Source organism: Pseudomonas rhodesiae (assembly GCF_007858255.1).
Taxonomy (GTDB): Bacteria; Pseudomonadota; Gammaproteobacteria; order Pseudomonadales; family Pseudomonadaceae; genus Aquipseudomonas; species Aquipseudomonas rhodesiae.
This window is the reverse complement of record NZ_VFEU01000002.1, coordinates 452,340-510,010: the sequence shown is the minus strand read 5'-3', so window position 1 is coordinate 510,010 and position 57,671 is coordinate 452,340. Positions and strand designations below refer to the sequence as shown.

General features: G+C 59.3%; 52 protein-coding genes (2 of these 52 cut by a window edge). 32 read left to right on the top strand and 20 right to left on the bottom strand.

The window, feature by feature from the left end:
* The 3 genes from dgcA to FIV35_RS04620 form a co-directional block, all read right to left on the bottom strand.
* Positions 1-1,260: the 5' portion of a dimethylglycine demethylation protein DgcA gene (gene dgcA, locus FIV35_RS04630; RefSeq protein WP_034139616.1), read on the bottom strand. Its footprint begins 801 nt before the window's first position; the window shows 1,260 of its 2,061 coding nt (coding positions 1-1,260); the start codon lies at positions 1,258-1,260; its stop codon lies beyond the left edge, outside the window.
* A 16-nt stretch (positions 1,261-1,276) separates the two neighbouring features.
* Positions 1,277-1,807: a DUF5943 domain-containing protein gene (locus FIV35_RS04625; protein WP_034139617.1), complete on the bottom strand. Its 531-nt coding sequence runs from the start codon at positions 1,805-1,807 to the stop codon at positions 1,277-1,279.
* Positions 1,808-1,885: 78 nt separating this feature from the next.
* Complete coding sequence (locus tag FIV35_RS04620) at positions 1,886-2,863, bottom strand: dipeptidase (RefSeq protein ID WP_015373138.1); 978 nt, start codon at positions 2,861-2,863, stop codon at positions 1,886-1,888.
* A 219-nt stretch (positions 2,864-3,082) separates the two neighbouring features.
* Here FIV35_RS04620 and FIV35_RS04610 point away from each other — a divergent pair, with 219 nt between their 5' ends.
* Positions 3,083-3,484 carry a lysozyme inhibitor LprI family protein gene (locus FIV35_RS04610; protein ID WP_034139618.1) on the top strand — a complete coding sequence of 134 codons (402 nt, stop codon included), beginning with the start codon at positions 3,083-3,085 and terminating at the stop codon, positions 3,482-3,484.
* Between the two features lie 41 nt (positions 3,485-3,525).
* Positions 3,526-3,942, top strand: coding sequence for a DUF3010 family protein (locus FIV35_RS04605; protein WP_034101182.1), 417 nt, complete (start codon positions 3,526-3,528; stop codon positions 3,940-3,942).
* 125 nt (positions 3,943-4,067) lie between these two features.
* Here the strand turns inward: FIV35_RS04605 and FIV35_RS04600 are convergent, their stop codons facing one another.
* Positions 4,068-5,246: an AAA family ATPase gene (locus FIV35_RS04600; RefSeq protein ID WP_034139619.1), complete on the bottom strand. Its 1,179-nt coding sequence runs from the start codon at positions 5,244-5,246 to the stop codon at positions 4,068-4,070.
* 67 nt (positions 5,247-5,313) lie between these two features.
* A complete protein-coding gene (locus FIV35_RS04595; RefSeq protein WP_034115322.1) occupies positions 5,314-6,258 on the bottom strand; it encodes a GlxA family transcriptional regulator in 945 nt (314 codons plus the stop codon).
* 193 nt (positions 6,259-6,451) lie between these two features.
* On the opposite strand from FIV35_RS04595, the gene FIV35_RS04590 reads away from it, so the two are divergent.
* The 5 genes from FIV35_RS04590 (at position 6,452) to FIV35_RS04570 (ending at position 10,489) form a co-directional block, all read left to right on the top strand.
* The gene (locus FIV35_RS04590) at positions 6,452-7,396 is read left to right on the top strand and encodes a choline ABC transporter substrate-binding protein (protein WP_034101185.1); all 945 of its coding nucleotides are present in this window, start codon (positions 6,452-6,454) and stop codon (positions 7,394-7,396) included.
* A gap of 75 nt (positions 7,397-7,471) precedes the next feature.
* Positions 7,472-8,359, top strand: a complete 888-nt coding sequence (cdhC, locus tag FIV35_RS04585; RefSeq protein WP_034139620.1) for a 3-dehydrocarnitine:acetyl-CoA trimethylamine transferase CdhC — start codon at positions 7,472-7,474, stop codon at positions 8,357-8,359.
* 157 nt (positions 8,360-8,516) lie between these two features.
* Positions 8,517-9,482, top strand: a complete 966-nt coding sequence (locus tag FIV35_RS04580; RefSeq protein WP_034139621.1) for an L-carnitine dehydrogenase — start codon at positions 8,517-8,519, stop codon at positions 9,480-9,482.
* A gap of 13 nt (positions 9,483-9,495) precedes the next feature.
* A complete protein-coding gene (locus FIV35_RS04575; protein ID WP_034101189.1) occupies positions 9,496-9,972 on the top strand; it encodes a thioesterase family protein in 477 nt (158 codons plus the stop codon).
* Between the two features lie 253 nt (positions 9,973-10,225).
* Positions 10,226-10,489: a hypothetical protein gene (locus tag FIV35_RS04570; protein ID WP_034101191.1), complete on the top strand. Its 264-nt coding sequence runs from the start codon at positions 10,226-10,228 to the stop codon at positions 10,487-10,489.
* 96 nt (positions 10,490-10,585) lie between these two features.
* Here the strand turns inward: FIV35_RS04570 and gbdR are convergent, their stop codons facing one another.
* Positions 10,586-11,689 (bottom strand): choline metabolism transcriptional regulator GbdR, encoded by a 1,104-nt coding sequence (gene gbdR / locus FIV35_RS04565; protein WP_034139622.1) that lies wholly within the window; start codon positions 11,687-11,689, stop codon positions 10,586-10,588.
* A 717-nt stretch (positions 11,690-12,406) separates the two neighbouring features.
* Positions 12,407-13,783, bottom strand: a complete 1,377-nt coding sequence (locus tag FIV35_RS04560) for an L-serine ammonia-lyase (protein WP_034101194.1) — start codon at positions 13,781-13,783, stop codon at positions 12,407-12,409.
* Between the two features lie 417 nt (positions 13,784-14,200).
* Here FIV35_RS04560 and FIV35_RS04555 point away from each other — a divergent pair, with 417 nt between their 5' ends.
* The 3 genes from FIV35_RS04555 to choV all read left to right on the top strand — a co-directional run bounded on the left by FIV35_RS04555 (position 14,201) and on the right by choV (position 17,238).
* Positions 14,201-15,148 (top strand): choline ABC transporter substrate-binding protein, encoded by a 948-nt coding sequence (locus tag FIV35_RS04555; protein WP_034139623.1) that lies wholly within the window; start codon positions 14,201-14,203, stop codon positions 15,146-15,148.
* Between the two features lie 69 nt (positions 15,149-15,217).
* Positions 15,218-16,063, top strand: a complete 846-nt coding sequence (choW, locus tag FIV35_RS04550; protein ID WP_016972877.1) for a choline ABC transporter permease subunit — start codon at positions 15,218-15,220, stop codon at positions 16,061-16,063.
* On the top strand, positions 16,060-17,238 hold the full coding sequence (gene choV / locus FIV35_RS04545; protein WP_034101196.1) for a choline ABC transporter ATP-binding protein: 1,179 nt from the start codon (positions 16,060-16,062) through the stop codon (positions 17,236-17,238). The genes choW and choV overlap by 4 nt, the downstream gene beginning before the upstream one ends.
* Before the next feature lie 153 nt (positions 17,239-17,391).
* Here the strand turns inward: choV and FIV35_RS04540 are convergent, their stop codons facing one another.
* Positions 17,392-19,326: a BCCT family transporter gene (locus tag FIV35_RS04540; RefSeq protein WP_231980943.1), complete on the bottom strand. Its 1,935-nt coding sequence runs from the start codon at positions 19,324-19,326 to the stop codon at positions 17,392-17,394.
* A 387-nt stretch (positions 19,327-19,713) separates the two neighbouring features.
* Between FIV35_RS04540 and betI the strand changes: the two genes are divergently transcribed.
* From betI to yccS, 10 genes are all read left to right on the top strand, one after another.
* A complete protein-coding gene (betI, locus tag FIV35_RS04535) occupies positions 19,714-20,307 on the top strand; it encodes a transcriptional regulator BetI (protein ID WP_034101198.1) in 594 nt (197 codons plus the stop codon).
* A gap of 109 nt (positions 20,308-20,416) precedes the next feature.
* A complete protein-coding gene (betB, locus tag FIV35_RS04530) occupies positions 20,417-21,889 on the top strand; it encodes a betaine-aldehyde dehydrogenase (RefSeq protein ID WP_034115325.1) in 1,473 nt (490 codons plus the stop codon).
* A gap of 139 nt (positions 21,890-22,028) precedes the next feature.
* Complete coding sequence (gene betA / locus FIV35_RS04525) at positions 22,029-23,732, top strand: choline dehydrogenase (RefSeq protein WP_034139625.1); 1,704 nt, start codon at positions 22,029-22,031, stop codon at positions 23,730-23,732.
* Between the two features lie 165 nt (positions 23,733-23,897).
* A complete protein-coding gene (locus FIV35_RS04520; RefSeq protein ID WP_034139626.1) occupies positions 23,898-25,340 on the top strand; it encodes a TldD/PmbA family protein in 1,443 nt (480 codons plus the stop codon).
* Entirely contained in the window at positions 25,340-26,656 is a 1,317-nt protein-coding gene (locus FIV35_RS04515; protein ID WP_034139627.1) for a TldD/PmbA family protein, read from the top strand. Before FIV35_RS04520 ends, FIV35_RS04515 begins: the two co-directional genes overlap by 1 nt.
* Before the next feature lie 294 nt (positions 26,657-26,950).
* Positions 26,951-27,841, top strand: a complete 891-nt coding sequence (locus tag FIV35_RS04510) for an alpha/beta fold hydrolase (RefSeq protein ID WP_034101204.1) — start codon at positions 26,951-26,953, stop codon at positions 27,839-27,841.
* A 36-nt stretch (positions 27,842-27,877) separates the two neighbouring features.
* Positions 27,878-29,305 (top strand): multidrug transporter subunit MdtD, encoded by a 1,428-nt coding sequence (gene mdtD, locus FIV35_RS04505; protein ID WP_034139628.1) that lies wholly within the window; start codon positions 27,878-27,880, stop codon positions 29,303-29,305.
* Between the two features lie 240 nt (positions 29,306-29,545).
* On the top strand, positions 29,546-30,883 hold the full coding sequence (gene dbpA, locus FIV35_RS04500; RefSeq protein WP_231980942.1) for an ATP-dependent RNA helicase DbpA: 1,338 nt from the start codon (positions 29,546-29,548) through the stop codon (positions 30,881-30,883).
* 100 nt (positions 30,884-30,983) lie between these two features.
* Positions 30,984-32,162, top strand: coding sequence for a BaiN/RdsA family NAD(P)/FAD-dependent oxidoreductase (locus FIV35_RS04495; protein WP_034101207.1), 1,179 nt, complete (start codon positions 30,984-30,986; stop codon positions 32,160-32,162).
* Positions 32,163-32,291: 129 nt separating this feature from the next.
* A complete protein-coding gene (gene yccS / locus FIV35_RS04490) occupies positions 32,292-34,475 on the top strand; it encodes a YccS family putative transporter (RefSeq protein WP_034139629.1) in 2,184 nt (727 codons plus the stop codon).
* Between the two features lie 94 nt (positions 34,476-34,569).
* Here the strand turns inward: yccS and FIV35_RS04485 are convergent, their stop codons facing one another.
* The gene (locus tag FIV35_RS04485) at positions 34,570-35,307 is read right to left on the bottom strand and encodes a substrate-binding periplasmic protein (RefSeq protein WP_034139630.1); all 738 of its coding nucleotides are present in this window, start codon (positions 35,305-35,307) and stop codon (positions 34,570-34,572) included.
* Positions 35,308-35,497: 190 nt separating this feature from the next.
* Here FIV35_RS04485 and FIV35_RS04480 point away from each other — a divergent pair, with 190 nt between their 5' ends.
* Positions 35,498-35,950: a GNAT family N-acetyltransferase gene (locus FIV35_RS04480; protein ID WP_034139631.1), complete on the top strand. Its 453-nt coding sequence runs from the start codon at positions 35,498-35,500 to the stop codon at positions 35,948-35,950.
* Positions 35,951-36,026: 76 nt separating this feature from the next.
* Here the strand turns inward: FIV35_RS04480 and FIV35_RS04475 are convergent, their stop codons facing one another.
* The 3 genes from FIV35_RS04475 to FIV35_RS04465 are packed head-to-tail and all read right to left on the bottom strand — an operon-like array spanning position 36,027 to position 38,990.
* Positions 36,027-36,323 (bottom strand): winged helix-turn-helix domain-containing protein, encoded by a 297-nt coding sequence (locus tag FIV35_RS04475; protein WP_034139632.1) that lies wholly within the window; start codon positions 36,321-36,323, stop codon positions 36,027-36,029.
* A 19-nt stretch (positions 36,324-36,342) separates the two neighbouring features.
* Entirely contained in the window at positions 36,343-36,843 is a 501-nt protein-coding gene (locus tag FIV35_RS04470; RefSeq protein ID WP_034139633.1) for a M48 metallopeptidase family protein, read from the bottom strand.
* A gap of 41 nt (positions 36,844-36,884) precedes the next feature.
* Positions 36,885-38,990: a putative bifunctional diguanylate cyclase/phosphodiesterase gene (locus tag FIV35_RS04465; RefSeq protein ID WP_034139634.1), complete on the bottom strand. Its 2,106-nt coding sequence runs from the start codon at positions 38,988-38,990 to the stop codon at positions 36,885-36,887.
* Between the two features lie 309 nt (positions 38,991-39,299).
* Between FIV35_RS04465 and FIV35_RS04460 the strand changes: the two genes are divergently transcribed.
* Positions 39,300-39,965 (top strand): polysaccharide lyase family 7 protein, encoded by a 666-nt coding sequence (locus FIV35_RS04460; protein ID WP_034101214.1) that lies wholly within the window; start codon positions 39,300-39,302, stop codon positions 39,963-39,965.
* A gap of 60 nt (positions 39,966-40,025) precedes the next feature.
* Here FIV35_RS04460 and FIV35_RS04455 read toward each other — a convergent pair whose 3' ends face one another.
* Entirely contained in the window at positions 40,026-40,472 is a 447-nt protein-coding gene (locus FIV35_RS04455) for a DUF3757 domain-containing protein (RefSeq protein WP_034139635.1), read from the bottom strand.
* Positions 40,473-41,396: 924 nt separating this feature from the next.
* On the opposite strand from FIV35_RS04455, the gene FIV35_RS29850 reads away from it, so the two are divergent.
* The 4 genes from FIV35_RS29850 to FIV35_RS04440 are packed head-to-tail and all read left to right on the top strand — an operon-like array spanning position 41,397 to position 45,323.
* Positions 41,397-42,320, top strand: a complete 924-nt coding sequence (locus tag FIV35_RS29850; RefSeq protein WP_231980886.1) for a nitroreductase family protein — start codon at positions 41,397-41,399, stop codon at positions 42,318-42,320.
* Positions 42,275-42,493 carry a nitroreductase family protein gene (locus FIV35_RS30240; RefSeq protein ID WP_377731548.1) on the top strand — a complete coding sequence of 73 codons (219 nt, stop codon included), beginning with the start codon at positions 42,275-42,277 and terminating at the stop codon, positions 42,491-42,493. Before FIV35_RS29850 ends, FIV35_RS30240 begins: the two co-directional genes overlap by 46 nt.
* Positions 42,494-42,514: 21 nt before the next feature.
* The gene (locus tag FIV35_RS04445; protein WP_080761490.1) at positions 42,515-44,122 is read left to right on the top strand and encodes a carbamoyltransferase C-terminal domain-containing protein; all 1,608 of its coding nucleotides are present in this window, start codon (positions 42,515-42,517) and stop codon (positions 44,120-44,122) included.
* Positions 44,106-45,323: an MFS transporter gene (locus FIV35_RS04440; RefSeq protein ID WP_231980885.1), complete on the top strand. Its 1,218-nt coding sequence runs from the start codon at positions 44,106-44,108 to the stop codon at positions 45,321-45,323. Before FIV35_RS04445 ends, FIV35_RS04440 begins: the two co-directional genes overlap by 17 nt.
* 112 nt (positions 45,324-45,435) lie before the next feature.
* Here FIV35_RS04440 and fba read toward each other — a convergent pair whose 3' ends face one another.
* The 6 genes from fba to tkt form a co-directional block, all read right to left on the bottom strand.
* Complete coding sequence (fba, locus tag FIV35_RS04435) at positions 45,436-46,500, bottom strand: class II fructose-bisphosphate aldolase (protein WP_003177554.1); 1,065 nt, start codon at positions 46,498-46,500, stop codon at positions 45,436-45,438.
* A 273-nt stretch (positions 46,501-46,773) separates the two neighbouring features.
* A complete protein-coding gene (locus FIV35_RS04430; protein WP_034139636.1) occupies positions 46,774-47,106 on the bottom strand; it encodes an MliC family protein in 333 nt (110 codons plus the stop codon).
* Between the two features lie 61 nt (positions 47,107-47,167).
* The gene (locus FIV35_RS04425; RefSeq protein WP_034139637.1) at positions 47,168-47,395 is read right to left on the bottom strand and encodes a lipoprotein; all 228 of its coding nucleotides are present in this window, start codon (positions 47,393-47,395) and stop codon (positions 47,168-47,170) included.
* Positions 47,396-47,424: 29 nt separating this feature from the next.
* The gene (locus tag FIV35_RS04420; protein WP_034101219.1) at positions 47,425-48,588 is read right to left on the bottom strand and encodes a phosphoglycerate kinase; all 1,164 of its coding nucleotides are present in this window, start codon (positions 48,586-48,588) and stop codon (positions 47,425-47,427) included.
* Positions 48,589-48,605: 17 nt separating this feature from the next.
* The gene (gene epd, locus FIV35_RS04415) at positions 48,606-49,661 is read right to left on the bottom strand and encodes an erythrose-4-phosphate dehydrogenase (RefSeq protein WP_034139638.1); all 1,056 of its coding nucleotides are present in this window, start codon (positions 49,659-49,661) and stop codon (positions 48,606-48,608) included.
* A gap of 139 nt (positions 49,662-49,800) precedes the next feature.
* On the bottom strand, positions 49,801-51,798 hold the full coding sequence (gene tkt, locus FIV35_RS04410) for a transketolase (protein WP_034139639.1): 1,998 nt from the start codon (positions 51,796-51,798) through the stop codon (positions 49,801-49,803).
* A gap of 257 nt (positions 51,799-52,055) precedes the next feature.
* On the opposite strand from tkt, the gene FIV35_RS04405 reads away from it, so the two are divergent.
* The 5 genes from FIV35_RS04405 to FIV35_RS04385 all read left to right on the top strand — a co-directional run bounded on the left by FIV35_RS04405 (position 52,056) and on the right by FIV35_RS04385 (position 57,050).
* Entirely contained in the window at positions 52,056-53,051 is a 996-nt protein-coding gene (locus FIV35_RS04405; RefSeq protein ID WP_034139640.1) for an ArsR/SmtB family transcription factor, read from the top strand.
* Between the two features lie 19 nt (positions 53,052-53,070).
* On the top strand, positions 53,071-54,261 hold the full coding sequence (gene metK, locus FIV35_RS04400) for a methionine adenosyltransferase (protein ID WP_034115338.1): 1,191 nt from the start codon (positions 53,071-53,073) through the stop codon (positions 54,259-54,261).
* A gap of 216 nt (positions 54,262-54,477) precedes the next feature.
* Complete coding sequence (locus tag FIV35_RS04395) at positions 54,478-54,828, top strand: DUF1090 family protein (protein ID WP_034101224.1); 351 nt, start codon at positions 54,478-54,480, stop codon at positions 54,826-54,828.
* 98 nt (positions 54,829-54,926) lie between these two features.
* Positions 54,927-56,588 (top strand): NAD-dependent DNA ligase LigB, encoded by a 1,662-nt coding sequence (gene ligB / locus FIV35_RS04390; protein WP_034139641.1) that lies wholly within the window; start codon positions 54,927-54,929, stop codon positions 56,586-56,588.
* A 66-nt stretch (positions 56,589-56,654) separates the two neighbouring features.
* Positions 56,655-57,050: a DUF1090 domain-containing protein gene (locus tag FIV35_RS04385; RefSeq protein WP_034115340.1), complete on the top strand. Its 396-nt coding sequence runs from the start codon at positions 56,655-56,657 to the stop codon at positions 57,048-57,050.
* Positions 57,051-57,056: 6 nt separating this feature from the next.
* On the opposite strand, the gene FIV35_RS04380 is transcribed toward FIV35_RS04385, so the two are convergent.
* Positions 57,057-57,506 (bottom strand): c-type cytochrome, encoded by a 450-nt coding sequence (locus FIV35_RS04380; RefSeq protein WP_034101227.1) that lies wholly within the window; start codon positions 57,504-57,506, stop codon positions 57,057-57,059.
* 128 nt (positions 57,507-57,634) lie between these two features.
* On the opposite strand from FIV35_RS04380, the gene mltA reads away from it, so the two are divergent.
* On the top strand, positions 57,635-57,671 hold the 5' portion of the coding sequence (gene mltA, locus FIV35_RS04375; RefSeq protein WP_034139642.1) for a murein transglycosylase A. It continues 1,157 nt past the right edge of the window; the window shows 37 of its 1,194 coding nt (coding positions 1-37); it begins with the start codon at positions 57,635-57,637; its stop codon lies beyond the right edge, outside the window.

Sequence of the window (57,671 nt, the reverse complement as noted above, 5' to 3'; positions counted from 1 at the left end):
CTCCAACAGGGTTACGTCGTGGCCACGTTCGGCGGCTACGCGCGCCGCTTCCATCCCGGCCGGGCCGGCACCGACCACCACCACCTTGCGTTTCGGCCCGGTGGATTTCTCGATGATGTGCGGCACGCCCATGTATTCACGGGAGGTCGCGGCGTTCTGGATGCACAGCACATCCAGGCCCTGGTACTGGCGGTCGATGCAGTAGTTGGCGCCGACGCACTGCTTGATCTGGTCGACCTGCCCCATCTTGATCTTGGCGATCAGGTGCGGATCGGCGATGTGCGCACGGGTCATGCCGACCATGTCCACATAGCCGCCTTCGAGGATACGCGTGGCCTGGTTGGGGTCCTTGATGTTCTGCGCGTGCAGCACCGGCACCTTGACCACTTCCTTGATCCCGGCGGCCAAATGCAAAAACGGCTCCGGCGGGTAGCTCATGTTGGGGATCACGTTGGCCAGGGTGTTGTGGGTGTCGCAACCCGAACCCACCACGCCGATGAAATCCAGCATGCCAGTGTCGTCGTAGTACTTGGCGATCTGCTTCATGTCTTCGTGGGACAAACCGTCCGGGTGGAACTCGTCGCCACACAGGCGCATGCCCACACAGAAGTCGTCACCCACTTCGGCGCGCACGGCTTTCAACACTTCCAGGCCGAACTTCATGCGGCCTTCAAAGCTGCCGCCCCATTCGTCGGTGCGTTTGTTGACCCGTGGGCTCCAGAACTGGTCGATCATGTGCTGGTGCACGGCGGACAGTTCCACACCGTCCAGACCGCCAGCCTTGGCGCGGCGCGCGGCCTGGGCGTAGTTGCCGATCACGCGCCAGATTTCTTCCGGCTCGATGGTCTTGCACGTCGCACGGTGCACCGGCTCGCGCACACCGGACGGCGACATCAGGGTCGGCCAGTTGAAGCCGTCCCAACGCGAGCGACGGCCCATGTGGGTAATTTGGATCATGATCTTGGCGCCATGCTTGTGCATGGCGTCGGCCAGGTTCTGGAAGTGCGGGATGATGCGGTCGGTGGACAGGTTCACCGAACTCCACCATTCCTGGGGACTATCGATGGCCACCACCGAGGAGCCGCCGCAGATCGCCAGGCCGATGCCGCCCTTGGCTTTCTCTTCGTAGTACTTCACATAGCGGTCGGTGGTCATACCGCCGTCGGTGGCGTACACCTCGGCGTGGGCGGTGCTGAGCACGCGGTTGCGGATGGTCAGTTTGCCGATCTGGATCGGCGCGAACATTGCTTCGAAAGCCATGGCAGGGTTCCTCGACTTACAACGGCTTGACGGTGAACAGGCCGTCGTCGTGGCCTTCTTCGGAGCCGCCGTAGACTTGCTCGGCGACGGTGCGCAGGCTGCTGCCGCGCGCTTGCAGAATCTGATCCATGGCCCCGGCGAACCAGCCGGTGAACATGTAATCGACCTTGCGCCCGACCTTGCCGTACACGTAGACGAACGCCGAGTGTTCCAGCTTGACGCTGGCGGTGCCCTTGTCGAGGTCGATGTCTTGGATCTTGAACAGGCCCCAGCCGCGTTGCGACAGGCGCTTCATGTAGTGCTCGAACACCGCGACGCCTTCCAGGCCATGGCATTCGGCTTCTTTTTCGCACCAATGCCAGGCGGATTTGTAGCCGGCTTTGTAGAGGATCTCGGCATAGGCTTCGGCGCCCAGCACTTCTTCGATGCCCATGTGGTTGTTGACGAAGAAATGACGCGGCACATACAGCATCGGCAAGGCGTCGGAGGTCCAGACACCGGTTTCGCTGTCGACTTCGATAGGCAATTGCGGGGCGATCTTGGCCATGGAAACTTAACTCCAGAAAATTCGTGTTGATGCCCGTCGCGCGGAGGGCGACGGGTTAAGGATGAGGAGAGCGGCGGCTTATTCGCCCCACACGTCTTTAAGGACGTTGACCCAGTTTTCGCCCATGATCTTGCGCACCACGCGCTCGCTGTGGCCGCGCTTGAGCAGGGTCTCGGTGAGGTTGGGGAACTCGCCCACGGTGCGGATGCCCAGCGGGTTAATGATCTTGCCGAAGCTGGTCAGGCGGCGGGCGTAGCCTTTGTCGTGGGTCAGCATTTCAAAGAAATCCTGGCCATGGCCCTGGGTGAAGTCGGTGCCGATGCCGATGGCGTCTTCGCCGACGATATTCATGGTGTATTCGATGGCTTCGGCGTAGTCGTCGATGGTCGAGTCGATGCCCTTGGCCAGGAACGGCGCGAACATGGTCACGCCGACGAAACCGCCATGGTCGGCGATGAACTTCAATTCTTCATCGGACTTGTTGCGCGGGTGCTCTTTCAGGCCGGACGGCAGGCAGTGGGAGTAGCACACCGGCTTTTTCGATTCGAGGATGACTTCTTCGCTGGTCTTGGAGCCGACGTGGGACAGGTCGCACATGATGCCGACGCGGTTCATCTCGCCGACGATCTCACGGCCGAAGCCCGACAGGCCGCCATCGCGCTCGTAGCACCCGGTGCCCACCAGGTTCTGGGTGTTGTAGCACATCTGCACCACGCCCACGCCGAGCTGCTTGAAGATCTCCACGTAGCCGAGCTGGTCTTCGAACGCATGGGCGTTCTGAAAGCCAAAGATGATGCCGGTCTTGCCTTGTTCTTTAGCTTTGCGGATATCGGCGGTGGTTTTTACCGGGATCACCAGGTCGCTGTTCTCGCGGATCAGGGTCTGGCTGGCCACGATGTTATTGATCGTGGCCTGGAAGCCTTCCCACACCGACACGGTGCAGTTGGCGGCAGTGAGGCCACCTTTGCGCATGTCCTCGAACAGGTCGCGGTTCCACTTGGCAATAATCAGCCCGTCGATAACGATGCTGTCGGCGTGCAATTCGGCTGGGCTCATCAGGCGTCCCCTTATTGGCGATTCATGCGCCGAATCGTCTGCCGGCGCTTTGGGGCCAGCATATGCCCAGGGACTGAACGGACCCGGTGCAAAAACGACAGGGGAATTGCCGAAAGCGTCAATCCACGACAAAGGCTATGCAGACGCGTCAGACGGGTGGCTGTTCTTTGTCTTACGCTTGAGCCAGAATTCGGCCATCCACTGATATGAGACGGCGCAATGAAATCGATTTTCCTGGCTTTGGCACTCATCGCAACCGGCGTCCACGCAGCCGAAGACACCGACAGCACGCCCTGCGACGGCATCGAGAACGACAAACAAACCCTGGAATGCGCCACCTATAACAAGACCACCGCCGAGCAATTGCTCAAGGACAACTACCAGAGCCTGCTCGAACGCATGGGTTCGACCTACGGCAGCAACAAGACCCAACTGGCCGACATTACCGCTCGTCTGAAGGACGCCCAGCAAAAGTGGGAAAAACTGCGGGATGCCGACTGCGCCGTGGACACCTTCCCCGCCAAGCCCGGCACCAGGGACTACGCGATTGCGCAGAACGACTGCCTGGCGCGGATGAGTGATGAACGGTCGGAGTTTTTGGAGTCGATCGGGCAGGAATAAGCGACAATCGCCGCCACTTTTTAATCTGACCAAGGCCATTCATGACCCTCTGCGGCATCGAAATCAAAGGCAGCGAAGCCATCATCGCAGTCGCTTCCCTCGACAACCAGGCGCTGACCCATGTCGCCCTGGCCACCAAAAAAATCGCTCTGGAAGATGACGACGAGGCGGCGAACGTCAAAGCCTTCGCCGCGCAGGTGAAGGCATTTGTGCAGGACAATGCCATCACCCGCATCGCCATCAAGAAACGCAGCAAAAAAGGTGAATTCGCCGGTGGGCCGACGACGTTCAAGATCGAGGGGGTGTTTCAGTTGCTCGACGGTGTGGAAGTGACGCTGCTGTCGCCCCAGACCATCAATGCGCAGAACAAGAAACACAACTTTGAACTGCCCGCGACGCTGAACAAGTATCAGCATGAGGCGTTCAAGGCGGCGTGCTCGGCACTGCTGAAGAAATAAGCCCCGCCGAAAAATCCAATGTGGGAGGGGGCTTGCCCCCGATGACGGACTGTCAGTTGATACCGCTTTGGCTGACCCACCGCTATCGGGGGCAAGCCCTCTCCCACATTGGATGTGTGTTGTTTTTAGTGGGGGGTATGGCGCTTGTACAGCAGCCAATCCCCGAACGACTTGTCCTCCAGGGCATACCCGCCCCGACCCGATTTCCACACCAGTTCCTTGTCGCGCAGGGCATCGATGCAGGCCTGGATGGTCTGGGTGCCCGGCACTACGTCACTGCCCATGTCCTCCAACGCCTTGCTGACTGCGGTGAGGGTGCTGTCGGTAAACGGCGCGAAAGGTTCGTTGTTCAGCGAGCGTTCCACCATCACCTGCAAGACGGCGCGTTGCGGGATGGTCAGGGCGTTCCAGGCGCTTTCGAATTCGGTCCATACACCTGCGCGCAGCAGTTCGGCGCGACTGTGCAGCAACTGGCCCAAGTTGCTGGCCTCGCCCAGCTCCAGCGCTACTTCACCGATGATCGTACGCAGCATCTCGGGTCGGCGGCCGACCAACTCGAAGGCTTCATCGATATCGGCGGCGTTGAATTGGTTGGTCGGGGCCAGGTTCGCGTTGAGGTGTGCGGTGTAGGCCTGAGTGAAGGCTTTGCCCAGCAGTGGAAACGGCGTGATGCTGGAGCCAAAAAACGGCTGGCTTTTCCCCAATACCAGATAGGCCAGCTTGTCGCGATTGGAACCGGTAAAGACTAAATGCAGGCCGCTGCCCTCCTCGTCACGCCCTTGGTTGAGCTGATCCCGGGCGGCCTTGAGCGCGAACATGGCGTTGATCCCCGAATCGCTGGTCAAGGCATGCTGGGCTTCATCGATCACCAGCACGACGGGTTTTTCCGCCGCGTGGTGGAGCAACTCCAATGCCTGGGTCAAAGTTGCGCCCACCGGCAATTGCGGCTTGCTGAAGTCCCAGGACAGGGTCCGCAGAAAACTCAACCTTTCGATGCCAAGGTTCTTGGCCAGCTTGCGAATGCCCTTTTCGTAGGGCGCAAGCGCGGCGGCAATGGCGCTGGCGATCAACTCCGCGGGATCTTTTTCTTTGTCGGCCCACAGATCCACATACACGGTGAGCCAACCGCGCAGTTGGCACTCCGGGATCAGGTCTTCGCGCAAGAACGTACTTTTACCAGTGCGACGTGGGGCGGCGAGGAACAGGCCAGAGGTGAAATCCTGAAGGCCGGCGCCCACCAGGCCATCGGCAATGCTGCTGGCCAGCGCGGGACGGCGGAACACAAAACCGCTGAGCTTGGACATGGCTTATACCAAATTATTGAAACGGCTATAAATTATAGTCTTGAGTATAATCAACTATAATTGCCCGTCAAACCGGCTCCCGTCGCCGATCCTCCCTGGGGCATTTGGCAAACCGCGCCCGGTAACTGCGCGTGAAATACGACGGCGATTCAAACCCGCAGGCAATGCTCACTTCCAGCACGCTCAAACCGCTCTGGCGCAGGAGTTGCCGGGCTTTTTCCAGGCGCAGGCCCAGGTAGAAATTGCTCGGGGTGTCGTTCAGATGCAGGCGGAACAGGCGCTCCAACTGGCGCCGGGTGACCTTGATCGCCTCAGCTAAGGCGAGGGTGCTCAGGGGCGGTTCGGTGTGCTGTTCCATCTCGCCGATCACTTGCACCAGTTTCTGATTGTTGATGCCGTAGCGCGTGGCGATCTGCATGCGCTGGTGGTCTTTGCGTGGGCGAATGCGGCCGAGCACAAACTGTTCGGACACCTGAATCGCCAGGTCGGCGCCGTGGGCCTGGGCGATCAGGTCGAGCATCAGGTCGATGGAGGCGGTGCCACCGGCACAGGTGATGCGGCGGCGGTCGATTTCGAACAGCTCTTGGGTTACCGCCAGGTGCGGATAGGACTCTTTGAAGGCGTCGATGGCTTCCCAGTGCAGGGTCACGCGATGGCCGTCGAGCAGACCGGCTTGGGCCAACACACAGGCGCCGGTGTCGATACCGCCCAGCGTCACGCCATCGTGATCGAGACGGCGCAGCCACTGTTCCAGTGCGGGCGTAGCGAACTGCAGAGGCTCGAAACCGGCGACCACCAGCAGGGTGGTGCCCTTTTTCAGCGGTTCCAACGCGGCGTCGGCGTTGACTGACATGCCGTTGCTCGCCAGTACCGCACCGCCGTCGGCGCTCAGTACATGCCAGCGGTACAGCTCGCCGCGAAAACGGTTGGCCACCCGCAGCGGCTCAAGGGCCGAGATAAAGCCCATCGCCGAGAAACCCGGCATCAGCAAAAAGTAGACATCCTGGGACATGGTGGCGCTCTCATCGGACGGCCAGCGTGGCACTGTGATACTCCCGTTCAGAGGTGGATTCAAGGGGTCAGGTCGCTGCAGTGCAAGAGTCGGTCGCCGCCGTGCGTTTTGTCGCCCTACAAGCTGCGTAACGTGGCGTCACGGTGCACAAAGACACCGGCAACCACAACAACAACCTGCCGAGGGCTCCACCATGAACCGACTGATCCGCCGCTGCGTGTTCGCACTCAGCGCCAGCGCCATCTTGAGCACCAGCGTTCTCGCGGCCGATGCCGCCTCTTGCAAGAACGTGCGCATGGGCGTGGTGAACTGGACCGATGTGATCGCCACCAGCGCCATGACCCAAGTGCTGCTCGATGGCCTCGGCTACACCACCAAGCAAACCAGCGCTTCCCAGCAAATCATCTTCGCCGGCATCCGCGACCAGCGCCTGGACCTGTTCCTCGGCTACTGGAACCCGTTGATGACCCAGACCATCACCCCGTTCGTTGACGCCAAGCAGGTCAAAGTCCTCGACAAGCCCAGCCTGGAAGACGCCCGCGCCACCCTCGCGGTGCCGAGCTACCTGGCCGAGAAAGGCCTGAAAACCTTTGCCGACATCGCCAAGTTCGAGAAGGAGCTGGGCGGCAAGATCTACGGCATCGAACCCGGCTCCGGCGCCAACACCCAGATCAAGGCGATGATCGCCAAGAACCAGTTCGGCCTCGGCAAGTTCCAGTTGGTGGAATCCAGCGAGGCCGGCATGCTCGCCGCCGTCGACCGCGCGGTGCGCCGCAAGGAAGCCGTGGTGTTCTTCGGCTGGGCGCCGCATCCGATGAACGTCAACATTGCCATGACCTACCTCACCGGCAGCGACGACGCCCTGGGCCCGAACGAAGGCATGGCCACGGTATGGACAGTGACGTCGCCGAACTACGCCGAACAGTGCCCCAACGTGCACAAACTGCTGACCAACCTGACCTTCACCGCCGCCGATGAGAGCCGCATGATGCAGCCGTTGCTTGACCACAAAGACGCCCTGGAATCAGCCCGGCAGTGGCTCAAGGACCACCCGCAGGACCAGGCGCGCTGGCTGGAAGGTGTGACCACCTTCGACGGCAAACCGGCGGCGGCCAACCTGCAACTCACCAGCAAATAAGCTTTTTCCGAACCACCGTTTCGCGGTCATTACCGACCGCGAACGGCATCACCACGCCTGTAAGGAACCTGCCCCATGAACCACGACGTCATCATCAACTGCGCACTCACCGGTGCTGGCGACACGACCGCCAAGAGCCCACACGTGCCGGTCACCCCCAAACAGATCGCGGCCGCCGCCGTAGAAGCCGCCAAGGCCGGCGCTACCGTCGTGCACTGCCATGTGCGCGACCCCGATACCGGCAAATTCAGCCGCGACGTGGCCCTGTACCGCGAAGTGATGGAGCGCATCCGCGAGGCTGACATCGACATCATCGTCAACCTTACCGCCGGCATGGGCGGCGACCTGGAGATCGGCGGCGGCGAGAGCCCGATGGAATTCGGCCCCAATACCGACCTGGTCGGGCCGCTGACGCGCCTGGCCCATGTCGAAGAGTTATTGCCGGAAATCTGCACCCTGGACTGCGGCACCCTGAACTTCGGCGATGGCGACACCATTTACGTGTCCACCCCGGCACAACTGCGTGCCGGCGCCAAACGTATCCAGGAACTGGGCGTAAAGGCCGAGCTGGAAATTTTCGACACCGGCCACCTGTGGTTCGCCAAGCAGATGATCAAAGAAGGCCTGCTCGACGACCCGCTGTTTCAACTGTGCCTGGGCATCCCTTGGGGCGCCCCGGCCGATACCACCACCATGAAGGCCATGGTCGACAACCTGCCGGCAGGTGCAGTGTGGGCCGGCTTCGGCATCGGCCGCATGCAAATGCCGATGGCCGCACAGGCGGTGTTGCTGGGCGGCAACGTGCGAGTCGGTTTGGAAGACAACCTGTGGCTGGACAAAGGCGTGCTCGCCACCAATGGCCAACTGGTCGAACGCGCCGGCGAAATCCTCAGCCGCCTGGGCGCGCGGGTCATGACCCCGGCGGAGGGTCGCATCAAGATGGGCCTCACCAAGCGCGGCTAGCCCCCGCCAAAACCTCATCAAATATGTGGGAGGGGGCTTGCCCCCGATAGCGGTGGATCAGTACCGAAGATATCGCTGACTCAGCGTCATCGGCGGCAAGTCGAATCGTCGCACCGCCCCTTCCACAAGGGATCACTGAACTCTTTAGGACGTCGCCATGCGCTTTATCACTGAAATCAAAACCTTCGCCGCCCTCGGCAGCGGCGTTATCGGCAGCGGCTGGGTGGCCCGCGCCCTGGCCCATGGGCTGGATGTGGTGGCCTGGGACCCAGCGCCCGGTGCCGAAGCCGCGTTGCGCAAACGCGTGGCCAATGCTTGGGGTGCCCTGGAAAAAAATGGCCTGGCGCCCGGCGCGTCCCAGGACCGCTTGCGCTTTGTGAGCACCATCGAAGACTGCGTAAAAGACGCTGATTTTATCCAGGAAAGCGCCCCGGAACGTCTGGAGTTGAAACTGCAACTGCACAGCCAGATCAGTGCGGCGGCCAAGCCCGATGCGCTGATTGGTTCGAGTACCTCAGGGCTGTTGCCGAGTGAGTTCTACGAGAGCTCGACCCACCCGGAACGCTGCGTGGTCGGCCACCCGTTCAACCCGGTCTACCTGCTGCCGCTGGTGGAAGTGGTCGGCGGCAAGCACACCGCGCCCGAGGCTGTGCAGGCGGCGATCACCGTGTATGAATCCCTCGGCATGCGCCCCTTGCATGTGCGCAAGGAAGTCCCCGGTTTTATCGCCGACCGCTTGCTGGAAGCCTTATGGCGCGAGGCGCTGCACCTGGTGAACGACGGCGTGGCAACCACTGGCGAAATCGACGACGCAATCCGTTTTGGCGCCGGCTTGCGCTGGTCGTTCATGGGCACTTTCCTCACCTACACCCTGGCCGGCGGCGATGCTGGCATGCGCCACTTCATGGCCCAGTTCGGCCCGGCGTTGCAGTTGCCGTGGACCTACCTGCCGGCGCCGGAGCTGACGGACAAGTTGATCGACGACGTGGTCGATGGCACCAGCGCTCAACTGGGCACCCACAGCATTTCGGCGCTGGAGCGCTATCGTGATGATTGCCTGCTGGCGGTACTCGAAGCGGTGAAAACCACCAAAGCCAAGCACGGCATGACCTTCGCCGAATAATGGAGTGCAGACAATGCCCGCACTGACCACCTACACCACACAGATCCAGCCCGATTGGGTGGACTACAACGGCCACCTGCGCGACGCGTTCTACCTGCTGATCTTCAGCTACGCCACCGACGCGTTGATGGACACCCTCGGCCTGGACAGCGAAAACCGCGCAGCCAGCGGCCATTCGCTGTTCACTCTGGAGTTGCACCTGAACTACCTGCATGAAGTGAAACTCGGCGCCGAGGTGCAAGTGCAGACCCAACTGATCGCCCATGACGCCAAGCGCCTGCACCTGTATCACAGCCTGCATCGGGTTGGGGATGAGCAGGCACTGGCCGGCAACGAACAGATGCTGCTGCACGTCGACCTGGCCGGGCCGCACGCGGCGCCGTTTACCCAGGCGACGCTGGAGAAAATCGCGGCCATTCGCACCGAGCAAGCCGACCTGCCGCCCCCGGCGCTGCTCGGACGCGTGATCGGTTTGCCACCGAAGAAATAGCGCAAAAAAAGCCCCGATCCAGCCGTGACAGGATCGGGGCAGAGGAGGCCTTGTGAGAGCGATGCATTTCGAGGGTGACCAAACCTTCAAGCTGCTTGCTGAGACCAGTGTGCCGATTAGTGCAGCCGGCAAGTGGCCCGAAAACGACCTGTTCATAGCCATCTAAGCCATCCGGGCCACACGCCCTTGCCGATGGCGTCGAGGGCTACCAGAATCCAGGCAGATCCCCGCTCCCCTAACCAGGATAAACGTCATGATGCACGCGGATTTGATTGACCAGGATGACCTGCTGAGCCAGTTGCGCTCGCTGGGTTTCGAAGTATCCAGCGGCGCCAGCGCCGAGCAGGCGTGTGAGTGCGCGGTACGCGGTTTGAGCGAAGCACGGGCCAAGGCGCTCAAGGGCATGGTCGAGCGGATGTACGGCGGCAGCGCGACGATTTTGCCGGCGGTGCGTCAGGCTATCGACAAGCAGTTGTTGCCGGCGTTGATGCAGTTCAAGCAGAACTCTGGGGCCTGACAGATTGGCTATCGGGGGCAAGCCCCCTCCCACCTTTGACTGTGTTCACAAATCAAAATGTGGGAGGGGGCTTGCCCCCGATACAGACGCCTCGGTCTAGAGCCTTACACTGGCAAACGTCGACTCATTGCGCGCCTGGCTCAATGCCGACATCGGCCCCGACAACGGTGACAACACCAGCGCCTGCGGAATCGGCATCATCGCCACCTGCTGGGTGGTGTTGGAGCCGACGCGCTCATCCCGTGGCGGGATGCCGAAGTATTCGCGGTAGCACTTGGAGAAGTGCGGCGTGGAGACGAACCCGCACACCGAGGCCACTTCGATGATCGACATCGGTGTTTGCTTGAGCAACTGCCGCGCACGGATCAGGCGCAACTTGAGGTAGTAACGCGACGGCGAACAGTGCAGGTACTTCTGGAACAGCCGCTCCAGTTGACGCCGGGATACGGCGACGTAGACCGCCAGTTCGTCCAGGTCGATGGGTTCTTCCAGGTTGGCTTCCATCAGCGCGACGATTTCCTGCAATTTCGGCTGGTTGGTGCCGAGCATGTGCTTGAGCGGAACGCGCTGGTGGTCTTGTTCGTTGCGGATGCGTTCGTACACGAACATCTCGGAGATCGCCGCCGACAGTTCACGGCCGTGATCGCGGCTGATCAGGTGCAGCATCATGTCCAACGGCGCGGTGCCGCCGGAACTGGTGAAGCGGTTGCGGTCGAGGGTAAACAGGCGCGTGCTCATGGACACACGGGGGAAGGCTTCCTGCATCGACGCCAGGCATTCCCAGTGCACGCTGCAATCGAAACCGTCCAGCAGGCCGGCACACGCCAGCGCCCAACTGCCGGTGCACACCGCGCCGAGGCGACGGGACTGGCGCGCTTGGCTTTGCAGCCATGACACATGTTCACGGGTAACGGTGCGCTGGATGCCCACGCCGCCGCACACGATCACGGTGTCCAGCACCGGGGCTTTGTGCATGGCCGCGTCAGGGGTGATTTGCAAGCCATCGCTGGCCCAGACCTGGTTGCCGTCGACACTCAGTGTGGTCCAACGGTACAGCTCACGGCCGGACAGCTGGTTGGCCATGCGCAGCGGTTCCACTGCGGACGCCAGGGAAATCAGCGTGAAATTGTCCAACAGCAAAAAGCCGATGGATTGAGGCGCACGGTTCTGGGGTTGGGCCCCTGAGTTGAACGACGTCATCGCGGTATCTCCTCACACAAAGCAGGTGATGGCCTCAGGCGAGGCTCTTGTTATGGCGCTCTTCATCCGGACAAGGTGAGAGGCTTTGAATGGATAGAGCAATTGCCGTGCCTAAACTTGAATACCTATTCAATAAATCCTGAAAACGACCTGCTGGCGCGTCTATATAGCCCTTGCGTAGCGTGCGGAATATGCCCGAGAAAGGGCATCGAAGGGGCAACCCTCAAGGGGTGTGAGCAGTTCGGTAGCACTTGTGGGAAGGCGCTTTCAGCGCGTAGGAAAAGTCTGTCACCACACGCACAGGGGGCGGATGAGCGGAGGGAAAATCGTTCGTGAGCTACTTATCTGTTTGCGACGCGCTAAAAGGTGGCGCGTTAGGATGCTGGTGTTCACTTTTTGAGCAGTTTTGTGTGAACCGCCGCTATCGGGGGCAAGCCCCCTCCCACATTTAAATTGGTGAACACAGTCACAGAGTGGGAAGGAGCTTGCCCCCTCCCACATCTGATTTGTGAACACAGCCAAGGGTGGGCAGGAGCTTGTCCCCTCCCAATTCTGATTTGTGAACACAGTCAACAGTGGTAAGGAACTTGCCCTATCCCACATTCTGATTTGTGAACACAGCCAAGGGTGGGCAGGAGCTTGCCCTCTCCCACATTCTGATTTGTGAACACGGTCAAGGGTGGGAGGGGGCTTGCCCCCGATGCAGGCGACTGGGTCTTAACACTCGACCGCGCTTACCGCCAACCCACCCCGCGACGTTTCTTTGTACTTGTCATGCATATCCGCCCCGGTATCGCGCATGGTGCGGATCACCCGGTCCAGGGAGATAAAGTGCTGGCCGTCGCCGCGCAGGGCCATTTGCGCCGCGTTGATCGCCTTGACCGCTGCAATCGCGTTGCGCTCGATGCACGGCACCTGCACCAACCCGCCCACTGGGTCGCAGGTCAGGCCGAGGTTGTGTTCCAGGCCGATTTCGGCGGCGTTGCACAGTTGCTCCGGCGTGGCGCCGAGGATCTCCGCCAGGCCGGCCGCCGCCATTGCGCAGGCAGAACCCACCTCGCCCTGACAGCCCACTTCGGCACCGGAGATGGAGGCGTTCTTCTTACACAGAATCCCCACCGCCGCCGCACCGAGCAGGTAGTCGACCACGTTGGCTTCGGTGACCTCTTCGCTGAACTTCATAAAGTAGTGCAGCACCGCCGGGATGATCCCTGCCGCACCGTTGGTAGGGGCAGTGACCATGCGCCCACCGGCAGCGTTTTCTTCGTTGACGGCCAGGGCAAACAGGTTGACCCATTCCATGGCGCTCAAGGTTGAGCCGATCACATTGGGCTTGTTCAATTCCTGCAGGCTACGGTGCAACTTGGCGGCGCGGCGGCGTACGTTGAGGCCGCCAGGCAAGATGCCTTCATGCTTGAGGCCCTGCTCCACGCAATCCTGCATGGCGTGCCAAAGCTTCATCAGGCCGCTGCGGATTTCTTCTTCGGAACGCCACACCTTTTCATTGGCCATCATCAATTCAGCGACGCGCAGCTGGTGGGTGTTACACAGCTGCAACAGCTCAACGGCGCTGGAAAAGTCGTAGGGCAACTCAGTGCGGTCCATGTCCGCCACACCGCTTTGCGCCTGGGCTTCATCCACCACAAAACCGCCGCCTACCGAGTAGTAAGTGTCGCGGTGCAGCTCACCGTCATCGCCGTACGCCACCAGGGTCATGGCGTTGGGATGGAAGGGCAGGTTTTCGTCCAGCAGGCGCATGTCCCGGGCCCAGACGAAGGGTACCGGCAGGCGCCCGTCGAGCAGCAGTGTGTCGGTTTCGCGCAGGGTGCTGATGCGACCGGCGATCTGCGACGGGTCGATCGCATCCGGCCATTCGCCCATCAAGCCCATGATGGTGGCCGTGTCGCTGCCATGGCCGATGCCGGTGGCCGACAACGAGCCATACAGCTGAACTTCGACACGCCGCACCCGTTCCAACCACTCACGTTCACGCAGTGCTTGAACGAACAACGCTGCGGCGCGCATGGGGCCGACGGTGTGCGAACTCGAAGGCCCGATGCCGATCTTGAACAGGTCGAAAACGCTGATAGCCATTAACGTGAAACTCCTCGATAAGCACGGGCCGGGCTCGAACGAGGTGCTACGCTCAGATCGCCCAGATGGCGGCATCATCAAGGTTTTATTCGCTGCCTCGGCGTCTCACACCGACGTAACCATGCTCACCAGCGTCGCTTGCATGTGATCACCTGTTTTGGCCGTTTTTAACGGTGCAGACGGGCAAAAACAGCAGTTTTGCCCTGGTAAAAACCTGTAAACGACGTCACCAACACTGGATACGACCCTGCCTGTACTGGATACGACGCCCCCTGTAGGCGTCAGATTTTCACTGGTACATGATCAGTTCCGACTCGTTTGCAAGGCACCGTGCCAGAGCTGTCATCGCACGCTCCAACCGCAACACTGAATAAAGCGCGGCAGATGCCGCCAGAAAAAACACAGGAGTCTAGCCTCATGAAAGCTTCACCCTCGTTGTTGTTGGCCGCCATGCTGAGTCTGCCAGTCCTGGCGCACGCGGCAGAACCGGAACAGTGCAAGACCGTCAACTTCTCCGATGTCGGCTGGACCGACATCACCGTCACCACCGCGACCACCAGCGAAATCCTCAAGGCCCTGGGCTACAAGACCAAAACCACGATGATTTCGGTACCCGTGACCTACAAGTCCCTGGCCGACGGCAAGAACATGGATGTGTTCCTCGGCAACTGGATGCCGACCATGGAAAACGACATCAAGCCGTACCGTGATGCCGGCACCGTGGAAACCGTGCGCGCCAACCTGGAAAACGCCAAGTACACCCTGGCGGTGCCCGAGGCGCTGTACAAAAAAGGCCTTAAAGACTTCGCCGACATTGCCAAGTTCAAGGACCAACTGGGCGGGAAGATCTACGGCATCGAACCGGGTAACGACGGCAACCGCACCATCCAGACCCTGATCGACAAGAACGCGTTCGGCTTGAAAGACGCAGGCTTCAAAGTGGTCGAATCCAGCGAAGCCGGCATGCTGTCCCAAGTGGAACGGTCTACCAAGCGTGACCAGGCCATCGTGTTCCTTGGCTGGGAACCGCATCCGATGAACACCCGCTTCAAGATGAAGTACCTGACCGGCGGTGACGATTCGTTCGGCCCCAACTACGGCCAGGCCACCATCTACACCAACGTGCGCAAGGGCTACACCCAGGAATGCAGCAACGTGGGCCAGTTGCTGAAAAACCTGGTGTTCACCCTGAACATGGAAAGCACGCTGATGGGCAATGTCCTGGACGACAAGATGAAGCCCGACGCCGCCGCCAAAGCCTGGCTGCAGAAAAACCCGCAAGTGCTCGACACCTGGCTCGCCGGCGTTACCACCGTCGACGGCAAACCCGGCCTTGAGGCCGTCAAAGCCTACCTCGCCAAATAACACCCGCTGACCCCGGGGCGGTGCGCTGCCCCGGGATGTTTTCCCCTTCGCATGTGGACATTCACTACCATGCTGACTGAACAGAAAATCCCACTAGGCCAGTACATCGCTGCCTTCGTCGAATGGTTGACCCAACACGGCGCCAACTACTTCGACGCAATCGCATCGACGCTGGAAACGATGATCCACGGCGTGACGTTTGCGCTGACCTGGTTCAATCCGCTGGCATTGATCGGTCTGATTGCGCTGCTGGCTCATTTTATTCAACGTAAATGGGGCCTGACGGTTTTTGTCATCGCCTCCTTCCTGCTGATCCTCAACCTGGGGTATTGGCAGGAAACCATGGAAACCCTCGCGCAGGTGCTGTTCGCCACCCTGGTCTGCGTGGTCATCGGTGTGCCGCTGGGCATTGTTGCCGCGCACAAACCGTTGTTCTACACCATGATGCGGCCGGTGCTCGATCTGATGCAGACCGTACCGACCTTCGTCTACCTCATCCCTACCCTGACCCTCTTCGGGCTGGGTGTGGTGCCTGGGCTGATTTCCACGGTGGTGTTCGCGATTGCCGCGCCGATCCGTCTGACTTACCTGGGCATCCGTGATGTACCGCAAGAGTTGATGGACGCCGGCAAAGCCTTCGGCTGCTCGCGCCGTCAATTGCTCTCGCGCATTGAACTGCCACACGCCATGCCGAGCATTGCCGCCGGCATTACCCAATGCATCATGCTGTCGTTGTCGATGGTGGTGATCGCGGCCCTGGTGGGTGCCGACGGCCTCGGTAAGCCGGTGGTCAACGCACTCAACACCGCCGACATCGCCCTGGGCTTTGAAGCGGGCCTGGCGATCGTATTGCTGGCCATCATGCTCGACCGCATCTGCAAACAACCCGATGCCAAAGTAGGGGGTGATGCATGAGCATTATCCGATTCGACAAAGTCGACGTGATCTTCTCCAAAGACCCACGCGAAGCGCTCAAGCTGCTGGACCAGGGCATGAGCCGTAACGAGATTCTGAAAAAGACCGGGCAGATTGTCGGCGTTGAAAAGGCCAGCCTGGATATCGAAAAAGGCGAGATCTGCGTGCTGATGGGCCTGTCGGGCTCCGGCAAATCCAGCCTGCTGCGCTGCATCAACGGCCTCAACACCGTCAGCCGGGGGCAGCTGTTCGTGGAGCATGAAGGTCGGCAGATCGACATCGCTTCCTGCACCGACGCAGAGCTGAAAATGATGCGTACCAAGCGCATCGCCATGGTGTTCCAGAAGTTTGCCCTGATGCCCTGGCTGACGGTGCGCGAGAACATCAGCTTCGGCCTGGAAATGCAGGGCCGTCCGGAAAAAGAACGGCGCAAGCTGGTGGACGAAAAGCTCGAACTGGTGGGCCTGGCCCAGTGGCGCAACAAGAAGCCCGACGAGTTGTCCGGCGGCATGCAGCAGCGCGTCGGCCTGGCCCGCGCCCTGGCGATGGACGCCGACATCCTGCTAATGGACGAACCCTTCTCCGCCCTCGACCCGCTGATCCGCCAAGGCCTGCAGGACGAGTTGCTGGAACTGCAACGCAAGCTGAGCAAAACCATCGTATTCGTCAGCCATGACCTGGACGAGGCGCTCAAACTGGGCAGCCGTATTGCAATCATGAAGGACGGCAAGATCATCCAGTACAGCGTGCCGGAAGAGATCGTGCTGAACCCGGCGGACGACTATGTGCGCACCTTCGTCGCCCACACCAACCCGCTGAACGTGCTGTGCGGCCGCAGCCTGATGCGCACCCTGGACAACTGCAAGCGCGTCAACGGTTCGGTGTGCCTGGACCCGAGCGGCGACTCGTGGCTGGACCTGGCCGAAGGCAACACTATCCAGGGCGCCCGCCAGAACGGTGCGGTGATGAACCTGCAGAACTGGGCACCGGGGCAACCGGTGGAAGGTCTGGGCCGCGTACCGACCTTGGTGGATTCGAATATCGGCATGCGTGATGCGCTGCAGATTCGTTATCAGACGGGTAACAAGCTGGTGTTGCATGACAACAACCAGGTGGTGGGGATCCTCGGCGACAGTGAGCTCTACCATGCCCTGCTGGGCAAAAACCTGGGCTAGCACACACTGCAAAACAACGGTGGGAGGGGGCTTGCCCCCGATAGCGGTGGATCAGTAACAGACGGACTGACTGACACACTGCAATCGGGGGCAAGCCCCCTCCCACATTTTTTGCCCCAGTGGGGTCAGTGACACCACCGGGCTTTCAACGCATCAGCTATAGACACGGCCAAGGAGCTGCCGATGGCTTTCAAACTGATCGAGCACATCCCGTGTGATTTGCTCCGGGGTGAAGCCCATCAGGTCGTATTCCTGAGGCCCGTTGTGCAGGTAGACCTCGGCACGGTAATAGCGCGTGCGCTCTTCTTCGGGCACATCGTTGGGCGCCGACGAGTAAGCATCCAGGCTCACCTCATAAACGAACGGATTGCCCTCTTCCATCTCGATGCGCACACCGATGCAGCGCTTGGACTTGCCCAACAGTGTCTGCACTTGCAAACCTTGTTCACGCAACGCAGTCGCCGCTTCTTCCAACGCCGGGGTGACGTGCTTGTCCATAAAGCGCTGCACCGTGGCCTGGCTCGGTTGCAAATCCAGTGCGGTCAAACGCTCGCTGAAGCCACGACGCCCACGTTCGGCCAGTTGCGCCTGCTCCTGTTCGATCGCCACGTCCTGACGCATGGCCTTGTGCAAACCGAACATAAAGAAAATCAGCACCACCGAGAACGGCAGCCCCGCCAGCACCACCATGGTTTGCATGGCTTCGAAGTTACCGGCGAACAGCAGGCCGATGGTCACCAGGGTGATCACCGCCGACCAGAAGATCCGCAGCCAGTGCGGCGCATCTTCATCTACGTTGCCGCCTTTGCAGGAAAGGTTGGCCATCATCACCGCGCCGGAATCCGCCGGGGTCAGGAACAGTACAAAGCCGACAAAGATCGACACGCCAATCACGACTTTCGACGCTGGGTAGTACTCCAGCAATTGGTAGATCGCCATGGACGGCTGTTCCAACGCCGTCTTGCCCAACTCCACCGCGCCCTGGTTCAGCACCAGGTCCAGGGCCGAGTTGCCGAAGATCGACAGCCACGCCAGGGTAAAGCCCAGCGGAATCAGCAGCACGCCCGCCACCAGTTCACGCACCGTACGGCCACGGGAAATCCGCGCGATGAACATGCCTACGAATGGCGCCCAGGAAATCCACCAGGCCCAGTAGAACAGAGTCCAAAGGCCCATCCAGCGTTCGGTCTTGGCACCGTCGCCTTCGTAGACGTACAGGTCGAAGGTTTTCAACACCAGGCCGTTCATGTAATCGCCGATGTTCTGCACGAAGCCGTTGAGCAGGTGCAGGGTCGGGCCGAACAACAACACAAAGATCAGCAAACCGCTGAACAGCACGATGTTGAGGTTGGACAAACGACGGATACCGTTCTCCACCCCCGACACGGCGGCGATGGTCGCCACGGTGCTCATCACGATGATCACGATCAGCAGGTTGGTGTTGCTGTGCTGCATGCCGAACAGGTTTTCCAGGCCGGACGACACCTGCATCGCGCCGATCCCCAGGTTGGTCACCAGGCCCAGCAGGGTCACGAACATGCCGAAACCGTCCACCGCATGGCCGGCCGCGCCCTTCACCCAGCGCTCGCCCACCAGCGGGTACAACGCCGAGCGCAAGGCCAGCGGCTGGTTATGCCGGTAGGCGAAGTACGCCACGGCCAGGCCGACCAACGCGTAGATCGCCCAGCCGTGCAGCCCCCAGTGCAGAAAGGTCAGTTGCAGCGCCTGGCGCGCGGCCAGGTTGCTGCCGGCTACGCCTTCGGGCGGGTTGAAGTAATGGTCCAGCGGCTCCGAGGCACCGAAGTACAGCAGCGAAATGCCGATCCCCGAGGAGAACAACATGCCGGCCCAGGCGCCGTAGCTGAAGTCCGGGGTGTCGTCCTTGCTGCCCAGTTTCAATTTGCCGTAGGACGAAAACGCCAGCCCCACCACAAACACCAGGTAAGCGGCGATGACTACCATGTAGTACCAGCCAAAGCTTTTGGACAGCCACGCCTGGGCGACCCCAAGCATGCGCCCGGCCTCCTGCGGGGCGGCGATCAGGACAGCGGTCAACAACAGAATCAGCGCGGTGGAGGTGTAAAACACCCAACCGTTGACCCGGACCTTTTCCGGCGGGGTCTTTATAAGAGAGGCAGAACTCATGGCGCAGATGCTCCGGGCAGTGCGAGAGAGAAACACAAGGCAACGGTTATCCCGGGACATCGATTTTTCGGCAGTCGACGGACGGGTGTTATAAAGACACCCCGAAAATCCCCGCCCCCGCGAAAGTGGCGGCAGGCCCTTGAGCGGGCCCTTCCAGGGATGTTCCAGGTGTCAGATGTCGCTGTCAGAACGGGCTGAAAACCTGCCAGCAGCGACGATTTGTCGCAGAGCTTATTCTTTGTTGATTGAACGTTCAATCAAAACAAAATAGACTGGCCTTCAAGCCGATGGACGTGATCGCCCGCCGGCAGGCCTAAGGAGACGTGCTACATGCCCAAGGTCGGTATGCAACCCATACGCCGCCAACAGTTGATCGAAGCCACGTTGACGGCCATCGATCAAGTGGGGATGGCAGACGCCAGCATTGCGCTGATCGCCCGTCTGGCCGGTGTATCGAACGGCATCATCAGTCACTACTTTCAGGACAAGAACGGCCTGATCGCCGCAACGATGCGGTACTTGATGAATGTGCTGATCGAGAACGTCTACGAGCGCAGGCTTGCGCTGAAGGATGACAGCCCACGGGCACACATTCAGGTGATCATCGGAGGCAACTTCGACGCCAGCCAGGTCAATGGCCCGGCAATGAAAACCTGGCTGGCCTTCTGGGCCGCCAGCATGCATCACCCGTCATTGCACAGGTTGCAGCGGATCAACGATCAACGTCTGTATTCCAACCTGTGCTGCCAGTTCCGCCGAGCGCTGCCGCTGCCCGAAGCCCGCAGCGCGGCTCGCGGCCTGGCGGCGTTGATCGACGGTTTGTGGTTGCGCGGTGCTCTGTCGGGAGACGCTTTCGACACGGAGCAGGCGCAACGCATCGCTTACGAATACATGGATTTCCAATTGGCCAAGCAGGTGAGTTAGAGCCCTTATAAATGCTCAACCCCTGAACGTCCGCCGCGCAGTGATGCCACACCCTCATGGCCCACTGTCGGCGGGTAACGCCAACCACTTATGCACTTGCGAGGACTTTATGGCCCGTTTCGACCTGCAAAAACTCTACATTGACGGCGGCTACAGCGACGCTGGCAGCGATGCCACTTTCGAAGCCATCAACCCGGCTAACGGTGAAGTTCTCGCCCAAGTGCAACGTGCAACGAAAGAAGACGTTGAACGTGCCGTGGTCAGCGCTGAAAAAGGCCAGAAAATCTGGGCCGCCATGACTGCCATGGAGCGCTCGCGCATCCTGCGTCGTGCCGTCGACATCCTGCGCGAGCGCAACGATGAGCTGGCCGCCCTGGAAACTCTGGACACCGGTAAAGCCTTCTCCGAAACCAAGTACGTCGACATCGTTACCGGCGCCGACGTGCTGGAATACTACGCAGGCCTGGTGCCGGCCATCGAAGGCGAGCAGATCCCGCTGCGCGACACTTCCTTCGTCTACACCCGCCGCGAACCGCTGGGCGTGGTCGCCGGCATCGGTGCGTGGAACTACCCGATCCAGATCGCCCTGTGGAAATCCGCCCCGGCCCTGGCCGCCGGCAACGCGATGATCTTCAAGCCGAGCGAAGTCACCTCGCTGACCACCCTGAAACTGGCCGAAATCTACACCGAAGCCGGTGTTCCCGCCGGTGTGTTCAACGTCCTGACCGGCAGTGGCCGTGAAGTCGGCACCTGGTTGACCGAGCACCCGCGCATCGAAAAAGTCTCGTTCACCGGCGGCACCGACACCGGCAAGAAAGTCATGGCCAGCGCGTCGAGCTCCTCGCTCAAAGACGTGACCATGGAACTGGGCGGCAAGTCCCCGCTGATCATCTTCGACGACGCCGACCTGGATCGCGCCGCCGACACCGCCATGATGGCCAACTTCTACAGCTCTGGTCAGGTCTGCACCAACGGCACGCGCGTGTTCGTGCCCAAGCACCTGCAAGCGGCGTTCGAAGCCAAGATCGTCGAGCGCGTGGCGCGCATCCGCATCGGCAACCCGGAAGACGAGAACACCAACTTCGGTCCGCTGGTCAGCTTCGCCCATATGGAAAGCGTGTTGGGCTACATCGCCAAGGGCAAAGAGCAAGGCGCACGCCTGCTGTGCGGCGGCGATCGCTTGACCGATGGTGACTTCGCCAAAGGCGCATTCGTGGCACCGACCGTGTTCACCGACTGCACCGACGACATGACCATCGTGCGTGAAGAAATCTTCGGCCCAGTGATGAGCATCCTCACCTACGAGACCGAAGAAGAAGTGATCCGCCGCGCCAACGACACCGACTTCGGCCTGGCCGCGGGCCTGGTGACCAAGGACCTGAACCGCGCCCACCGCGTGATTCATCAACTGGAAGCGGGCATCTGCTGGATCAACGCCTGGGGCGAGTCCGACGCGAAAATGCCGGTGGGCGGCTACAAGCAATCGGGTGTGGGCCGTGAGAACGGCATCAGCTCGCTGAACAACTTCACCCGCATCAAATCGGTACAGGTTGAGCTGGGCGATTACGCCTCGGTGTTCTAACACCCGAGCCTTGCGTTGCCTTTGAGGCCGCCATCGGGGGCAAGCCCCCTCCCACCTTTGGAATGCATTCCCCTGTGGGAGGGGGCTTGCCCCCGATGAGGCCCGACCTGCTGACCACATTTCAAAGAGGGTGCATTCAATGTCCCAAGAATACGACTACATCATTGTGGGTGCCGGCTCCGCCGGTAACACCCTGGCGACCCGCCTGACCGAAGACGAAGGCGTCACCGTCCTGCTGCTGGAAGCCGGCGGCCCCGACTATCGTCTGGATTTCCGTACCCAGATGCCAGCCGCCCTGGCGTTCCCGCTGCAAGGCCGTCGCTACAACTGGGCCTACGAGACCGATCCAGAGCCACACATGGACGGCCGCCGCATGGAATGCGGTCGCGGCAAGGGCCTGGGTGGTTCGTCGCTGATCAACGGCATGTGCTACATCCGTGGCAACGCCATGGACTACGACAACTGGGCGAAGCTGCCGGGTCTGGAAAACTGGACTTACCTCGATTGCCTGCCGTACTTCCGCAAGGCAGAAACCCGCGACATCGGCCCCAACGACTACCACGGTGGCGACGGTCCGGTCAGCGTAACCACGCCCAAGGCCGGCAATAACCCGCTGTTCCACGCCATGGTCGAAGCCGGCGTGCAGGCCGGTTACCCGCGCACCGAAGACCTCAATGGCTATCAGCAGGAAGGTTTCGGCCCGATGGACCGCACCGTCACGCCGAACGGCCGCCGCGCCAGCACCGCGCGCGGTTACCTGGACACCGCCAAGAAGCGCTCCACGCTGACCATCGTCACCCACGCGCTGACCGACAAAGTCTTGTTCGAAGGCAAGCGCGCCGTGGGCGTGCGTTACCTGATCGGCGCCGCCGAAGAACGCGTTGAAGCTCGCGCGCGCAAAGAAGTGCTGGTGTGCAGTGGCGCAATCGCTTCGCCGCAACTGCTGCAACGCTCCGGTGTTGGCGCGGCCAAATTGCTGGAAAGCCTGGATATCCCGGTGGTCCACGACCTGCCCGGCGTCGGCGAAAACCTGCAGGACCACCTTGAGCTGTACCTGCAATACGCCTGCACTCAGCCGGTGTCGCTGTACCCGTCGCTGCTCTGGTACAACCAGCCGGCCATCGGTGCCGAGTGGCTGTTCAACGGCACCGGCATCGGCGCCAGCAACCAGTTCGAAGCGGGCGGTTTTATCCGTACCCGTGAAGAGTTCGAATGGCCGAACATCCAGTATCACTTCCTGCCGGTGGCGATTAACTACAACGGCAGCAACGGTGTGAAAGAGCACGGTTTCCAGGCGCACATGGGTTCCATGCGTTCGCCGAGCCGTGGCCGTGTGCAGCTGAAATCGAAGAACCCACGGGACTACCCGAGCATCCTCTTCAACTACATGGCCACCGAACAGGACTGGCAGGAATTCCGCGACGGCATCCGCCTGACCCGGGAAATCATGCAACAGCCGGCGCTGGACCCTTTCCGTGGCCGCGAAATCAGCCCGGGCATCGACGTGCAAACCGACGAGCAGCTCGACAAGTTCATCCGCGAACACGCCGAGACCGCGTTCCACCCGTCCTGCTCGTGCAAGATGGGCACCGACGAGATGGCGGTGGTGGACGGCGAAGGCCGCGTGCATGGCATGCAGGGCCTGCGGGTGGTGGATGCGTCGATCATGCCGATCATCACCACCGGCAACCTGAATGCACCGACGATCATGATCGCCGAGAAAATCGCCGACAAGATCCGTGGCCGCCAGCCGCTGCCACGCAGCACCGCCGACTACTACGTGGCGGGCGACGCGCCGGTACGTGGCAAGCCGTTGCGTGAAGTGGGGCCGACTGCGCAGTAACTGATACACCGCGGTGCCTTCATCGGGGGCAAGCCCCCTCCCACATTTTGACCGTGTGTGGGAGGGGGCTTGCCCCCGATAGCGCCCGACCCGCCAATGCAAAACGCCTCCTTGATAAGCTACTCTGTTGCCTGCCCGCACCGAGCCGCCCACAAGGAAGGCCCTATGTTCGACCACCACGCCACACTCAAAAAACATTTCAGTGCCCTGCGCACCACCGCCGACTTCTTCTCCCTGCGCTACGTACGCGAATCCGGCCAATACCTGTCGGTGCGCAAGAATGTCGCCGAACCGCCGCACCTGAACCACGACGAGGGCGTCATGCTCACCGTGCGTCTCAACGGTGTGGAGGCTTACGCCGCGACCCACGATATTTCCCTGGCCGGCCTGCAAGCCGCCCTCGAACGCGCCGAACAGCAGGCGCTGCGGATCAAGCCCCATGCGCTGCTCGACCTGCGCGATCAGCAGGTGTCCAGCGACGTGGCCGACTATCTGTCGCCCGAACTCAACCAGCCCTTTCCTGCCTTGAGCGACTGCTATCAATTGCTGGGCGACGAGTCTGCCGCCGTGCCGAAAGACGAGCGCCTGGTCAGCTGGGACGTCAGCCTTGGCCTGACCCAGGTCGAGCAGATCTACCTCAACAGCGCTGGCGCCGAGTTGCGTCAGGCCCAACGTTTTGTGTTCCCCGGCGTGAGTGTCACCGCCTACGACAGCACTGACAGCCAGACCCGCACCCTGGGCGGTACCAACTTCGGCCAGCAAGGTGGCTATGACGTGATCCGCCGCTTCGGCCTGGTAGGCGCCGCACCACGGGTGGCCGACGAAGCCCTGCAACTGTTGCTGGCGCCCAACACGCCCCAGGGTCCGCGCGACCTGCTGCTGATGCCCGACCAGATGATCCTGCAGATCCACGAATCCATCGGCCATCCGCTGGAGCTGGACCGCATCCTCGGCGATGAACGCAATTACGCCGGCACCAGTTTCGTCAAGGCCAGCGACTTCGGCCACCTGCAATACGGCTCCCGCCTGCTCAACGTAACGTTCGACCCGAACATCCCCGAACAGCTCGCCAGCTACAGCCATGACGACGATGGCAGCGCCGCCAGCAAGCAGTTCCTGATCCGCGAAGGCTTGCTGCTCAAGCCGTTGGGCGGTGCGTTGTCGCAATTTCGCGCCGGCATGGGCGGTGTGGCCAACAGCCGGGCCAGCAGTTGGAACCGCCCGCCGATCGACCGCATGGCCAACCTGAATATCGAGGCCGGCGACCAGAGCCTGGCGCAAATGATCGGCGGTATCGAAAGCGGCATCCTGATGTCGACCAACCGCTCGTGGTCCATTGATGACGCGCGCAACAAGTTCCAGTTCGGCTGCGAATGGGGCCAGTTGATCGAAAACGGCGAACTCAAAGGCGTGGTGAAGAACCCCAACTACCGCGCGATTTCCGCGCAGTTCTGGCGCAACCTCAGCGCGGTGGGCGACGCCAGTACCTTCCAGGTGCTGGGCACACCCAACTGCGGCAAGGGCGAGCCCAACCAAGTGATCCGTGTCGGCCATGCCTCGCCGGCCTGCGTGTTCAGCAACGTCGACGTTTTCGGAGGAGATGCCTGATGAATGATTTCAAGGCATTGGTGCAGTGGCTCACCCAAGCCATCACCGACAAGGAACAGTTTCACCTGGGCTATGCCGCCGAAGCGTCGGAGTTCGTGCGTTTCAACCACGCCAAAGTGCGTCAGGCCGGGCAGGTGCAGCAGGCCAGCGTGAACCTCAAGTTGATCAGCGACGGGCGTCACGCCGACCTGAGCATCACCCTGGCCGGCGACCCGGAACTGGATCGCCAGCGTCTGGCCGATGGTCTGCGACAACTGCGCGAAACCTTGCCGCTGCTGCCACCGGATCCCTACCTGTTGCTCAACCACGACGCCTGGCACAGCCACAACGAACAGGCCCAACCCTTGCCGGAACTGGCCCAGGTGTTGGCCGAAGTCAGCCAGGCCGCAGACGCCCTGGACCTGGTGGGCTTCTATGCCGCCGGCCCTATCAGCCGTGGCTTTGCCAGTTCCGACGGCGCATTCGGCTGGCACCAGGCCAATAGCTTCAACTTCGATTTCAGCCTGTTCCATGCCAATGGCGAAGCGGTCAAAGCCAGCTACGCCGGGCACACCTGGGACAGCGCCGAGTTCGCCCGGCGCTTGCAGCAGGCCCGCGACCAGCTCGACTTCCTCGGCCGGCCGCTGCACACCCTGGCACCGGGTCAATACCGCGCTTACCTGGCACCGGCAGCGCTTGAAGAAATCATCGGCATCATCACCTGGGGTGGTTTTTCCGCCCAGGCCATCGCCAGCAAAGGCAGCTCCCTGCAACGTCTGTATGCCGGCGAGCAACACCTCAATGAGCGAGTGACGGTGCAAGAACGCATCAGCGGCTCCCTGAGCCAGGCGTTCTCCAGCGAAGGCTACCCGCGCAGCGATGTAACGCTGATCGACGCCGGCCAGGCGAGCGGCCAACTGGTGAATTCGCGCAGCGCCGCCGAATACGGCCTGAGCGCCAACGGCGCCAGTGGCGACGAATCCCCCAGCGCCCTGCAAATGGCGGCAGGCGACCTGGCCCACGCCGACATCCTCAAGCAGTTGGGCACCGGGCTGTATATCAGCAACCTGTGGTACCTGAACTACTCCGACCTGCCGGCCGCGCGCCTGACCGGCATGACGCGCTTCGCCACGTTCTGGGTGGAGGACGGCGAGATCAAGGCGCCGGTCAGCACCATGCGTTTTGATGACAGTGTGTACAGCTTGCTCGGGTCGCAGCTGGAAGCACTGACCGCCGAGCGGGAGTTACTGCTGTCACCCAGTACCTACGGTCAGCGCAACACAGCCTCCAATCTGTTACCGGGGGCGCTGATAAAACGCCTGACACTGACGTTGTAAATACTCTCCCTGTGGGAAGGCGCTTGCTCCCGATAGCGGTGTTCAACCAAGTGCTCATTGACTGACACACCGCTGTCGGGGGCCAGCCCCCTCCCACGTTGTCTTGTGCTGATTTCAGACAGCTCGGTTTTACCCGTTCCTACGGTCATTTCTCTTGCGCACTGCGCGCGCGGGCAGCCTGTTGTCGCCTGTAAAAAACCTCGTTATAAGGGTTAGTGGCATCCCGCCACCCTACCCGCGTGCCCGCACGCAAAGCATGACCTTGTCCGGGGAAGGACAAGCTGGAGCGTTGACATGAACCATGGAAGTTTTGTCATTGAACGGCTGTACAAGCACTACAACGTCCACGTAGAGCGACTGGGAAACGATCCACACAAGAACACCGTCCTGCTGGTCAATGGGGCGCTCTCCACCACGCGGTCTTTCGCGCGTACCAGCAAATGCCTGGCCGAACACTTCAATGTGCTGCTGTTCGACCTGCCGTTCTCCGGCTATTCACGCGAACACAACGGCGACCTTGACCTGGTCACCAAGGACGACGAGGTGCAGATCCTGCGGGCGCTGGTGGAGCGTTTCGAGGTCAACCATCTGGTGTCGGCTTCCTGGGGCGGCATTTCCACCCTGCTCACCCTGGCGCACAACCCGCCCTCCATCAAAAGCTCGGTGGTGATGGCCCTGGCACCCAACCTCAACCAAGCCATGCTCGACTACGTGGACCGCGTGCGCGTGCTGATCGAGGCCGATGACAAATCCGCCGTCGGCCATTTGCTCAACGAAACCGTAGGCAAATACCTGTCGCCGCGTCTCAAGCGCAATAACCATCGGCACCTGTCGAACATGGCCACCACCGAATACCGGCAAGCGCGCTTTCATATCCACCAGGTGCTGGCATTGGGCGACGGCAATTACCTGCCGGCGCTGCGGCAAATCGAAACGCCGGTGCATTTTCTCAACGGCGCGCTCGACGAATACACCCCCGCCGCCGACGCTCAATTGTTCAAGCAATACGTGGGGCGCAGCAGTTTTGCGGTGGCGCAACACACCGGTCACCTGTTGGATCTGGAATCCCGCGAGGCCGCCCTGGCGGTGCATCGCGCGCTGTTGGATTTCCTGGTGGGCGAGCACGCGGTGTTGTCGGACTTAGACCAACCGCCAGTGGGAAAAGGCGCGATGGATGGCGCATAATCGCCGACACATAGCCGGCTAACAAAAAGGTCCCCCATGCCCGATCGCGCCCCTCTCGATGCCAAGACCGCCCGCTGGCTCCCCTGGGTGGTGGCGATTGCCTTCTTTATGCAGTCACTCGATGGGACGATTCTCAACACCGCCCTGCCGGCCATGGCCAGGGACCTGGCGGAAAACCCGTTGCGCATGCAGGGGGTGGTGATCGCCTACATGCTCACGGTCGCCTTGCTGATCCCGGCATCGGGCTGGATCGCCGACCGTTTCGGCACCAAGAAGATCTTCTTTGGCGCAATCATGCTGTTCAGCATCGGCTCGCTGCTGTGCGCGCTGTCCAGCAGCCTGACCATGCTGGTGGGGGCTCGGGTCGTGCAGGGTCTGGGCGGCGCGCTGATGCTGCCGGTGGGACGCCTGGTGGTATTGCGCGCCTACCCGCGCTCCGAGCTGGTGCGGATCATGGGCTTCATCACCATCCCTGGCCTGCTCGGCCCGCTGCTTGGCCCGACCATGGGCGGCTGGATGGTGCAATACCTGACCTGGCACTGGATCTTTCTGATCAACCTGCCGGTGGGCATGATCGGGTGCTACGCCGTGTGGAAGTTCATCCCGGACCTGCGCGGCAGTGAACGCACGCGCTTTGACGGAATGGGCTTTGTACTGTTCGGCGCGGCGATGGTGCTGATCACCATCGCTATGGAGGGCCTGGGCGAACTGCACCTGCCGCACCTGCGGGTGATGTTGCTGCTGTTCGGCGGGCTGGCGTGCCTGGCGGCGTACTGGCTGCGCGCCGGGCATATCGACAACCCGCTGTTTTCGCCGGTGCTGTTCAAGACCCGCACCTTTGCCGTGGGCATCCTGGGTAACCTGTTCGCCCGCCTGGGCAGCGGCGCGTTGCCGTTCCTGGTGCCGCTGCTGTTGCAGGTGGCGCTGGGGTATTCACCGTCGGAGGCCGGCATGAGCATGCTGCCGTTGGCGGCGGCGGCGATGTTCGCCAAGTCCGTGGCGCGGCCGCTGATCGAACGCCTGGGCTACCGCGTGGTGCTGACCGGCAACACCCTGGCGCTGGGCATCATGCTGGCGAGCATGGGCCTGGTCAGCGAGCAGACGCCCTACCCGCTGCTGCTGGGCATGCTGGCGGTGCTGGGGGCGATCAACTCCCTGCAATTTACCGCGATGAACACCGTGACCTTGATCGACCTCGACGACGCCCAGGCCAGCAGCGGCAACAGCCTGCTGTCGGTGGTGGCGCAATTGTCCCTGAGCCTCGGCGTGGCCTGCGCCGGTGCACTGCTGGGCGGATTCACCGCCGAAGCCGGCAATGACGGGGTCAATACCGTGCTCGGCGCGTTCCAGTTGACCTTCCTCACCGTGGGCGTCATGGCGATGTTGGCGGCGGCGATTTTCCTGCAACTGTCGCCGAAAGACGGCAAACGGGCGGCCAGCCCGGAGCAGCACATTGAGCATTGAAGCAGTTGCGAGCGTTAAGCTTCAAGCTTCAAGCTTCAAGCTTCAAGCTTCAAGCTTCAAGCCTTAAGCTTCAAGCTTGCCGCTTGCCGCTTATAACTTGCCGCTGCCCCCATCCCCTCGTCTGAACCATGCGAAAAAACCTACGGGGGGCTGCTACACTGCGCGACATTTTGTTTTTGCAGAGCCCGCCCCGTGACCACCATCGCCACCGCTTTTAATACCTTGCCGCTGTCCGCCGCCATGCTGGCTAACCTCGACTCGCTGGGTTACGTCGAGATGACGCAGATCCAGGCACAAAGCTTGCCGGTGATCCTCAAGGGGCTGGACCTGATTGCCCAGGCCAAGACCGGCAGCGGCAAGACCGCCGCCTTCGGCATCGGCCTGCTGAACCCGATCAACCCGCGCTACTTCGGTTGCCAGGCCCTGGTGATGTGCCCGACCCGCGAGCTGGCCGACCAGGTGGCCAAGGAAATCCGCCGCCTGGCCCGCGCCGAAGACAACATCAAGGTGCTGACCTTGTGCGGCGGCGTGTCCCTCGGCCCGCAGATCGCTTCGCTGGAACATGGCGCCCACGTGATCGTCGGCACCCCGGGCCGTATCCAGCAACACCTGCGCAAGGGTTCGCTGGTGCTGGACGGCTTGAACACGCTGATCCTCGATGAAGCCGATCGCATGCTCGACATGGGTTTCTATGACGCCATCGAAGACATCATCAGCAAGACCCCGCCACGCCGTCAGACCCTGCTGTTCTCGGCCACCTACCCGGTGAGCATCAAGCAGTTGGCCTCCAAGTTCATGCGCGCGCCGCAGCAAGTGAAGGCCGAAGCGTTCCATTCCGACGAGCAGATCGAGCAGCGTTTCTATGAGATCTCCCCGGAAGAACGCATGGACGCGGTGACCAAGGTGCTGGCGCATTTCCGTCCGGCCTCGTGCGTGGCGTTCTGCTTTACCAAGCAGCAAGTGCAGGAAACCGTCGACCACCTGACGGCCAAGGGCATCTCCGCCGTCGGCCTGCACGGCGACCTGGAACAGCGCGACCGCGATCAGGTACTGGCGATGTTCGCCAACCGCAGCACCTCGGTGCTGGTGGCCACCGACGTCGCCGCCCGTGGCCTGGACATTGACTCGCTGGACATGGTGATCAACGTCGAACTGGCCCGCGACTCGGAAATCCACATCCACCGCGTCGGCCGTACCGGCCGCGCCGGTGAGACCGGCATCGCCATCAGCCTGGTGGCGCCGTCCGAGGCGCACCGTGCCCAGGCCATCGAGCAGTTGCAAAAGTCGCCGCTGAACTGGGACCAACTGGACAACCTCAAGCCACAAAGCGGTGGTCCGTTGCTGCCGCAGATGAGCACTCTGTGCATTGCCGCTGGCCGTAAAGACAAAGTGCGCCCAGGTGACATCCTCGGTGCATTGACCGGCGAAGCCGGCATCCCCGGTGCCCAGGTTGGCAAGATCGCGATCTTCGACTTCCAGGCGTTCGTGGCCGTGGAACGGGGCATCGCCAAGCAAGCACTGCAGCGCTTGAACGACGGCAAGATCAAGGGCCGCTCGTTGCGCGTGCGGATCCTGTAACCCGATCTGCGACCTATATGAATATCCAATGTGGGAGGGGGTTTACCCCCTCCCACCGTTTTGATTGCATTCAGACCCGTATTTTTATGAGGACATTGCTGTGCGCTCGACCGAAGTTGTGATCATTGGCGCCGGCGCCGCAGGCTTGATGTGCGCACTGACCGCCGCTGGTCGTGGGCGCAAAGTGATGTTGATCGACCATGCAAACAAGGCCGGCAAGAAGATCCTGATGTCCGGCGGTGGCCGCTGTAACTTCACCAATATGTACACCGAGCCGGCTAACTTCCTGTCCCACAACGCGCACTTCTGCAAGTCGGCCTTGGCCCGTTACACCCAATGGGACTTCATCGGGCTGGTGGCCAAGCACGGCGTGCCGTACCACGAGAAGAAACTCGGCCAACTGTTCTGTGATAACAAATCCAGCGACATCCTCGGCATGTTGCTCGATGAGTGCATCCAGACCGGTGTAAGCCTGCACCTGGACACCTCCATCCAGGAAATCGCCAAGCTCGACAGCGGCTATCAGTTGCAAACCACTCTCGGTGAGCTGCGCTGTGAATCCCTGGTGATCGCCACCGGCGGACTGTCTATCCCGACACTGGGCGCTACCGGCTTTGGCTATCAGGTGGCCAAGCAGTTCGGCCATGAACTGCTGCCGACCCGCGCAGGATTGGTGCCGTTCACCATCACCGATCAGCTCAAGGCGCTGTGCACCGAGTTGTCCGGCACCTCCGTGGATTGTGTGGCCAGCTGCAATGGCCAGAGCTTTCGCGAGAATCTGCTGTTTACCCATCGCGGCCTGAGCGGGCCGGCGATCCTGCAGATTTCCTCATACTGGGAACCGGGCGATACGGTCGAAATCAACCTGCTGCCCGAGCACGACGCCCACACCTGGCTGCAACAGCAACAGGTCGAGCGACCGAACAGCGAGTTGAAGACCCTGCTCGGTGAGATCTTCACCAAAAAGATGGCCAACCTGCTGGCAGACACTTGGTTCGCGTCCAAGCCGATGAAGCAATACACCCATGCCGAAGTCGCCGACATCGCGCAGAAGTTGTCGAGCTGGCAGTTCGTGCCCGCCGGCACTGAGGGCTATCGCACCGCCGAAGTGACGCTGGGCGGTGTGGACACGCGGGAAGTCTCGTCCAAGACCATGGAGTCGCTGAAAAGCCCAGGGCTGTACTTTATTGGGGAAGTGCTGGACGTGACCGGCCACTTGGGCGGGTTTAACTTCCAGTGGGCGTGGGCATCGGGCTACGCCGCCGCGCAATACGTCTGACGAAGCCTCCCATCTTCCGATTTGCGGTGTGCCTGGGGAATAATTTGCGGTGAGATGTGATCACCACGCTTGCCGTGGCGTCCTTACTGCCTCAATTTAGCGGCATCGTCCCGGAAGACTCCAGCCTTCATGTCATCGACCTCGTTCAAGCAGTCCATGCGGCGCCTATGGGCGCTGGATAAATTCAGCTACAGCGTTCGGGTGTTCATCGCCCTCACCGGCAGCATGGCGCTGTGCTGGTATCAGGATGAAATGACCCTGCTGATCCCGCTGTTCCTGGGGATTATCGCCAGTGCTCTGGCCGAGACCGATGACAGCTGGCAAGGCCGCCTCAATGCCCTGGCAGTGACCCTGGTGTGTTTCAGCATCGCCGCGCTGTCGGTGGAACTGTTGTTCCCCTACCCCTGGCTGTTCGCGATTGCCCTGGCGCTGGCGAGTTTCTGCCTGACCATGCTCGGCGCCCTTGGCGAACGCTACGGTGCGATTGCCTCGGCGACGCTGATTCTGTCGGTTTACACCATGATCGGTGTGGATCAGCGCGGAGGGGCGGTGTCGGACTTCTGGCACGAACCACTGCTGCTGGTGGCCGGCGCTGCCTGGTATGGCGCGTTGTCAGTGTTGTGGCAGGTGCTGTTTTCCAACCAGCCGGTGCAACAGAGCCTGGCGCGTTTGTTTCGCGAGTTGGGGCGTTACCTCAAGCTCAAATCGTCGCTGTTCGAACCGATCCGCCAACTGGATGTAGAAGCCCGTCGCCTGGAACTGGCCCAGCAGAATGGTCGCGTAGTCGCTGCGCTGAATGCGGCCAAGGAAATCATCCTGCACCGCGTGGGCAATGGTCGCCCGGGTTCGAAGGTCAGCCGCTATCTGAAGCTGTACTTTCTGGCCCAGGACATCCACGAGCGCGCCAGTTCTTCGCACTATCCCTACAATGCCCTGGCCGAAGCGTTTTTCCACAGCGACGTGCTGTTCCGCTGCCAGCGCCTGTTACGCCAGCAAGGCAAGGCCTGCCAGGCCCTCGCTGAGTCGATCCAGTTGCGCCAGCCGTTCGTCTACGACGACAGTTTTGCCGAAGCCCTCGGTGACCTGAACGCCTCGCTGGAACACCTGCGCATCCAGAGCAACCCGGCCTGGCGCGGCCTGCTGCGCTCGTTGCGCGCCCTGGCGGCCAACCTGTCGACCCTCGACCGCCTGCTCGGCGACGCCAGCAACCCCGACGCCCTGGCCGACGCTACCGACAGCAATCTGCTCGATCGTGCGCCGCGTAACCTCAAGGAAATGTGGACAAGGCTGCGCACGCAGCTGACGCCGACGTCATTGCTGTTCCGCCATGCGTTGCGCCTGTCGTTGGCGCTGACCATCGGCTACGGCACCTTGCATGCGATTCACGCATCCCAGGGTTACTGGATCATCCTCACGACGCTGTTCGTGTGCCAACCCAACTACGGCGCCACCCGGCGCAAACTGGGCCAACGGATCGTCGGCACCGCCATCGGCCTGACCGTGGCCTGGGCGCTGTTCGATCTGTTCCCCAGCCCGCTGGTGCAATCGATGTTCGCCATCGCTGCCGGCCTGGTGTTCTTTATCAACCGCACCACCCGCTACACCCTGGCCACGGCGGCGATCACGCTGATGGTGCTGTTCTGCTTCAACCAAGTGGGCGATGGCTACGGGCTGTTCCTGCCTCGGCTGTTCGATACGTTGATCGGCAGCCTGATCGCGGGGCTGGCGGTGTTCCTGTTTCTGCCGGACTGGCAGGGCCGGCGCCTGAACAAAGTGCTGGCCAACACCCTGACCTGCAACAGCATCTACCTGCGGCAAATCATGCAGCAGTACGCCGCCGGCAAGAGCGACGACCTGGCCTATCGCCTGGCCAGGCGCAATGCGCACAACGCCGATGCGGCGCTGTCCACCACCTTGGCCAACATGCTGATGGAGCCGGGGCACTTTCGCAAAGAAGCCGACGTGGGCTTTCGCTTCCTGGTGCTGTCACACACTTTGCTCAGCTATTTGTCGGGGCTGGGCGCACACCGCGACACCGCACTGCCGGCCGACGTGCGCGAACACCTGATCAACGGCGCCGGCCACAGCCTGGCGGCCAGCATTGACGAAATCGCCACGGGGCTGGCCAACAAACAACCGATTGCGATCCAGAGCGACGCCGAAGAAGCCCTGGCCGCCGAGCTGGAGCAGATGCCGGATGAGATCGACGAAGGGCAGCGCTTGGTGCAAACGCAACTGGCGCTGATCTGCCGACAGCTGGGGCCGTTGCGCACACTGGCGGCACATTTGATCAAGGACACCGACGCGGCTTAGGTCGCTATCGAGGGCAAGCCCCCTTCCACATTGATCGGATTCACACGCTCCACCCGTGGGAGGGGGCTCGCCCCCGACAAGGCCCGCACAGGCACTACATACCATGGGCCTTCATCAACCGCTCGTAACTGCCATCGGCTTTCATCTTGGCAATTTCCCGGTCAAAGCCCGCCACAATCTGCGCATGCTCGGGGTGCTTGAGGCTGACCAAAATGTGCAGGCTGTTTTCACTCAGCGGCTTGGGCAAAAACTCTATGGCGTTGCGCACCCGGGGCGATTCGCGGGACAGGTAATAGCGCGCCACATACTCATCCTCCACCGTCAGCCGCACCCGCTGCGCCGCCAGCATGCGTACGGCCATGGCGAAGTTATGCACCGGTACTTTCTGCAGTTGCGCGTCCCCGTCGAACGCCGCCGAATAGGCATAGCCGCGCACCACGGCAATGGGGAAATCGTGCAGTTGCTCCAGGGTCTGGTAGTCGATAGGGTCGTCGCGACGCTTGATGAAGCGCACGCGGTTGATCAGGTATTCATTGGAGAATTCGCCCAGTTGCGTGCGGGCGTCGTCGTACCAGGCGTTAATCAGCACGTCATAGCGCCCGTCGCCCACGCCCATCAATGCCCGGGCCCAGGGCACCTGTTCGAATTCACTGGCATAACCTGCACGGGCCAGGGCCGTGGTGACGATATCGGTGGCCAGCCCGCCATTGATCAAGGTCGCATCGGTAAACGGTGGCCAGGCATCCGCAACCAGGCGCAGACGCTGTGCAAACGCCGGCTGAGCCAGCAACAACACTCCAATTAAAGCAACGGCACGAGAAAATCGCGGCATGCTCAAAATCCTTGGCGAGCCTAGCTCAGGCCATACCTGAGGTGTTAACAGTAGCCCAGATTACACAAAGAAACGGGGCAACAGAGCACTCAGTGATGGCTAATTGATTTCATTCACCACAATAGACCATTTAGACAGAGTTGCCCGTCGCGCTTACTATCAAGAACAGACATCTATTCGAGAACACACCATGACAGTTGATTGGGTCTGCAAACACCACAATGACCTGGGCAAGGATCAGCTCTACGCCATCCTGCGGTTACGCAACGAAGTCTTCGTAGTGGAGCAGAAATGCATCTATCAGGATATCGACGGGCAGGACTTGATCGGCGACACCCATCACCTGATGGGCTGGCAGAATGACGAGCTGGTGGCCTACCTACGGCTGCTGGACCCCGATACCCAAGGGGGTGACGTGGTGGTCGGCCGAGTGATCATTGCCCCAGCGGCACGGGGCACCGGGTTGGCGCACCGGATGATGGAAGAAACCCTCAAGCAAATTGAAGATATCTGGCCTGATACGCCGATATTTCTGTCAGCCCAAGCGCATTTGCAGGGTTATTACGGCCGCTATGGTTTCGTGGTGGCGGGAGAGGAATACCTGGAGGACGACATTCCTCATATCGGCATGCGGCGCGCCTGAGAAAGCCATGCAGAGCACTGCGATCAACTGCGGGAAGGGGCTTACCCCCTATGACGCCAGTGAATCAAACAAGACCTCAGGGATAACCCAGCACGCGCTTGATCGAGGCCAGATTGGCTTCGATCCAGCGCCGATCGATCGCGCCCCAATCGCGAATCCGATAACACCCGGCATGGTTGCGGGCGCCGTCTTCCTGTTCGAACTCACACACGATATCCAGGTCGGCGAGCGCGGCAATGGTGTCCTGGGCCGTGCGCCGAGGCATGCCGGTCATCTCCGTCAGCGCCGGTACGTTGCTGGCCTGGCCGCTGTCGATCAGGTAGGCCACGTAGAGGCGGCGGTAGAAGCTGCTTTTGGTCTTGCTCACATCCATGGTCATTGGCCTTGTGCGGTCAGGGTTTGCCCAGCAGGTCGCGATACGTGAGGTATACCCGCAGGTCGAATTCCACCTGATGGTAGTCCGGCATCATGTATTGGCAGAGTTTGTAGAACGCCTTGTTGTGGTCCGATTCCTTGAAGTGCGCCAGCTCATGCACCACGATCATGCGCAGAAATTCCGGCGCGGCCTCTTTGAACAAGGCGGCGATGCGAATCTCTTTCTTGGCTTTGAGGTTGCCGCCCTGCACCCTGGAAATGGTCGTGTGCAGGCCCAGGGCTCGGTGCGTCAGGTCCAGGCGGTTATCGAACAGCACTTTGGCGATAGCCGGCGCGTTGCGCAGGTGTTCCTGCTTCAAGGCCAGCGCGTAGGCATACAAGGCCTTATCGCTCTGCACCCCATGGCGCTCGGGATAACGCTGCTCCAGATAGGCGCCCAATTGGTCCTTGGCGATCATCTGGCGCACTTGCTCCTGAAGAGTGACAGGGTAGGCCTGGAGGTATTTCAGCGTAGTCATGGCGTGCGCGGCAGGATTCGAAGGGCGTCAGTGTAACCAATTCAACTCACGCGGGTGCGGGACCAGTCGACCATTTCCTCGGCCATCAACGGCAATGCCGCCCATGCCCCTTGAACGAACGGACAGCCGTGTGCCCTGAGCCAGTGGGCCTGCTCTTGGGTTTCCACGCCCTCGGCCACCACCAGCACTTCAAAATGCGCACACAACTCAATAATGCTACGGGCCATGGCCGCATCGCGCGCCGAGCCCGGCAGGCGCGCCACTAATTTCGGATCGAGCTTGAGGGTGTCGAACTCCAGATCGCGCAGATGGGCCAGGGAACACTGTCCGGAACCAAAGTCATCCAAGGCGATACGCACACCAATGCGACGCAACAGCTTGAGTTGCTTGATGGCCTCCTCGCGGTTGCTCATCAGGCAATCCTCGCCGATCTCCACCTCCAACTGACGCCCGTTCAAACCGTAGCACTCCAGCATCTGCTGCAGCTGGTTGGCCAGGTTGGGCATATTGAACTGGCTGCTGCTCAGGCTCACGCTCAGCACCAGCTCTTCATCGAAAGTGCTGTGCCAGGCATGACGCTGGGCGGCGACCTGCTGATAGATCCACGCGCTCAATTGGCTGATCAGCCGCGCCTCCTCAAGCAACGGCAGGAACAACCCCGGCGGCACGTCACCCACACTGGGATGTTGCCAGCGCAACAAGGCTTCCACGCCGCGCAAGCGCCCATCCTCCAACGACACTTGCGGCTGGTAGACCAGGGTGAACTCTTTATTTTCGATTGCCGTGCGCACGCTGTCTTCGAGCATCAAGCGTGAGCGGGCACGCCCGTTCATTTCCTGGTCGAAATAGCGATATTGCTGACGCCCTGCGCGTTTGGCTTCGTACATAGCGATATCGGCCGCACGCAGCAGACCATTCAAATCCGCGCCGCAGTCCGGAAACGTGGCGATGCCGATACTCACGCCGAGCATCACATCCAAACCATCGACTTGCTGACAGACAGACACCCGTTCGATCAGTTTTTCCGAAATTTTTGCCGCCTGCTCCGGAAACTCCAGCTCCACCAAAGCGGTAAATTCATCACCGCCCATGCGTCCGATGATGTCGTAGGAACGCAGGCAACCCTGCAGTTGTTCCGAGACCCAGCGTAGCACCCGGTCCCCCGCATCATGGCCCAGGGAATCGTTGACCCTCTTGAAGCCATCGAGGTCCAGGTACAGCAGCACCAGCGACTGCTCCCCCCGCTCGCCACGCAACAGGCTGTTTTCCACGGCTTGATAGAACCCACGGCGATTAAGCAAACCGGTGAGTGGGTCGGTGACCGCCTGAAACTCCAGCTGCTGGTGCAGGTGGCGCACCTCGGACATGTCCAGCACCGTCACCACCATCGCCTTCTGCTCGGACGGCAGCGGCGCGCAGGATAACGCCACAGGCACCTGCTGACCGCGACCGGTGCGCAGCAGGGCATCATGCAGGCGCCAGGTCTGGCCCGTTTGGTAACCGGCATACATCTGCGAATCCTGCCAACTGGGCACATGGGGCTTTTGCAGAAAACTCAGAAACGGCTGGCCCTGCAGCTCATTGTGCGTGGCGTTAAGCAAGCGCGAGATCGCCGGGTTGGCGTACTGAATCACGCCCTCATCGCTGACCACCAGGATGCCTTCGGCAGCGTTGTCGAGCACCGAGGCATTGAAGGCGCGGGCCGACTCCAGATCGTGGCTCAAGCGCTGTAAAGCCCGGCGGTTGCGCTGGTGCTCCAACAACGCCTGGACCTTGGGTTTGAGAATATGTGGGTCGAAAGGCTTGAACAGGTAATCGATGGCGCCGCTGGCATAGCCTTCCAGGACGGAAGCAGGCGATTGCGCATTGGCACTCAGAAAAATGATCGGGGTCATGCGCGTACGTTGACTGCCGCGCATCAGGCGGGCGACTTCAAAACCGTCCATGCCCGGCATCATCACGTCCAGCAATACCAAATCGACGTCATGCTGCAGCAGCAATTCCAGCGCTTCCACGCCGGACGCGGCGGTCACCACGTGCCAATCCTCGCGTTGCAGAAGGGCGCGCATGCTGATCAGGTTTTCGGGGTAGTCGTCGACCACCAGAAGAACCGAACTGCCATCGCCGTGGTGTGGAGCGCATTCCATGCTACGTCTCATCCTTAGATTGCCGCTCCGGTCACTTCTGAGATAAAACCCGGATAAACACTGAGGCTTCACTCTAGCTCTGGTTCTGAAAAATCAGAAGGGAAGTGGATGCCATCATTGCGCCAAAGTTCGGGCAGCCGACTAACGGTCAACCTCTACAGCCCGCGGTCCATGGGAAACATGGCATTTTGACATTCCGTTGACGCCAATAAACCGCCATCGATTGTTTAACAATTGGACAGCCACCGCCTATAAAGAACGTTTAAGGCCCCGTGCCAGAGCTTTCACCCCCCGTAAAAGGCCAATGCCATGATCGACCTCTCTACTTGGAACCTGAGCATTCCGGTCGGCTCGCCCCCCGCGACCATCGAAACCCCGAAACTGCTCAGCGGCTTCAACGACCAATATTTCCAGGCCGAAGGCAGCAATGTGCAATTCTGGACACCCGTCACTGGTACCCGCACCGAAAACGCCATCTACCCCCGCAGCGAACTGCGCGAAACCTACGCCGATGGCCGCCTGCGCAACTGGACCTACCCCGACGCCGACAACTTCCTACGCGCCACCCTCACCGTCAACCAAGTGCCTTCCACCGGCAAAATCGTGATTGGCCAAATCCACGCGTATGAGAGCCAGAAACCGCTGATCAAACTTGAGTATCAATTCAAGGAAAAAACCCAGACCGGCAACATCGTCGCCAAAGTGCGCATGCGTCCGGACGAAGAGGAGAGCCGCGTGATCACCGTGGCCTCCAACGTACCGCTGGAAAAGAGCTTCACCTACGTGATCAACCTCAACAAGGCCGGACTGCTGAGCGTCTACGCCGCCGATGGCGAATGGAACGAACGCATCGGCGCCGCCTGGGGCGCCAAGCCGCTGTACTTCAAGGCCGGCGCTTATGTGCAGGACAACAGCGGGGATAGCAAGGAAGGAGCGAAGGTGACGTTCGACAAGTTGGATATTGATCACGAGTAAAGGATTCTGTGGGAGCCGGCTTTGCTCGGCCCCCACATTTGCGAGGGGCTTTTCACCTGCTTATTGCACAGGCAATTTAATCGGAGCAGGTCCTTTTGAATTCATTACGTTAAAGGCGCATTTAGAAACACCGCTCTGGATACATTCGTTGTTCTCATTCCAATTAGAGCCCTGTGCCACGGGAGACGAAACGAATCTCTGGGCCATTCTCAAGTAGTCGTCACTTCCTGCTCCGACGTAATTACAAGCCACATAGTAATAAGCGTGGCTGGTCTCACTATCTGTACCTTGTTTGATGGCTGCACCTTGGAACTTAAATGCGGCTGTAATAGAACTGTCTTCCATGTATTGCTCACCCTTCCAAACACCGCTCTGATCCGCAAACTGGCGACTGACAGCCTTGATGGTCGAGACCTCAGGGCAATTCAACTCCACTCCGCATACCTGCCCTATAAGCATAAAAGCACCGATTGCTGCACCCATTTTCAAGCACTTTGAAAGTGTCATGACCGCGTACTCCTTTACTGAATTGATAGCCCAATAATGAGGACAAAACGCAATCGATGACACTGTAAACTTTGACAGTCTTATAGATGAATTCCAAATAACCACAAACCTATAGATAACCGAATAATAGGTCAGCACACCGCCCCCATTAATGAGCTTGATAGGGCTCGGTTTTTTATGCCTATTGCTTGGGATTTAAGCGCGAGTCTGGATTCTGCTAAGTGCTGCACAGCGTACCCTAATAAATCGGCTGAATCCCTGAGGATTTATTACCCCAGTACAAACGCGTTATAACGCGTGATACACACCCCATATTACGTTCATGGCCGCTAGGGCGCCCCCCCCAATACTGGTCAATATTAACGTAGATATTCCCTGCGTTGTGCTCGGATTCTCCGACCAAACTCTCGAAATTAAGCCGCAAAGAAGAATATTTGAATCACAACGACAATCAAATCTTTCGCACATATGCAACCAAATATTACATAACTGTGTATTGCTTAATATTTTCAAAAATCAGCGGTAGCGCGAAATGTAGGAAATATCAATCAGAATAACCCGACAAGCTCATACAAAAAAAATAAACAAGGACTTAGCTAAAAATAATACAGCTGAAAAAATACACATTGACAATCAAAATAAACCTTCATACGGTTTGAGTGCATCGCCAATCTGCGAATGCAATAACACTGAGGAACTATATATGAATCGTGTAATTATAGAACCGACGCTTAACAATCAGTCAAACGATGCGTACCAGACACCTCACTTCTCAATTAAGAGCGTGACTGTACCGCGCTATAAATATACCCCCAACGGTGGAGGTAGCGTTATCGAAGCGTCTGACGGCAGAAAGCTAGCAGTTAAATAACAATATGCCGCCTGGGCTTCGGCTCAGGCAGCCACTAAAAATGAACCTCACTCATGGGTGGTCAGGCGGCTATGTGTTCTGCGAAAAAAAAATGGCTTTCGAATGACATATTCTTTCTATTGAAAGATGGTGCGATTTATTTGTGGGACTATAGAAATCACATCCAATTTCAAATAAGCGTAAGTGAATTTGAACGGCTAGTGACTTTTTCCACAGGCGATTTCGTATCGGACACAGCCGATGACGTGTCTATAGATAGCTCCGGGGTACTGTGTGAAGTGAAGCCAACCGATGATTGGGGCTGGGACGTGCTATCAAAAATATTCCATATCGGAACGTCTCATCCAAATCCTCCAACCCCAGACAAGCCTGAAATGTACATTGAGTACGCTAAAAGCTATTTAGATTTTTGTAAGTCAATTCATAAAAATGAACCAAATATTTTTTTAATAAAAGGAGGAAAAAAGACATTACTACCCCCTCCAAATCTTTCGGCCATTAAAGAAGCAAGCCTCTGGGAGACGCTTTTAGCACGTCACACCTGCCGAGATTTTTTTGACACCCCAATATCAATATCATCACTGGCGACCATACTGTATGGAACTTTAGCGGACAAAAAAGAGACCGATTACGACGCTCCCATTGGCGCTCAAAAATTTGGTTTCAGAAGGACATCACCTTCGGCCGGAGGCTTACAAGCTACGGAGGGTTATGTATGGGTGCAAAATGTCGAGGATCTTGACCCTGGCATTTATCATTATATATGTGAACAGCATACCCTGGAGAGGGTACGCGACCTTCCGCCTGAAGTATTATCTACTTATTTATGCGGTCAGCACTGGGCAAACAATTTAGCATTCGCAATTTTTTTTTCACATCTCGTTTTGACAAGCTTTGGTGGAAATACCCGCACTCTCGCGCCTATCGTCCCATGCTGCTCGACGTTGGACATTTATCACAAACTGCAAATTTATTAATCACGGCGCTTGGCCTACACCCTTGGCTGACCGGTTACTTTCATGACAAAGAAATAAATGAACTCTTAGAAGTCAACCTCCCTTCGGAGCAAGTCATTTTTTTAGTAGGAGCGGGACATGGAACAGGTAGTTCGTACACTAGAGAAGTTAGAGAACTACTTGACGGATCCTGATTCTAATTAAGGGGATTGAGCATGGTCAATGTAAAAAACAATGAAACCGTAATACTTGGCCTTAAAGATGGACATGACGGGGCGGCAGCCCTAATTATTGATGACCACTTGGAGTTTTGTGTAGAAGCAGAAAAAGATAACGGCTTTCGCTTTTCAGGCGTGACACCTGACGTACTGTTGAAAGTCTCCCAAATGATCAAAAAACCCGTGGACGTAGTAGCTCAGAGCGGGTGGAGCAAAGGCAAAGGACTGAACTCAGAAAGCGACATCATTGGTGCGGGCTATTCAGGACTAAAAAATATCATTCATCAAGAACGCTCAATGTTTGGTCACAACATTACTTATTTTTCATCATCCCATGAGCGTTCACACCTCTTATGCGGATACGGGCTTTCACCCTTTCCTCAAGGAAAGCCTTGCTATGCATTGCTCTGGGAGGGCTATTTCGGTGCATTCTATCGAATTGATGAAAACGTAAATATCACCAAATTGGGTAATGCACTTAAAAACCCTGGGGACAGATTTGCTTTTTTATATGCGCTCGCAGATCCTACCTTCAATCTTGGACCAGGAAAAATTCGTTTAAGTGATGCAGGCAAGCTCATGGCACTTGCTGCTTATGGAGAAAATGGCGATCTTGACCAGGACGCCATACATATAATCGCCACCTTACTCGACAATAACATAAATTTTAGAAAACTTCACAAACTTCAATTCAGTAACAGCGCATATTATAACATGGGAATCGAGCACCCTAGATTTGCATCACTTGCACATCACTTCTCAAACGCAATCTTCAATATGTTTCGCGATTATGCACAGAAACTTATTTTTGATGACGCACCCTTATTAATAGTCGGCGGATGCGGATTAAATTGTGATTGGAATTCCAAATGGAAAGAGACGAAACTATTCTCTGATGTATTTATTCCTCCGTGCACAAACGACAGTGGGTCTGCAATTGGAACTGCGATTGATGCATTATTGCACACCAAAGGAATTGCGAAAATAACTTGGTCACCCTATGCAGGAGAACCATCATACTCTGACACAGATAACACTGGCATCTTCGTTAGCGAGCCCTACGATACTAGACGTGTAGCACGACTGCTTCATACAGGCTGCATATTAGGTTGGGTACAGGGTAGATATGAAATAGGTCCTAGGGCTCTTGGAAATCGCTCAATATTAGCGGCGCCCTATCCTAGAGAAAATCTCGTTAGATTAAACAAAATCAAGAAACGCGAAGGGTTTCGCCCTATAGCTCCGATATGTTTAGAAGAATGTATGGCTGAATACTTCTATCCCCCTGACCCCTCACCCTTCATGCTGGAATTTCGCAAAGTTATCTCAGCTAGCATACCGGCGGTGACACACGTCGATAACTCAGCGCGTCCGCAATCAGTCAATAAATTACAGAATATTCGTATGCACCAATTACTCAGCACCTATCATGCCGTATCAGGAGTCGGCGTACTTTGTAACACCTCTTTAAATTTCAACGGATGCGGCTTTATAAATAGACTAAGCGACTTGTATCGATTCGCCAGTGAAAATGAACTGGATGGCTTCGTATTTGAAGATACGCTTTTTCTGCATTCAGACCGTCATAATGAAAACGTCAAGTAAGCTTATTTGCGTGCAAGCGCTATCCAGTTTCTCACTGTGGCTCGATATTTTTTTAATTTTCACGGTTCCCGTTTATCTATGGCATGCCTCTCCTTCTTCGATAGCGTTCCTGGCTTTTTGCCTGGGTGCGCCTATGTTGTTTCTAGGTCCGATTATAGGATCGCTGATAGATCGATATGATGTAAGGAAAACACTAGTATCCGGCGCTTCACTCCGCATACTGTCTACTTTAGGGCTAGCAGTGTCTCCAGACCTTAACAGCTTTTTGCTTTTCGTCATATTCAAAGGCATGTCAACCTTATTTTACCTTCCATCAATAACCATTCTTGTTCGGCAATTGATACATGCTGATGAGCACAAATCTTTTTTCAGCCACGTAAGTTTATTTGATCAATCGTCAAAAATTCTTGCACCTTTACTTGCAGGAGTGTTAACGGCAGTATTATCACCTAAAGATTTATTCTTTTTCTCGGCTACCGCAGTTTTATTAACCTTTCCACTCCTGAGGTCTATTTGCCTGTCACTCCGAACGCAAATGAAGGCCAGCTCCATCAAAGCCTTACCACTTTATCTCGATATAATAAGAGGACTATCTATATTCAACGCCTTACCTTTTCAACTACGCATAGGCTTTTTGTACTCCCTGCTTACATCGTTGGCTTTAGGTATTTATGACCCGCATTTGGCGTCTTTTCTGGCGTATGAAGGTTTACCTCCAGTCAATTTTTCAATAATCGTATCAGCGACGGCCGGAGGTGCGATATGTGCCGCATTGATGATGAAATTTAAATTGAGAAACTTCGATGAAACTCTTCTTCGGTCAGGCGCATTACTTATTTTCTCTACAGCATTAATCCTGACCGCAATTTTAGTATTTTTTCAAATACCTGGAAGAGCCTATTTTTATCCAATAGTTTGGTTTTTGAATGGCTTCGGCTATGAGACGCTCATAATATCTTCAAATATAATTCTTCAGCAATTATGTCCTGCAGACAATATTGGAAGAATATCCCTATCATTTAGAAGCATTCAAATACTGTGCGTGATAACGGGCCCCTCTTTAGGAACAATGCTAATAATCGCGGGTGGTCGCCCAGCACCTTTTATTGTGGCAGCAGGCATGGCATTTCTAACTGCGTCGGCGTCCGTTATGGTCTATTTATACTTGCAAAAAAAACAAGCGCACACACCTGTCAGCTAGTGCAGAATCAAAAAGTTCATTCCGTGAATCTCCTGTCTTGCGAACCCACCTAGCCAAATCTCAACAAGAAAAAGCCCGCATCACTGCGGGCTTCTTTTTAAACGCCTAAGGCTTAGTTCACCTTAGCGTTCAACTCGCCTTTCAAGTAACGCTGGTACATGGCTTCCAACGAGATCGGCTTGATCTTCGACGCATTGCCCGCAGTACCAAATGCTTCGTAACGAGCGATACACACATCACGCATCGCAGTCACGGTGGCGCCGAAGAATTTGCGTGGGTCGAATTCGCTCGGGTTGGTGGCCATCAGGCGACGCATTGCGCCGGTGGAGGCCAGGCGCAGGTCGGTGTCGATGTTGACTTTGCGCACGCCGTACTTGATGCCTTCGACGATTTCTTCAACCGGTACGCCGTAGGTTTCTTTGATGTCGCCGCCGTACTGGTTGATGATCGCCAGCCATTCCTGCGGTACCGAGGAAGAACCGTGCATCACCAGGTGGGTGTTAGGGATGCGCTTGTGGATTTCCTTGATACGGTCGATGGCCAGTACGTCGCCGGTCGGCGGCTTGGTGAACTTGTAGGCGCCGTGGCTGGTGCCGATGGCGATGGCCAGGGCGTCGACCTGGGTCTTTTTCACGAAGTCAGCGGCTTCTTCCGGGTCGGTCAGCATTTGGCTGTGATCCAGCACGCCTTCGGCGCCGATGCCGTCTTCTTCACCAGCCATGCCGGTTTCCAGGGAACCCAGGCAGCCCAGCTCGCCTTCCACCGAAACACCGCAAGCGTGGGCCATGGCCACGGTTTGCTGGGTAACGCGGACGTTGTATTCGTAGTCGGTAGGGGTCTTGCCGTCTTCGCCGAGGGAGCCGTCCATCATGACCGAGCTGAAGCCCAGTTGGATGGAGCGTTGGCACACGTCAGGGCTGGTGCCATGGTCTTGGTGCATGCACACCGGAATGTGCGGGAATTCTTCGATCGCGGCCAGGATCAGGTGACGCAGGAACGGCGCGCCGGCGTATTTGCGGGCACCGGCCGAAGCCTGGACGATCACTGGGGAGTCGGTCTTGTCAGCGGCTTCCATGATGGCGCGCATCTGCTCAAGGTTGTTGACGTTAAAGGCTGGGACGCCGTAGCCGAACTCGGCTGCGTGGTCCAGCATTTGACGCATGCTGATAAGTGCCATTGTGTTGTCTCTCCCGGTCGAGGGTCGTTAATCGTGCAAGCCTGCCGTAGCGGCGGCTGCTATTCAAGTTATTGCAGGCCAGGCGTTATGGGCCTGGCATGCTGAATCGTTATTGCTGTGTCCGACCCACAACATATGCCACTTTGGAGCCGGATTTAATGTGGGAGGGGGCTTGCCCCCGATGACAGTGGATCAGCCAGCACATGGGTGTGCTGAAAAACCGCTATCGGGGGCAAGCCCCCTCCCACATTGGATATCACCAAATTTGAAATCTTATTGGGCCTTGCAGCCACGCCCGATCAAATCGTCGGTGGCGACCCAGTAAACCAGGCCTTCCTCACCTTTGGTGTGAAACGCCAGCTGGTCGTTGCTGTACAGCACGCCCGAGGCGGCAACCTCCTGTTTAAGGCGGTAGACCTGGTCGGAACCGCCGAGGCGCACATCCACCTCGCTGCGGGCCGCATTGGCAAAGCGCCAGTTGACCTCGGCCTTGCTGTCGCAAGTCCAAGTGGTCCACTTATCGGCAGGGTCTGCCTTATTGAACATGTTGATGTTGCTGCAACCGGCCAACAGAGCCAGTGCCGCCAGGGCGAAAACGCCTTTCATTGCCAATCCTCGAACGGCGACCCAAAGGCCGCCACTGCTGTCGGTTAGTTGATCAGACCCGTCAAGGGCAACCCTGTTCCTGACCGTTGGGCGCGGAGTCATATTTCTCCAGCCGTTCATTGCCGATGCGCTTGTTGATCACCGGCATGGTTTCGGCCTGCCAGTCAGCCTGGTAGCAGCTCTGTTTCTGCTGCGCCGCAGGCTGTTCGGGCGTCGACGCCGCAGTGGGCGCGCTGCCGCAGCCGGCCAGCAGGCCCGTCGCGAATACCAGCGCCAATGACTTGATCATAGGAATGCTCCTTTTCCGGATCACGAGCCTTAACCCTTGGCTCGGGTTTCCAGCACTTCAACGGCCGGCAGCACTTTGCCTTCGACGAATTCGAGGAATGCGCCACCACCGGTAGAAATGTAGGAGATTTGGTCAGCCACGCCATATTTATCGATGGCCGCCAGGGTGTCGCCGCCACCGGCAATGGAGAATGCCGAGCTGTCGGCGATGGCCTTGGCCAGCACCTTAGTGCCGTTGCCGAACTGGTCGAACTCGAACACGCCGACCGGACCGTTCCACAGAATGGTCTTGGAGGCCTTCAACAACTCAGCGAAGTTAGCCGCGGTTTGCGGGCCGATATCCAGAATCATGTCATCGGCGGCTACGTCAGCGATCAGCTTGACGGTAGCTTCGGCGCTTTCGGCGAATTCCTTGGCCACGACCACATCCACCGGCAACGGCACGCTGACTTTGGCGGCGATGGCGCGGGCGGTGTCGAGCAGATCCGGCTCGTACAGGGACTTGCCCACCGGGTGGCCAGCTGCGGCCAGGAAAGTGTTGGCGATGCCGCCGCCGACGATCAACTGATTGCAGATCTGGCTGAGGCTGTTAAGTACGTCCAACTTGGTGGACACCTTGGAGCCCGCCACGATGGCGGCCATCGGCTGTGCCGGCGCGCCCAGGGCCTTGCCCAGGGCTTCCAGCTCAGCGGCCAACAGAGGGCCGGCAGCCGCAACCTTGGCGAACTTGGCCACGCCGTGGGTCGAACCTTCGGCGCGGTGAGCGGTGCCGAAGGCGTCCATGACGAACACATCGCACAGCGCAGCATATTGCTGGGCCAGTTCGTCGCTGTTCTTTTTCTCGCCTTTGTTGAAGCGCACGTTTTCGAACAGCACGATATCGCCGGCCTTCACGTCAACGCCGCCCAGGTAGTCAGCCACCAGCGGCACTTCACGGCCCAGGGCCTTGCTCAGGTAATCGGCTACCGGCTTGAGGCTGTTTTCAGCGGAGAACTCACCTTCGGTCGGACGACCCAGATGGGAGCAGACCATCACGGCCGCGCCTTTTTCCAGGGCCAGCTTGATGGTCGGCAGCGAGGCCAGGATTCGCGCATCGCTAGTGACAACACCGTCTTTGACTGGGACGTTGAGGTCTTCGCGAATCAGTACGCGCTTACCTTGCAGATCGAGGTCGGTCATCTTCAACACGGTCATGGGTCGCAGTTCCTGAATTACTGTTGAGGTTGTTTAGAGGCGATGTGCAGATAATGTTCCGCAACATCCAGCATTCGATTGGCAAAACCCCATTCGTTATCGAACCAGGCCAAGATGTTCACCAGCCTCGGGCCGGAAACGCGGGTCTGGCTGGCATCGACAATCGCCGAATGCGGGTCATGGTTGAAATCGCAACTGGCGTGGGGCAACTCGGTGTAGGCCAGCAAACCTTTGAGCGGACCGCCGGTGGCGGCCTCGCGCAGGATCCGGTTGACCTCCACGGCATCGGTGTCGCTGACGGTTTGCATGGTGATATCCAGGCAAGACACGTTCACCGTCGGCACACGTACGGCTTTGGCCTGGATTCGCCCGGCAAGTTCCGGCAGCAAGCGTTCGATGCCGCGCGCCAGGCCGGTAGACACCGGAATCACTGACTGGAACGCCGACCGCGTGCGGCGCAGGTCTTCGTGGTGGTAAGCGTCGATCACCGGCTGGTCGTTCATGGCCGAGTGGATCGTGGTGATCGACACATAATCCAGGCCGATCGCCTGATCCAGCAGGCGCAACAACGGCACGCTGCAGTTGGTGGTACAGGACGCATTGGACACCAACCGCTCATCGCCAGTCAGGCAATCCTGGTTGATGCCATAGACGATGGTGGCGTCGACATCCGCCTCGCTGGCCATCGGCTGGGAAAACAGCACACGCGGCGCGCCGGCATCGAGAAACCGCTGGCCATCGGCGCGGGTGTTATAGGCACCGGAGCATTCCAACACCAGGTCGACGTCCAGCGCCGCCCAGTCGATGCCCTCGGGGGAGGCACTGCGCAGGACTTTCACGCAGTTGCCATTGATATGCAGACAATCGCCGTCGACCCGCACTTCGCCGGGGAATCGGCCATGGGTGGAGTCAAAGCGTGTCAGGTATTCGATGCTGGCCATGTCCGCCAGATCATTGATGGCAACAATCTCGAACCCGGCTGCCGCCCCTCGCTCGAACAGAGCACGCAAGACGCAACGACCAATGCGGCCGTAGCCGTTGAGTGCAACTTTGTAGGGACGCGTTTGGGGCATGGGGCTCTCGATCTATAGTTCGCTCAGTGTTGAATGTTCCGACGCCATCGCGGGCAAGCCCGCTCCCACCTTCAGATCGCGATCCAATGTAGGAGCGGGCTTGCCCGCGATAGCGCCAGTACAGACAACGCAGACTGACTTAGTCTTCCAGCAGCTCTTCAGCCTGACCCAGGATGTTTTCCAGGGTGAAGCCAAACTCTTCGAACAAGGCTGGCGCCGGCGCCGACTCACCGTAGGTGGTCATGCCGATCACGCGGCCTTCCAGGCCCACGTATTTGTACCAGTAGTCGGCGTGTGCCGCCTCGATGGCGATACGCGCGCTGACCTGCAACGGCAGCACCGATTGCTTGTAGCCGGCGTCCTGGGCTTCGAACACGCTGGTGCACGGCATGGATACAACGCGCACGTTGCGGCCCTGCTCAGTCAGCTTGTCGTAAGCCTGAACCGCCAGGCCCACTTCAGAACCGGTGGAGATCAGAATCAGCTCCGGCTCGCCCACGCAGTCCTTGAGCACGTAACCGCCACGGCTGATGTCGGCGATCTGCGCGTCGGTGCGCGCCTGGTGCTGCAGGTTCTGACGGGAGAAGATCAGCGCCGTAGGACCGTCTTTACGCTCGATGGCGTGCTTCCAGGCCACGGCGGATTCCACCGCGTCGGCTGGGCGCCAGCAATCCAGGTTCGGCGTGGTACGCAGGCTGGTCAGTTGTTCGACCGGCTGGTGCGTCGGGCCGTCTTCGCCCAGACCGATGGAGTCGTGGGTGTACACATGGATGACGCGCTTCTTCATCAGCGCGGCCATGCGCACGGCGTTGCGGGCGTATTCCATGAACATCAGGAAGGTTGCGCCGTAAGGCACCAGACCACCGTGCAAGGACACGCCGTTCATGATGGCGCTCATGCCGAACTCGCGCACGCCGTAGTACATGTAGTTGCCGCTGGCGTCTTCGGCCGTGACACCTTTGCAGCCTTTCCACAGGGTCAGGTTGGACCCGGCCAGGTCGGCCGAACCACCGAGGAACTCAGGCAGCAGCGGGCCAAAGGCGTTCAGGGTGTTCTGGCTGGCTTTACGGCTGGCGATGGTCTCGCCCTTGGCCGCAACTTCGGCGATGTAGGCCGAGGCTTTCTCCGAGAAGTCAGCAGGCAGATCACCGGCCAGGCGTCGGACCAGCTCGTTGGCCAGTTCCGGGAATTCGGCGGAGTAGGCAGCGAAGCGCTGGTCCCACTCGGCTTCGGTGGCCAGGCCTTTTTCCTTGGCATCCCATTCGGCGTAGATGTCAGCCGGGATTTCGAACGGGCCGTGGTTCCACTTCAGCGCTTCGCGGGTCAGGGCGATTTCCGCGTCACCCAGTGGAGCGCCGTGGCAGTCTTCCTTGCCTTGCTTGTTCGGCGAGCCGAAACCGATGGTGGTCTTGCAGCAGATGAGGGTCGGCTGCGCGCTCTTGCGGGCGGTGTCGATCGCGGTTTTGATTTCTTCCGGGTCGTGACCGTCGACGTTGCGGATCACCTGCCAGTTGTAGGCTTCGAAACGCTTCGGGGTGTCATCGGTGAACCAGCCTTCGACTTCGCCGTCGATGGAGATGCCGTTGTCATCGTAGAAGGCGATCAGCTTGCCCAGGCCCAGGGTGCCGGCCAGGGACGCGACTTCGTGGGAAATGCCTTCCATCATGCAGCCATCACCCAGGAACACATAGGTGTGGTGATCGACGATGTCGTGGCCAGGGCGGTTGAACTGCGCGCCCAGCACTTTTTCAGCCAGGGCGAAACCCACGGCGTTGGCCAGGCCTTGGCCCAGCGGCCCGGTGGTGGTCTCGACGCCTGGGGTGTAGCCGAATTCCGGGTGGCCCGGCGTGCGGCTGTGCAGCTGGCGGAAGCTTTTGAGGTCGTCGATGGTGACGTCGTAGCCGGTCAGGTGCAGCAGCGAATAGATCAGCATCGAGCCATGGCCGTTGGACAGCACGAAGCGGTCACGGTCGGCGAACGATGGGTTGCTCGGGTTGTGTTTCAGGTAGTCACGCCAAAGCACTTCGGCGATATCCGCCATGCCCATCGGGGCACCGGGATGGCCGCTGTTGGCTTTTTGCACGGCATCCATGCTGAGGGCACGAATGGCGTTGGCACGCTCACGACGGCTGGGCATCGCTGTTCTCCTGCGGATATAGAAAGAAACGGAAAAAAGGACCGGCATTTTCCCTCAGCCACCGCCTGCGGGCAATGACAGATAGTCACTTGAGGCGGTTTTTCCTGTGGTTTGCGCGGTAATCGTCTGCGCAAACCTTTCACGTGTTCGTCTAAAGGTTATAGCGACTGCTTATAACCGCCACTTATCGATCAATATCAAAACTTTTTGATATTGACCTTGCGAGCGCCCTGCCCCACCACTAGACTGCTGGCCTTATGAACCTATCTGTGCCCTCCCTGCGTCCCGACGATGGTGAAGAGCTGGCCGCTTTGTGCAAAGCCGCCGGCGACCCCTTGCGCCTGAACGTTTTACGGGCCCTGACCAACGATTCTTTCGGGGTGCTGGAGCTGGCGCAGATTTTCGCCATCGGCCAATCAGGCATGAGCCATCACTTAAAGGTGCTGTCCCAGGCCGAATTGGTCGCCACCCGCCGCGAAGGCAATGCGATTTTTTACCGCCGCGCCCTGCCCCACACCGACCTGCTCGGCGGCAAGCTGCACGCCGCCCTGCTGGAGGAAGTGGACAACCTGAGCCTGCCGAACGATGTCCAGGCACGTATCGGCCAGGTCCACGGGCAACGTGCCGCGGCCAGTCAGGACTTTTTCGCACGGGTCGCCGAGAAGTTTCGCGCCCAGCAGGATTTGATTGCCGGTTTACCGCAGTACCGTGACAGCGTGCTGGCGTTGTTGGACAAGCTGAGCTTCAGTGAAGAGGCCACGGCACTGGAAGTCGGCCCCGGCGACGGCGGTTTTCTGCCGGAGCTGGCACGCCGCTTTCAGCAAGTCACGGCGCTGGACAACAGCCCGGCAATGCTGGAGCTGGCGCGCCAGCTCTGCGAGCGAGAAGCCTTGGGCAACGTCAACCTGCAGTTGGCCGACGCCTTGAAAGACAGCAGCCTGCGGGCCGACTGCGTGGTGCTGAACATGGTCTTGCACCATTTCGCCGCCCCCGCCGACGCCCTCAAGCAAATGGCCGGGTTACTGCACCCCGGCGGCAGCCTGCTGGTGACGGATTTATGCAGCCACAACCAGAGTTGGGCCAGGGAGGCCTGCGGTGATCTCTGGTTGGGTTTTGAACAGGACGATCTGGCCCGTTGGGCCACCGCTGCGGGACTCGTTCCCGGGGAAAGCCTCTATGTAGGTTTACGTAATGGTTTCCAGATCCAGGTCCGCCACTTTCAGCGACCGGCTGGCGACACTCACCATCGGTAAATATCAGGAAAACATCGAGATGAGCGAATACTCCCTTTTCACCTCCGAGTCCGTGTCTGAAGGGCATCCGGACAAAATCGCCGACCAGATTTCTGATGCGGTGCTGGACGCCATCATCGCTGAAGACAAGTTCGCCCGCGTGGCGTGCGAGACCCTGGTGAAAACCGGTGTAGCGATCATCGCCGGCGAAGTGACCACCTCCGCCTGGGTCGACCTGGAGCAACTGGTCCGCGACGTGATCACCGACATCGGCTACAACAGCTCCGACGTCGGCTTCGACGGCGCCACCTGCGGCGTGATGAACATCATTGGCAAGCAGTCGCCCGACATCAACCAGGGTGTCGACCGCGCCAAACCGGAAGACCAAGGCGCAGGCGACCAGGGCCTGATGTTCGGCTACGCCAGCAACGAAACCGACGTGCTGATGCCGGCCCCGATCACCTTCTCCCACCAGTTGGTCAAGCGCCAGGCCGAAGCCCGTAAATCCGGCCTGCTGCCGTGGCTGCGTCCGGACGCCAAGTCCCAGGTAACCTGCCGTTACGAAGGCGGCAAAGTCGTCGGCATCGACGCGGTGGTGCTGTCGACTCAGCACAACCCGGATGTGTCCTACGCCGACCTGCGCGAAGGCGTGATGGAACTGATCGTCAAACACGTACTGCCGGCCGAACTGCTGAGCAAGGACACCCAGTTCCATATCAACCCGACTGGCCAGTTCATCATCGGCGGCCCAGTGGGCGACTGCGGCCTGACCGGTCGCAAGATCATCGTCGACAGCTACGGCGGCATGGCCCGCCACGGCGGTGGTGCGTTCTCCGGCAAAGACCCGTCCAAAGTGGACCGTTCGGCCGCCTACGCCGGTCGTTACGTAGCCAAGAACATCGTGGCCGCCGGCCTGGCCGAACGTTGCGAAATTCAGGTTTCCTACGCTATCGGCGTGGCTCAGCCTACGTCGATCTCGCTGAATACCTTCGGCACCGGCAAGATCAGCGATGACAAGATCGTCAAACTGGTGCGTGAAGTCTTCGACCTGCGCCCCTACGCGATCACCACCATGCTTGACCTGCTGCACCCGATGTACCAGGAGACCGCAGCCTACGGCCACTTCGGTCGTACGCCTGAGCAGAAGACTGTCGGCGATGACACCTTCACCACCTTCACCTGGGAAAAAACCGACCGCGCCAACGACCTGCGTACCGCCGCCGGCCTGTAACAGTCGCGCTACTCAAACAGCCCTGCCCGGTCCGCCCGGCAGGGCTTTTTATTGCCCGATGAATCGGGCGGGCGTTCACATTTTTTGGCTCCCAACCTTGCAGGCAAAATAATGGCTCTCTAGAATCCGCGCCCTCTCGGGCACCCACCCTATTTGGATATTGCCTTGCGCCAGTCCGGGATCACCCGGCGCGGCAATCGAACATTGAGGTTTTTCATGCGCATCTCCACGCTCGCCCCCGCCGCCCTTCTGCTCAGCTTGTTCGCCCTGCCGGCCCACACCGCCGATCTGAGCGCACTGAGCAGCGTCCTGGGCGCACATACAGGTGGCGGCAATGCCGGCGACTGCCAGAAGCAAGCCAACGACCTGCAGGCCAAGATCGATGCGGCCAACGCCCAGAACGACGTGTTGAAAGTGCGTGCGTTTGAAGCCGCGCTGGAACAGGTCAACAAAGGTTGCAACAAATTGGCTGAGTCCCAGGCCAAGGCCGACGCCAAGCAGCAAAACCAGGCGGCCAAAGCGGATAAGAACGATGCAGTGAAAGCCCTGGGCGGTCTGTTCAAGTAAACAGAAACACCCGGTAAAAAGCCCCGCACTGTCGGGGCTTTTTTGTGGGCAAACCGATCATTTAGGCTAGGCGCCCCTTCCGAGCAAGGATGCTCACAATGCGTTTTTTGATTGCTCTTTTACTCAGCGCGTTAACCTTTGGGGCCTTGGCCGAGAGCTGCCCCGACGAAGCCCGTCATCAGGTCGATGCCCTGGCCGAACAGGTACGCGTGTGGGACGACCGTTACCACCGCCTCGGCCAATCTCCCGTCAGCGACGAGCTCTACGATCAAGCCCGCCAACGTCTGGCTCATTGGCGCCAATGCTTCCCTTCCCCCACTGCTCCACCCGACCGGCCGCTGGCCAGTTCACGCGGCACCTTGCGCCACCCGGTCGCTCACACCGGCCTGGAAAAACTCTTGGACGAACAAGCAGTCGGGGCCTGGCTGGCGACGCGGCAGGACGTGTGGGTTCAACCCAAGGTAGATGGCGTCGCGGTGACCCTGGTTTATCGCAAAGGTCGGCTGGCGCAGGTGATCAGCCGTGGCGATGGAGTGCTTGGCCAGGACTGGTCGGCGTCTGCGCGCAAGATTCCCGGAATTGTCCAGCAGTTGCCAGACCCCATCGACCTGGTGTTGCAAGGTGAACTCTATTGGCGCCTGGATGCCCATGTGCAATCGCTACAGGGCGGGCTCAATGCTCGCAGCAAGGTGGCCGGGCTGATGAACCGCCGCCAGTTGAGCGACGCCGACGCTGCCGGTATTGGCCTGTTCGTCTGGGCCTGGCCCGATACCCCTTCTGGGTTCAGCGAGCGTCTGGCGACCCTGGCGCGCTGGGGCTTCACAGACAGCCAGCGCTACAGTCACCCCGTCCAGAGCCTCGACGAAGCCGCGCACTGGCGCACCTATTGGTATAACCATGCGCTGCCCTTTGCCAGTGATGGAGTCGTGTTGCATCAGGCATCGCGCGCGCCCGCCGAACGCTGGCAAGTCAGCACGCCTTACTGGGCCGTAGCCTGGAAATATCCGGCCACCAAGGCGCTGGCCCTGGTGCGCCAAGTGCGGTTCAAGATCGGTCGCACCGGGCGGATCACTCCCCTCTTGGAGTTGGAACCGGTGCGGCTGGACGACCGGCAGATCAAACGGGTCAGCGCTGGCTCCCTGAAGCGCTGGCAAACCTTGGATATTCGTCCCGGCGACCAAGTGTCCATCACCCTTGCGGGCCAGATCATTCCGCGGTTGGACCAAGTCATCCTGCGCAACCCCAACCGAGTCGCCTTGGCCGTCCCCAATCCAAAGGACTTTCACGCTTTGAGTTGCTGGCAACTGGACCCAGGCTGCGAAGAGCAATTGCTCGCGCGCCTGACCTGGCTCAGCGGCAACCAGGGCCTGGCGCTACCTCATATGGGCCGCGAGACCTGGAACGTATTGATCCAGGCCGGTCTAATCGCAGGCTTTCTCGATTGGTTAACCCTGGATGCGGCGCAGCTTGCTAACATTGATGGCTTTGGTGAGCAAAGTCGCACGCGGGTGCTCGACAGCCTCCACCGCGCTCGACAACGGCCCTTTGCGCAATGGCTCAAAGCCTTGGGCGTCCCGCCTGTGGCACGCAACAACCTCAAGGGTGACTGGCACACGCTGGTCGCCCGCGACACCCAAGCCTGGATGGCCGAAGATGGCATCGGGCCGGGTCGAGCGGCGCAATTGAGCGCTTTTTTTCACGACCCGCAGGTGCGGGTCTTGGCGGAAACACTACATGCGGCCGGGATAGACGGGTTCTGAACCCGCCAGACACCGCTTTAACAGTCGGCAGAATTCATCCTGCCATTTGCGATCCAGGAGTTCCCTATGAAATGTTTAGCCCCATTTGCCTTATCGATTGTCGCAAGCCTGATGACCACGCCGTTGCTGGCGGCCGATGATGCAGAACCCCTCACCGGCTGCGCCGCCAAGCGCCAAGCCATCAGCACCCAGATCGAGCAAGCCAAGGCCCACGGCAACAGCGAACAGCAAGCCGGCCTGGAAAAAGCCCTGAGCGAAGTCACCGCCCATTGCAACGACGCCACCCTGAAAAAAGAGCGGGAGAACAAGGTGCTCGACGCCAAGCATGAAGTCAGCCGTCGTCAGGCCGACCTCGACAAGGCCATGAAAAAGGGCGACCCAGACAAGATCAACAAGCGCAAAGACAAGCTGGCCGAGTCACGCAAAGAGTTGCAGAACGCAGTGGAAGAACTCGACCAGTAATACCGATCAATGGTCCCGGAACTGTTTATGGCAGGCACTGCAGGCATCTTCGACTTTCTGCACCGCAGGCCCGAGGTTGTTGGCCTTGTAAGGCTGAACCTGGCTGGCGATCACCAATTCACCGGTGGCCGCTTCCAGGTCGCGCGCCAGTTGCTGGAACTGCGCCTGCTTTTGCCACACGTCGTCCTTGGCGCTGGTGTGATCTTCTTCACGCACGCTCGGAAAGTGCTGCCACGGTTCGTGGGCCAACGTATCGAGTTTGGCCGCGCCTTCGGCGAACTTCGCGCCATCGAACGGGATACGCCCACGCAACATGCCGCCCAGGTCTTCGCTGGTCTTGAGCATCTGTTTGAAGATCGCCTTGCGCTGACCCAGAGGCGAATTCGGATCCACTCCGCCACAGGCGGACAAAGTCAGGCAGGCCAGCAATACAACAGTCAGTCTTTTAAAAGTCATGATGGCTTCAAGGTCACGGAAACGGCGGCCAGTATCCTCGCCCCGTCCGCAAAGACCAATAGCCCTATTAATAATAAGGGTTGCCCAGCGCCGCTTCGGCGTGGGTGATCGCTTCAGGAATTGCTTGGATGACTATCACATTGAAACCCTGGAGCCGCCGTCTGG

Excerpts from the sequence above, each read along its gene's own strand:
- FIV35_RS04520 (WP_034139626.1), top strand. The coding sequence starts at position 23,898 with ATGTTCGACCACCACGCCACACTCAAAAAACATTTCAGTGCCCTGCGC.
- FIV35_RS04440 (WP_231980885.1), top strand. The coding sequence starts at position 44,106 with ATGAAAACGTCAAGTAAGCTTATTTGCGTGCAAGCGCTATCCAGTTTC.
- FIV35_RS04480 (WP_034139631.1), top strand. The coding sequence starts at position 35,498 with ATGACAGTTGATTGGGTCTGCAAACACCACAATGACCTGGGCAAGGAT.
- betA (WP_034139625.1), top strand. The coding sequence starts at position 22,029 with ATGTCCCAAGAATACGACTACATCATTGTGGGTGCCGGCTCCGCCGGT.
- FIV35_RS04455 (WP_034139635.1), bottom strand. The coding sequence starts at position 40,472 with ATGACACTTTCAAAGTGCTTGAAAATGGGTGCAGCAATCGGTGCTTTT.
- choV (WP_034101196.1), top strand. The coding sequence starts at position 16,060 with ATGAGCATTATCCGATTCGACAAAGTCGACGTGATCTTCTCCAAAGAC.
- betI (WP_034101198.1), top strand. The coding sequence starts at position 19,714 with ATGCCCAAGGTCGGTATGCAACCCATACGCCGCCAACAGTTGATCGAA.
- tkt (WP_034139639.1), bottom strand. The coding sequence starts at position 51,798 with ATGCCCAGCCGTCGTGAGCGTGCCAACGCCATTCGTGCCCTCAGCATG.
- FIV35_RS04395 (WP_034101224.1), top strand. The coding sequence starts at position 54,478 with ATGCGCATCTCCACGCTCGCCCCCGCCGCCCTTCTGCTCAGCTTGTTC.
- gbdR (WP_034139622.1), bottom strand. The coding sequence starts at position 11,689 with ATGACGTCGTTCAACTCAGGGGCCCAACCCCAGAACCGTGCGCCTCAA.
- FIV35_RS04405 (WP_034139640.1), top strand. The coding sequence starts at position 52,056 with ATGAACCTATCTGTGCCCTCCCTGCGTCCCGACGATGGTGAAGAGCTG.
- FIV35_RS04570 (WP_034101191.1), top strand. The coding sequence starts at position 10,226 with ATGATGCACGCGGATTTGATTGACCAGGATGACCTGCTGAGCCAGTTG.
- FIV35_RS04625 (WP_034139617.1), bottom strand. The coding sequence starts at position 1,807 with ATGGCCAAGATCGCCCCGCAATTGCCTATCGAAGTCGACAGCGAAACC.
- mdtD (WP_034139628.1), top strand. The coding sequence starts at position 27,878 with ATGCCCGATCGCGCCCCTCTCGATGCCAAGACCGCCCGCTGGCTCCCC.
- FIV35_RS04590 (WP_034101185.1), top strand. The coding sequence starts at position 6,452 with ATGAACCGACTGATCCGCCGCTGCGTGTTCGCACTCAGCGCCAGCGCC.
- FIV35_RS04595 (WP_034115322.1), bottom strand. The coding sequence starts at position 6,258 with ATGTCCCAGGATGTCTACTTTTTGCTGATGCCGGGTTTCTCGGCGATG.
- FIV35_RS04555 (WP_034139623.1), top strand. The coding sequence starts at position 14,201 with ATGAAAGCTTCACCCTCGTTGTTGTTGGCCGCCATGCTGAGTCTGCCA.
- betB (WP_034115325.1), top strand. The coding sequence starts at position 20,417 with ATGGCCCGTTTCGACCTGCAAAAACTCTACATTGACGGCGGCTACAGC.
- dbpA (WP_231980942.1), top strand. The coding sequence starts at position 29,546 with ATGCTGGCTAACCTCGACTCGCTGGGTTACGTCGAGATGACGCAGATC.
- FIV35_RS04475 (WP_034139632.1), bottom strand. The coding sequence starts at position 36,323 with ATGGATGTGAGCAAGACCAAAAGCAGCTTCTACCGCCGCCTCTACGTG.
- FIV35_RS04420 (WP_034101219.1), bottom strand. The coding sequence starts at position 48,588 with ATGACCGTGTTGAAGATGACCGACCTCGATCTGCAAGGTAAGCGCGTA.
- metK (WP_034115338.1), top strand. The coding sequence starts at position 53,071 with ATGAGCGAATACTCCCTTTTCACCTCCGAGTCCGTGTCTGAAGGGCAT.
- cdhC (WP_034139620.1), top strand. The coding sequence starts at position 7,472 with ATGAACCACGACGTCATCATCAACTGCGCACTCACCGGTGCTGGCGAC.
- FIV35_RS29850 (WP_231980886.1), top strand. The coding sequence starts at position 41,397 with ATGGGTGGTCAGGCGGCTATGTGTTCTGCGAAAAAAAAATGGCTTTCG.
- choW (WP_016972877.1), top strand. The coding sequence starts at position 15,218 with ATGCTGACTGAACAGAAAATCCCACTAGGCCAGTACATCGCTGCCTTC.
- FIV35_RS04610 (WP_034139618.1), top strand. The coding sequence starts at position 3,083 with ATGAAATCGATTTTCCTGGCTTTGGCACTCATCGCAACCGGCGTCCAC.
- FIV35_RS04620 (WP_015373138.1), bottom strand. The coding sequence starts at position 2,863 with ATGAGCCCAGCCGAATTGCACGCCGACAGCATCGTTATCGACGGGCTG.
- FIV35_RS04485 (WP_034139630.1), bottom strand. The coding sequence starts at position 35,307 with ATGCCGCGATTTTCTCGTGCCGTTGCTTTAATTGGAGTGTTGTTGCTG.
- fba (WP_003177554.1), bottom strand. The coding sequence starts at position 46,500 with ATGGCACTTATCAGCATGCGTCAAATGCTGGACCACGCAGCCGAGTTC.
- epd (WP_034139638.1), bottom strand. The coding sequence starts at position 49,661 with ATGCCCCAAACGCGTCCCTACAAAGTTGCACTCAACGGCTACGGCCGC.
- FIV35_RS04470 (WP_034139633.1), bottom strand. The coding sequence starts at position 36,843 with ATGACTACGCTGAAATACCTCCAGGCCTACCCTGTCACTCTTCAGGAG.
- FIV35_RS04600 (WP_034139619.1), bottom strand. The coding sequence starts at position 5,246 with ATGTCCAAGCTCAGCGGTTTTGTGTTCCGCCGTCCCGCGCTGGCCAGC.
- ligB (WP_034139641.1), top strand. The coding sequence starts at position 54,927 with ATGCGTTTTTTGATTGCTCTTTTACTCAGCGCGTTAACCTTTGGGGCC.
- yccS (WP_034139629.1), top strand. The coding sequence starts at position 32,292 with ATGTCATCGACCTCGTTCAAGCAGTCCATGCGGCGCCTATGGGCGCTG.
- FIV35_RS30240 (WP_377731548.1), top strand. The coding sequence starts at position 42,275 with ATGCTGCTCGACGTTGGACATTTATCACAAACTGCAAATTTATTAATC.
- FIV35_RS04380 (WP_034101227.1), bottom strand. The coding sequence starts at position 57,506 with ATGACTTTTAAAAGACTGACTGTTGTATTGCTGGCCTGCCTGACTTTG.
- FIV35_RS04510 (WP_034101204.1), top strand. The coding sequence starts at position 26,951 with ATGAACCATGGAAGTTTTGTCATTGAACGGCTGTACAAGCACTACAAC.
- FIV35_RS04430 (WP_034139636.1), bottom strand. The coding sequence starts at position 47,106 with ATGAAAGGCGTTTTCGCCCTGGCGGCACTGGCTCTGTTGGCCGGTTGC.
- FIV35_RS04560 (WP_034101194.1), bottom strand. The coding sequence starts at position 13,783 with ATGGCTATCAGCGTTTTCGACCTGTTCAAGATCGGCATCGGGCCTTCG.
- FIV35_RS04515 (WP_034139627.1), top strand. The coding sequence starts at position 25,340 with ATGAATGATTTCAAGGCATTGGTGCAGTGGCTCACCCAAGCCATCACC.
- FIV35_RS04575 (WP_034101189.1), top strand. The coding sequence starts at position 9,496 with ATGCCCGCACTGACCACCTACACCACACAGATCCAGCCCGATTGGGTG.
- FIV35_RS04460 (WP_034101214.1), top strand. The coding sequence starts at position 39,300 with ATGATCGACCTCTCTACTTGGAACCTGAGCATTCCGGTCGGCTCGCCC.
- FIV35_RS04425 (WP_034139637.1), bottom strand. The coding sequence starts at position 47,395 with ATGATCAAGTCATTGGCGCTGGTATTCGCGACGGGCCTGCTGGCCGGC.
- FIV35_RS04445 (WP_080761490.1), top strand. The coding sequence starts at position 42,515 with ATGGTCAATGTAAAAAACAATGAAACCGTAATACTTGGCCTTAAAGAT.
- FIV35_RS04605 (WP_034101182.1), top strand. The coding sequence starts at position 3,526 with ATGACCCTCTGCGGCATCGAAATCAAAGGCAGCGAAGCCATCATCGCA.
- FIV35_RS04385 (WP_034115340.1), top strand. The coding sequence starts at position 56,655 with ATGAAATGTTTAGCCCCATTTGCCTTATCGATTGTCGCAAGCCTGATG.
- FIV35_RS04580 (WP_034139621.1), top strand. The coding sequence starts at position 8,517 with ATGCGCTTTATCACTGAAATCAAAACCTTCGCCGCCCTCGGCAGCGGC.
- FIV35_RS04465 (WP_034139634.1), bottom strand. The coding sequence starts at position 38,990 with ATGGAATGCGCTCCACACCACGGCGATGGCAGTTCGGTTCTTCTGGTG.